This is a genomic window from Frankia sp. CpI1-P (assembly GCF_001421075.1).
GTDB lineage: Bacteria > Actinomycetota > Actinomycetes > Frankiales > Frankiaceae > Frankia > Frankia torreyi.
In genome coordinates this window covers 1-46,606 of record NZ_LJJX01000049.1, presented here as the reverse complement: position 1 = coordinate 46,606, position 46,606 = coordinate 1, and the positions used below count along the sequence as shown (strand labels likewise).

The window sequence follows — 46,606 nt, the reverse complement described above, 5'->3', positions numbered from 1 at the left end:
ACCCGGCGGTCGTTGACCCGCGGTGCGGTGACCTCGACCGCGCCGGCGGCGGTCATCACCTGCCGCGGCTGCGCGTGACCGTTACGGACCACCAGCCGACGGCCACGGGCGTCACGCTGGTCGGCGAGCTCGGCGATGTAGGCGTCGACCTCGGCTTCCAGGGCGGCGGCGAGCATCCGCCGGGCACCCTCCCGGACGATCTCATCGATCAGCGACGGGCTNNCCGCCGGACCATCGGNGGGCGTGTTCTCCTCGGGTACTACCGTGAGCACGGGCGTGCCTTCCCGACCGACGCGTCAACGTCGGCCTGACTGAGACCTCAACCTCGATCACCGGGAAGGTACGCCCTCCCCAGCCGATCCACAGGTCTCAACCATTGCTCTGACATAACATCAACTGGCCGACCACGAACACGAGGAGGCAACCGATTGTCGCCGAACAGTGCGCAGACCGGCGATCGGTCTGCGACAATCATGTGATCAGGTCGTATGATGGGGAAAGGATCACAGCCGCGGAAAGTGCGGAGAAAATCGGCAGAGCTGATTCCCTACTTTACCGCCTGGCCGGCCCCGAGGACCGTGAGATCATCGCCGCCATCGACGGATCTTTCACCTCGAACTCCATATTCGAGGTGACGGCGACCGGCGAGGGATTTTCGATCTGCGAGAAACCGGCGACCCCCCCGATCCACAAGTTATTTCCCGCGGAGGACTCCGACGAAGTTCAGGAGGGCGACGATCCCGCGCTGGCCCGGACGGTCGTCGCCTGCTCCGGAGAAGAACTGTGCGGGTTCGTCGCGACCTCCTTCGAACCCTGGAACTCGCGCCTCACCATCGGCGACATCGAGGTGTCCCCTGGCTATCGCCGGCAAGGGGTCGGCCGAACACTGATGAACTATGCATTCGACTTCGCTCGGGAGTGCGGGGCGGNCCATGTCTGGCTCGAAGTCACCAACATCAACGCCCCTGCGATCCGCGCCTATCTCCGTATGGGATTCACTTTCTGCGGCCTCGACATCCTCCTCTATGAAGGCACCGAATCGGCTGGTGAACGAGCTCTGTTCATGAGCCAATGCCAGTGAATTAAGAACAGCATCAGCAAGATCCACTTTGGATATTGATCTTGCAGGTGCGGTGTTGGCGTCGGAGTGCCTTTTCCGGTCACGGTAGAATTAGGTCGTGGTACTTGAGAACGGGAACGCCGGGCCAGGCGGCCGGTTGACGGATCATATTTCGCTCGGGGTGCTCACGGGTTTCGTCCACCATGATCTGGTGGACGATGTTCTGGTCGCGACGGGTCGGGTTGAGAAACGGTCCCGGAAGCTGCCCGCGCGGGTGATGGTGTATTTCACGCTGGCGATGTGGCTGTTCTTCGATGACGACTACGAGGAGGTGATGGAGAAGCTTGTCGCGGGTCTGAAGGTGTTCGGCTGGTGGCGGGACTGGGAGGTCCCGACCGGGAGCGGTATCACGCACGCGCGGAAACGGCTCGGGGAGGAGCCGCTCCGGGTGTTGTTCGAACGGGCAGCGGAACCGATCGGGCATCCCGGGCTGAAAGGGGGGTTCCTGACGGGTCGGCGGTTGATGGTGATCGACGGGTTCAGCCTGGACGTCCCCGATACTGCCGCCAACCGCGAGGAGTTCGAGAAGCTCCAGGACGGGCCGAAGGCCAGCGCCTACCCGAAAGTTCAGGTGCTTGGGCTCGTCGAGTGCGGCACCCGTGCGTTTCTCGCCNCCGCGCTGGGTGGATGCCGAACGGGTGAGACCACGCTGGCCCGCCAGATCCTGGGCCGGTTGGAACCCGGCATGCTCGTCATCGCCGACCGAAATTTTTACGGATACGACCTGTGGCGCGCCGCCGCGGAGACCGGCGCCGACCTCATGTGGCGTGTCAAGGCGAATCTCACCCTGCCTGTGCTGGAGAGCTTCGCCGACGGCTCCTACCGCTCCGTCGTCCTCGCCGGTGGCCTGTCCGCCGGCCGTCGACGTAACCTCGTGGAGAACGCCCGGCACGGCGTCGAACTCGACTCGGCCGAGGCGATGACTGTCCGCGTCGTGGAATACGAAATCACCGACCGCGGCGACGGCGACGGAACAGAAACGATCTGCCTGATCACCACGGTGCTCGACCCCGCCGACACCCCCGCTCCACTGCTCGCCGCCGCCTACAGCGAGCGCTGGCAGGAGGAAATCAGCATCGGGGAACTTAAGATCAGTCAGCGTGGAAACGGACGTGTGCTTCGCTCAAAAACCCCGGAAATGGTCCGCCAGGAAGTCTGGGCCATGCTCCTCACCCACCACGTCATCCGAAAAGTCATGGCCGACGCGGCCGAAGAAGTCGATATAGACCCCGATCGGCTCTCCTTCACCCGCGCACTCCGCGTCATCCGCCGCCACATCACCGGGCCGGCGGATTTTTCCCCCTGACGACCAGAAGAAGACCCTCACACGGGTCCACCGTGACATTCGCCGTCGGAAGAACCCCATCCGCCACCGCACCTGCCCCCGCGTCATCAAACGAGCCCGCCACAACAGCTACCTCGTCAAACGCGACATCCACATCACCACCCGTCACACCGGGCCACCCACCGTCACGCTNCCGCGCGTCGCCTAATTCACTGGCATTGGTTCATGAGCAGACAGCTCCCCTGACGACCGCGAAGCGCCGTCCTGCGCCCGCCGAGTCGAGCACCACATGAGCGATCAGGCCCAGGGGCGCCCAAGCCGGGTTGCCCTCGCCTCCATGGCGTAGTTGGTCGGGTTGGGACAGACGGAGCTCGCCGGACCGCCTGCAGCAGAAGCCGGAATGATAGACCTACTCTTGACGCACTCGCACGCAGCGTGATGCAATAGGTGCACTGGGTCGTCTACGTAAAGGTTGGCCCCCCGTGTCGCAATCAGACCTGCGTGCACTCTTCCGCTCTAATGATCGCGAACTGAAGGCGGTCGACTTCTTCGCCGATCGGCAGGACGAGTGGGCGACGGTAGCGACAAGTCTCATCCGCCACACGCAGNGGATCCGAGACTCCTCCTTCGACGTGGAGGATCTGGAAAGTCCCCGGCGGAACGTCCTCGTCTTCTACGGGGTCGGTGGGATCGGTAAATCCATGCTATCGCGCGGCCTGGCCGATCATCTGGCTACGGGCGATTCCGCGAGGCCCGAGTGGCCGCCACTGGAACAGGACGTGGGCACGGTTATCCCAGTCCGCATCGACCTGTCCAGAGGCGTAGGTAGCGACTTCGAATCACTGGTCTTGGCCCTTCGGCTGGCCGTCGCAGAAATTGGACGGCCGATGCCGGCATTCGACCTCGCCTTCCAACGCTACTGGAGTCGAAACCACCCGGGCGAACCTCTCGAGGAGTACCTTCGTCTCCGGACGTGGTTCAATCGGTTCCCTGGCGCGAAATCGCTTTCCGATCAAATGCAGTCGGCCTTGGCCGACGTGGCACAGGCTGTCGCCTTTCCGGGAACCGTCGGTGCGCTGGCCGGTCAAGGGCTGCTTTCGGTCATCCGAGGGCTACGAGAACACCGACATCAACTGCGTGCACTGGCAAACTGCCAAAGGCTGGCAGATCTCCTCGAAGCCGAGCCGAATGTGGAGGCACTCAGCTACTACTCCCACTTGCTGGCCTGGGATCTTAGTCAACTTCCTCCAAAGAAAAATGTGGCGCTTGTCGTACTGCTGGATACCTTCGAAGACGTAGGAGATCGCGTACACCGCGACCTCGAACGACTGATCCAACGCATGGTATGGCTGATGCCGAACACGCTCTTCATCGTGACGGGTCGCAATAGGCTCGAGTGGGCCGAGAGCAAGCTCGAAGGCCAGCTGGATTGGGCGGGGNGCGATTTCTGGCCTCTGCTAGCCGGCGGCGCGACCGACGAACCGCGCCAGCATATCGTCGGGTATCTGTCGACCGAGGACTGCGACACTTATCTTTCCGAGCGCCTCACCGTGAACGAACAACCTTTGATCAACGAAGCAACGAGAGCGCTGATCACCGCGAACTCCCATGGCTTGCCGCTGTATCTCGACCTCGCGGTCATGCGCTTTCTTGACCTCTATAGAAGGCACGGTCGAATTCCAACGCCACAGGAGTTCAATCTGGACTTTCCCGCTCTTGCCGCCCGCACGTTCCGCGACCTCACGCCGGATGTCCGACGAGCCTTGCGGGCGGTAAGCCTGCTTGACTCCTTCTCTGTGGAGCTCGCCGCCGCCACAGCGGGACTGGATCAGGACGCTCCAGTCCTGGAACTGATCGAGCGACCGTTCATCGACGAAGACCGGGAGACCCTGTGGCCTTACCGACTGCACGATCTGATCCGCGAGGCGGTACGCGAGGCCGACTCGGTTAGCGAGGACCGCTGGAGCCCAGCAGACTGGCGGCGCGCCGCTATCCGAGCATTCGAGGCGTACGGCGGCGAGTCCACCGCAAATCGCAGCCAGCTGGTGGCGGCGCTGCGGCAGGGTATGGCGTTGGCCCGGTCCTACGGCCTGCCACTCGGCTGGCTGGAAGACGCCGCATTCCGCTACGTCCAGGACTACATTTGGGAACCGATCGATCTCCCACCCGCCCCGGGGACACGAAACAGCGTCGAGGGGGATATGAGCAACGCCGTGGATGCCCTTGCTGCCGCCTTGACCACCATCGCCCAGCGGCAACATCGGCACCGCGGCCAGACTGCTGATCGGCTTCGGGACGTCTTGGCCTCCGGCCAGTTGCCNCCTTCTCTCCTGGAACTGCCGCGCTATTTTCTTGCGGAATGTGAACGCGATCTTGGAAATGTGCAGCAGTCCCTGGACGGCATGCAGGAGGTAGTCGACTCCGGTGGCCGTCTTGCTCCCACCGCGGCTCGCGGGCTTGTGCATCTTGCTCGCCGACTCGGACGCTTTCCTGAGGTGCTGGCCGGAGCCGAGAGGCTCGGACCGGAAGGCCGGCGAGACCGCACACTCGGCGACCTCTGGTGGACCCAGGGAAACGTTACTCTCGCTTGCGCGTCGTACGCCGCGAGCCGCGACGAAGCGATTGCCAACGCACAGCCGGGTGAGGCGGCCCTTTCGCAGGCCTGTCTGGCCTTCGCGGCCGGGCTCCAGGACAGGTCCCGGGCTACCGAGCAGATCGCGCGCGCCGATGCTCTCTTGGCCGGGGTCTCGCTTCGATGGGCCGAGATTCAAACGCGGGCCGCGGAGCTCCTGCGTGACGCGGGCGTCGCTGCGGACCTGCCGGAGCGTGCCGAGGAGCTTGCAGAGACGGCCCGCGAGGCGGGCCTGACATCCTCTGTTGCCTACATCCGATTCGCGGCGTGTCTACATGCCGTGGTGCTCAACTCGCCGACCTTGTTGGCCGACGCGAGACCACGACTACATGCCTGTATCCTGGGTGCAGAATTCGCCTATCTCGCGGAGCTGACCTATCTGATGACGGGTGACGAGCCGCCTTCCGATCTACCTCTGGCCCAGTGGCTGGACGNGTCCCAACTGGTCCGTGCCCGTTGGAGCGCCATCGTCGACGATCGACGACTGGAAGTCGCAGGGCGACGAGGGGATTGATTCCGTATGGCAAGTTATACAACGGTAGATCAGGTCGATCTGGCGACGGTCTCAACGCGGTACGCACTCGACGAGCCCCGGCTGGCTTCTTTGCCGGNGGGTGCGGCGAACTCCAGCTTCCACCTCTCAGCCAGCAGCGGTGAGTTTGTCCTGACCATCCTTGACAACCATGACATCTCTAGTGCCAAACGACTTGCAGCACACACCCAAGCCGTATTCGAGCTGGGCGTTCCAACCACGGAGGTTGTTCCCACCGTCAATGGCGATCTGGTCACCATACTCGAAGGCCGACCCGCCATCCTGAAGTATTGGATAGCCGGCGAGGTGCAAGATCCTCTCCCGTTGTCGCTCCTTCCCGCCGCCGGGCGGATCCTCGCTCAGATCCATCAGCTAGCATTTCATGTACCGGAACTGAGGGACATTCCACCTGGGACCCGTAGGCTCTCGGTCACGCACGAGTCCGCCATTCCTCACTTCGCCGACAAGGAATTCGGCTTCTGGCTCTCCGCACAGCTGGAGCGGGTCCGTCGCGCGGAAGCAAATCGCGAACCCGCGAAGAAGCTCGTGCATGGAGATCTCTTCGCAGACAACCTCGTCGTGTCCGGCGACGGTCAGATCTCCGTCTTGGACTGGGNGACCATCTCTCTCGACGATCCTCTGCTCGATCTCGGGATGACNATTGTCGGGCTTGGNCAAGAGGGTGGCCTCCTGTCTCCGGTGCGCATGGACGCACTTGTCGCCGGCTACCGGGAGATCAGAGCACTCGACGAGGCGGACCTCATTTTTCTCCCAATAGAAGTTATCAACGCGGCCGTAATCATCGCCTACCACCGCTACGTTCGCCACAACATTCGATTCCCGGATCCGAGCAAGAGCGAAAGCTACCTCGAGATGATCAAATTCGTGGGCTCAGTAGAAGAAGGCCTGCCGGCGTCAGCATAGTTGAGGATCCCGCTTCAGACGGCCCTCGATTGTGAGTCCAACCGCGTCAGAAGACAGCACTCCAACGCGCGATGAGCGAGTCGACGAATGTCGGTATTTCGCGATAATACCCTTGCTTTCCGCTGGCACGGTCCGCGATCTCATGTTTGAGGTATCGGTGATATGCAGTGAAGACAGCGGCATAGATGATGGATTCAAGAAGACGATCAGGCGATAGCCGGACGACACGCTTCGACTGATAGCCCTCAAGAAGGAGTCGGGCTCGATTCGCATCGAATATCGCACCGACTCCAGTCAGACCAAGAACCGCCATACCTAGATCAAGAACATGATAGTCATTTGCACCGTTTTCCCAATCCAGGATCACGACATCGCGCCGAGGAGTGACAATCATGTTGTCCGCAAACAGGTCGCCGTGAGTCAGACCTCGCGGCAAGCTATCGTCCTCAGTGACGTAGCAAACCTTGTCGTGCCACTCAAGTAGCCAGGACGAGAAGGTCGAATCGCTAAACGAATCGATGTGCTGGAGATCGGACTCTCCAAGCCTCACGACCGGATCCGGAAGAAAGTCCGTGCTCGAGTGTGCGTGAACGCTGGCCAGTGCCCTTCCGGCCACAGGAAGGAATTCCGATGGAAGTACATCATGGCAGTGGCCAGATATATGATCCGACACGATGACGGGCTTTCCACGGTGCACCGAAACATGGCCGCCGTCACGCCTTCTCCAAATACGTGGCATCGGAATACCGCTCGCATGGAGGCGGGCAAGTAGCCCGGCATATGCCTCAGCCGAGGAGAGATCTCTGTTCTCCAGGACCGTCAGGACACCATCCTGGAGCCTGCCGCGTGTCCTGACACGATAATTTGTGTTCTCCACTCCTGCCGACAGGTGGGCGTGCGATATGGGCTCGCAGTCGTATGGTTTCAGTATTTTTGAGAGATCGTCGAGAGTGAGTGGGGTGTAGAGCGGCACGACGCACCTCCTTGCAATCCTCGCTATCTTAATCGGTCCCGGGGCCATGCTCGTTCGCTGCCATGGGGCGAATGTGCTGGCAGCAGACCCGGACTGGATCNGCGAGCACGGGCCGGCCGGGAGGCGTTGATGGGGTCAGGTCGGCGCGCCGGAGCGGGAGGCGTAGCGGCTGGGTGGGCGCGGGAGGCCGAGGTGTTCGCGCAGCGTGCGGCCGGTGTAGGCGGTGCGGAACAGGCCGCGGCGGCGCAGCTCGGGGATGACCAGGTCCACGAAGTCGTTCAACGCGTCCGGCAGATACGGGAAGATCACGTTGAAGCCGTCGGCGGCGCGCTGCTCGAACCACTCCTGGATGTGGTCGGCCACGGTCGTCGGCGTGCCGACGAGGGTCCGGTCGTCCCGGGCGATCTGGTCCGCGAGCTGGCGGATGGTCAGGTTGTCCGCCCGAGCCTGGTCGAGAATCTGCCGCTGGCCGCTGAGACTCTGGTTGGACGGCGGCAGCTCGGGCAGCGGTCCGTCCAGGGGAAAACGGGTGAGGTCGAACCCGCCGAGCCGGTAGGTGAGGTCGGCGAGCGCCACCCGCGGGTCGAGCAACGAGCGCAACGCGGCGATCTTGTCTTCCGCCTCGGCCTGGGTCCGCCCCACGATCGTGGACAGCGCGGGCAGCACGATCACGTGGTCGGGGTCGCGTCCGGCGGTCGCAGCCCGCGCCTTGATGTCGGCGTAGTACGCCTGCGCCGCCGGCAGGGTCGGATGCGCGGTGAAGATCACCTCGCCGACCCGGGCCGCGAGGTCACGGCCCGTCTCGGACGCGCCGGCCTGGACGACGACCGGGCGGCCCTGCGGCGGCCGCGCGATGTTCAGCGGCCCGCTGACCCGGAAGTGCGTCCCGGCGTGGTTGAGCCAGTGGACCTTGTCGGCGTCGAAGTAGACCCCGCTGGCCTGGTCGTGGCGGAAGGCGTCGTCGTCGAAGCTGTCCCACAGCCCGGTCACCACGTCGTGGAACTCGGCGGCCCGCGCGTAGCGCAGCTCGTGCTCGACGTGGCTGTCCAGCCCGAAGTTGCGCGCCTCCGCGTCGTTGAGGGAGGTGACGAGATTCCAGCCGGCCCGCCCACCGGACAGGTGGTCCAGCGAGGCGAAGATCCGGGCCAGGTGGTAAGGCTCGTTGTAGGTCGTCGACGCCGTCGCGACGAGCCCGATGCGGGTGGTCGCGGTGGCGAGCGCGGCGAGCAGGGTCGTCGGCTCGAAGGAGTCGTTGACGACCGAGACGCGGGAGAGCACCTCCTGGCTGGTCAGGGGCACGCCGACCAGGTCAGCGAGGAAGATCGCATCAAACGTCCCCCGCTCGGCGGTGCGGGCCAGCTCGATCACGTGCCGGATGTTCACCCCGGCGTCGGCGACGGCGTGGGGGTGCCGCCAGGCGGCGAGGAACTCCCCCGGCGGCTTGAGGAAGGCGTTGAGATGGACCTGANCGCCGCGGCGAGGCTGCGTGGACGTCATCGGGATCCTGCCCTGCTCGGTTCGTCCGCGAGAGGCTCGCTCGGGTGGGTGAGGTCGTCCCGCCGCGCGATGGCGACCGGGCGCGGCAGGCCGAGATGCCCGCGCAACGTGGTCTCGGTGTAGGACTCGCGGAACAGTCCGCGGCGGCGCAGTTCCGGCACGACCTGGTCGACGAAGTCCTCGGCGGCGCCGGGCAGGTAGGGGAAGCCGACGTTGAAGCCGTCCGCCCCACGCCCGGTGAACCATTCCTCGACGTGGTCGGCGATCGTCTCCGGCGTGCCGGTGATCATGCCGCCGCCGGAGGATCGCCGGGCGAGCCCGCGGATCGTCAGGTTCTCGCGGCGGGCGAGGTCGAGCATCTGTTCGGAGCGGCTGCGGCTGCGGTTCGTCTCACCGACCTCGGGCAACGGTCCGTCCAGCGGATAGCCCGAGAGGTCGACGTCGCCGACGGTGTCCTGGACGAGGCGACGGGCGACGTCGTCGTGGATGAGCTCCAGCAGCTCGTCGCGCCGCGCGCGGGCGGCGGCCTCGGTGTCGCCGACGATCGGCGCGAGGATCGGCCAGACCAGCAGATGGTCCGGGTTGCGCCCGTGCGCCGCGGCCCGNGCCTTCACGTCGGCGTAGAACCGCTGGGCACCGGCCAGGGTGCCCTGCCCGGTGAACACCACCTCGCCGTAGCGGGCGGCGAAGTCCTTGCCCGCCTCCGACGAACCGGCCTGGAAGATGACCGGGTGGCCCTGCGGGGGCCGGGAGATGCTCAGCGGCCCGCGCACGGCGAAGTGTTCGCCGCGGTGGTGCGGGGTGCGCAGGCCGGTGGGGTCGTAGTAGCGACCCGCGGCGATGTCACGCCGCACGGCGCCGTCGTCGAAGCTGTCCCACAGCTCGCGGACGACCTCGACGAACTCCTCGGCACGCCGGTAGCGCAGCCCGTGTTCGAGGTGGGCGTCACGNCCGAAGTTCGCGGCCTCCTGCGGCAGCACCGAGGTCACCGCGTTCCAGCCGGCGCGCCCGGCGCTGAGATGGTCGAGCGAGGCGAACTTGCGGGCGACGTGGAACGGCTCGTTGTAGGTCGTGCTGGCCGTGCCGACCAAGCCGATCCGCTCGGTCACCGTCGACAGCGCGGCCAGCAGGGTCAGGGGCTCGAACCGGACCGACCGGGCGGTGCGGTGCAGCGCGTCCAGGTCCGTCCCCGAGATCGCGACGACGTCGGCGATGAACAGCGCGTCGAAGGTGCCGCGTTCCAGCGTCTGGGCGACCCGGATGTGATGGGCGAGGTCGAGTTCGCCGTCGGGCGGGGACAGCGGATGGCGCCAGCCGGCGATGTGACCGCCGGCGCCCTGCAGCACGGCGCCGAGCGTCAGCATCCGCCGCGGACGCCCGTCGGGGGTGGTGGTCATCGGTTCCTCTCCAGTGCGGCGCGAGCCTCAAGTTCGGCGGGAGTCCCCAGGCCGGCGGGAGTCCCCAGGCCGGCGGGAGTCGGCGGGTCGGCGGCAGTCGGCGGGTCGGCGGCAGTCGGCGGGTCGGCGGCAGTCGGCGGGTCGGGCACGGGTCCGGCGGCGGGCCGCCAGCCCAGCGCCGGGGCGATCTCGGTGGCGATGAGCTCCATGCGGCGCAGGGTCGCGTCGAGGTCGGCCGCCGCGCCGGTCTCGCCCTGCACCGCGGCGATGAAGTACGACACGGCGGCGGGGCCGACCGGGTTGGTCGCGAGGCTGTGGATCACCACGCCGACCGGGCCGTGGTGGACGTTCATCGCGTCGAGCGCGGCGCCGTCGTCGAGGTCGGCGGGGAACCCGAAGTTCCCCAGCCAGGGGCGGAACCGGGCGATGTCGGGAGCCAGGTCCACCCGGGCGGCCAGCCGGTCCGGCCCCGGGAACACCCCGTGCGAGACGGCGAGGCGCGCGCCCGCGGGCGCCCGGCCGGCGGCGTGGTGGGCGGCGAGGTAGACGTCGGCAAGAGGTCGCTGCGCGGAGCCCGCCGGGCCGATGCCGAGCAGCAGCCCGTCGCCGGCCCGCGCCGCCGCCCGCGCCCCGTCGACGCTCGTCGTCGAGTCCCAGAAGCGGCTGGTGAGGGTCGGCGCCGGCGGGTGCAGCCGCAGCCCGTCGGTCCCCGCGATCGACTCGCCGGCGAGCAGCTCCCGCAGCCGGCCGCGCGCCTCGTCGAACAGCTCCCGGCGGCGGGCGACGTCCCGGTCGAAGGCGCCGAAGGCGGGCGCGCTCGGCCCACCGGTGCCGAGCCCGAGCTGCAGGCGACCGCCGCTGAGCGCGTCGAGGACGGCGGCGTCCTCGGCGAGGCGGATGGGGTCCTCCAGCGGCAGGACCACGACGGCGGTGCCCAGGTCGATGCGCCGGGTCGCCTGGGCGGCCGCGGCAAGCAGCAGCAGCGGCGACGGCAGCCGGCCGTAGTCGGGGGAGAAGTGGTGCTGGGCGAGCCAGCCGCCGTCGAACCCCAGCTCCTCCCCGGCGACGAACAGTTCCACCAGGTCGCGGTAGACGGCGCCGGCCGGCCGTCCGCGGCCATGCACATGGGTGAGGAAGCCCAGCCTGAACGGGCCGGGGCCGCCGGGTGCGGGCATCGCGTCCTCCCTGGTCGTACCTCATCGGACTGCGGCGAACCTCGGCGGGTTCGGCTCCCGTCTCGTCGACGGTCGGGTCCACCAGCATGCGCCGGTCAGGGCGGCGGCAGTCGTGGCACGGCCGCGAGCAACGCCCTCGCGTACGGATGGGCCGGCCGGGACAGCACGTCGGCGGTCGCACCCTGCTCGACCAGCGTGCCGCCGCGCATGACGGCGATCTGGTCGCAGAGCCGGGCGACCACGCCGAGATCGTGGGAGACGAGCACGAGGCCGAGGCGGTGCCGTTCGGCGAGCTGGCCGAGCAGGTCGAGGATCTGGGCACGGACGGAGACGTCCAGGGCGCTGACCGGCTCGTCGCCGACGAGCACCCGCGGCCGGGGCGCCAGCGCCCGGGCGATGGCGATGCGCTGGCGCTGACCGCCGGAGAACTCGTGCGGGTAGCGCCCGCGGACGTCGGGATCGAGGTCGACGGCCCGCAGCACCTCGTCGACCCGCTCGTCGTGGTCGCCGGGAACGCCGAGGCAGGCCAGCGGTTCCGCGACGGCCGCGCCGACGGTCATCCGCGGGTCGAGCGAGGCGGCCGGATCCTGGAACACGACCTGGACCTCGCGGCGGAACCAGCGCAGCGCGCGGGGACGCCCGGCGACGACCGGCCGGCCCCGGTAGCGGACGGTGCCGGCGTCGGGGCGGTCCAGTCCCAGGAGCAGGCGGACGAGGGTCGACTTGCCCGACCCGGACTCGCCGACGATGCCGAGCGCCGCCCCGTCGGCGAGACGCAGGGTCACGTCGCGCACGGCGTGGCGGACGCCGGGCGGGCCGAACGGCGAGGTCCGCGCCAGGCGGTAGCTCCGCACGAGCCCCGTGGCCTCGAACAACGGCTCGGCGCCGGTCGCGCCGCCGTCGGCTTGCTCCCTCACCGCGGTCACGGGCTCGTCCTCGCCGCCGCGGATCCGGCGGCGGGGAGATTCCACTGGGTCAGCCGCGCCGCCGCCAGCAGCGCGCGGGTGTGCGGGTCCGCGGGGGCCCGCAGCACGTCGTCGGTCGCGCCGGTCTCCACGACCCGGCCACGGCGCAGCACGGCGAGTCGGCGGGTGACGGCTGCGACCACCGCGAGGTCGTGCGTGATGAACAGCAGGGCGGTGCCGGCCTCGGCGACGAGCCGGCCGAGCAGGGCAAGGATCTCGGCCTGGACGGTGACATCGAGCGCCGTCGTCGGCTCGTCCGCGAGGAGCAGCGCCGGCCGGCACGCCAGCGCCGCGGCGATGCAGACCCGCTGGCGCTGACCGCCGGAGAGCTCGTGCGGATAGGACCGGACGAGNCGCTGCGGGTCCGGCAGCCCGACCGCCGTGGCGAGTTCCACCGCGGCCCGCGCCGCCGCCTGGCGGGAGTACCCGCGGTGCAGCCGCAGCGGTTCGGAGATCTGGCGGCCGACCCGCATCAGCGGGTTCAACGCGGTCGACGGCTCCTGGAAGATCATCGCGAGGTCGCGGCCGCGCAGCCGGGACAGTTCCCGGTCCGAGCCGCCGAGCAGCTCGCGGCCCTGCAGGCGGACGCTGCCGGTGACGCGCGCCCCCGCCGGCAGCAGGCCGAGCACGGCGAGCGCGGTCAGCGACTTGCCCGACCCGGACTCGCCGATGAGCCCCAGCCGTTCGCCCGCGGCCAGGGCGAAGCTGACGCCGTCCACCACGTCGACGCCGCCGAGACGCACCCGCAGGTCGGTCACCTCCAGCACCGCCGCGTCGGTCGTCATGCCCGGCCCTCCCCACGGACCCACCGCAGTCGCGTTCGCGGGGCGGAACCGGCCGTGGGCGCCACCGCGGCCATGGGCGCCGGGGCTGGCGGCGCCGGGGTCGTGGACGCCGGGGTCGTGGCGGCGGCCGCTGTGCGCGGGGCGCCGTCGGAGCCCCCGGCCGGGCGCTCGCGCAGCCGCGGGTCGCCGGCCTCGCGCAGGCCGTCCCCGAGCAGGTTGAAGCCGAGGACCGTCAGCACGACCGCGAGGCCGGGCCACAGCAGCGTCAGCGGGCGCAGGGTGAGGTACGGCTGGAGCTCGGAGAGCATCCGTCCCCAGGACGGGGTGGGCGGCGGGGTACCGAAACCCAGGTAGGACAGTGCCGCCTCGGTCAGCACGGACAGGCCGAGGATGAGCGAGAGCTGGACCCACACCGTCGGTGCGATGTTCGGCAGCACGTGCCGGCGCACGATCCGACCGGTGCCGGCGCCGGCGGCCCGCGCGGCGAGCACGTAGTCGGCGCCCAGCACCCGGCGGACCTCGCCACGGGTGACCCGGCCCAGCCCGATGCCCGCCCCGACGCCGATGGCGACGATCGCGGTCCAGCGCGAGCCGCCGTACACGGCCGCGAGCACCATGGCGAGCAGCAGCACCGGGAACGCCAGCAGCACGTCGACGAGGTGCGCGACCCCCTCGGCGACCAGGCGCGGCGGCAGGGTCGCCAGCAGCGCGAGCCCCACCCCGACGGCTGCGGCGATCGCCGTGGCCGCCACGGCGACGACCAGGGTGGTGCGCGCGCCGACGAGGACCTGGCTGAACAGGTCCCGGCCGAGCCGGTCGGCGCCGAACCAGTGCGCGGTCCCGACCGGCGCCCAGGACGCCGCCGGGTCCACCCGGGACGGGTCGTAGGGCGTCCAGACCAGCGACACGACGGCCGCGACGACGACGAGCCCGGACAGGACCGCGCCGAGGCGGCCGGACCGGCTGCCCCACACGCCGCGAACCAGCGCCCCCACCGAGCCGGTCACCGGGCGCCGCGCAGCCGCGGATCGAGCAGCCGGTGCGCGAGGTCGACGCCGAAGCCGACGACGAGCACGGCCGCGGTCACCAGCAGCACCGTGCCCTGGACCTTGACCAGGTCACGGTTGCCGATGTCGGCGACGAGCATCTCGCCGAGCCCGGGCAGCGCGAACACGTTCTCGACCACCACGGCGCCGAGCAGCAACGTCGCGAACTCCAGGCCGAGCATCGACACCACCGGCAGGGCCGCGTTGCGGATCCCGTGGCGACGCAGGGCCTGCCCGCGGGTCAGGCCCTTCGACCGGGCGGTCCGGATGAAGTCGGCGTGCAGCACCTCCAGGGTCGCTGAGCGGACGAAACGCAGCAGCACCGCGGCTTCCACCACCGCCAGGGTGACCGCCGGCAGCACGAGGGCGCGCACGGCCGCGACCGGATCGGCCCAGCCGTCCGCGGGGAACCCGCCGGCGGGCAGCAGCCGCCAGTCGACCGCGAACACCGTGACCAGCATCAGCCCGATCCAGAAGGCCGGAACCGCGAGGCCGAGCTGGCTCAGCGCCGACAGGGCGACCCCGGACGCCCGCCGGTGGCGCGCCGCGGCGAGGATGCCCAGCGGCACGGCGACCGCGAGCGCCAGCAGGGTGGCGCCCCCGACGAGCGGGGCGGTCACCCTCAGCTTCTCGGAGAGCTCCGCCGACACCGAGGCGCCACTGAGCGCCGAGACGCCGAAGTCCCCCGTCAGNACGCCGCCTATCCAGTGCAGGTACTGGGCGGGCAGCGACCGGTCGGCGCCGATCTCGTGGCGGATCCGCAGCACCTGGTCGGGCGAGGCGGACGTCCCGGCCAGCACGTCGGCGGCGTCGCCGGGCAACAGCCGCAGCAGCGCGAACACCAGCAGGCTGGCGACGAACAGGGAAACCACCAGCAGGCCCAGCCGCCGCAGGACGATCACCGCCATCGGACCGCCGCCCCGCTCCGGCCACTCCGGCTGCCCCAGCCACTCCGGCTGCCCCAGCCACTCCGGCAACCACGGCCACCCCAGCAACCACGGCCACCGACCGGGCGTGTCAAGACTTCGCCACCTCGATCTTCGACAGGTCGTAGGTCGCGGAGACGTTGTCGGTCGGGTAGCCGGTGACGCCGACCCGGGCGACCTGCCGCGCCTTGCCGAGCAGCAGCCAGTCGGCGATGGCGTCCTCGGAGTAGCGGCGGGCGAGGGCGCGCAGGGCCGTGTCGCGGTCGGCGTCGGAGGCGGCGGTGGCACCGGCCTTCGCGAGATCGCTGGCCTGCGGGGAGCGGTCGCCGAAGTAGTAGCCGGGCTTGACGTAGAAGGCGAGGTCGCGCGCCTCGGCGTGGTCGACGATGCTCAGGTCGTAGTCGTGCTTGGTGTAGACCCCGGTGAGCCACGCGGGGAACTCGACGCGGCGCAGGTCGACGGTGACGCCGATCTCGCGTAGCTGCGAGGCGACGTAGTCGCCGATGCTCTGCGGGTAGATGTTCGGGATGGTGAGGCCGAGGCGCAGCCCGCCGCCGTGCCCCGCCTGCGCGAGCAACCGGCGCGCGCTCGCCGGGTCGTACCGGTCGATGCTCGTGAGGTCCTCGTACCAGGGGTCCAACGGCGGCACGGGTGAGCCGATCCGGGTCCCGGCGCCGAGCACCTTGATCAACCCGTCCTTGTCGATGCCCTGGCGGATCGCGTGCCGGACCCGGGCGTCGNCCAGCGGCCCGCGGTCCTGGTTGAACGCCAGGGTGAACTTGTCGGTGGTCGTGCCCTCGGCGATGAGGAACTTCGGGTTGCCGCGGTAGGCCTCGACCAGATCGTTGTCGGAGATCACGCCGACGTCGACCTGGCCGGTGCGCACCGCGTTGTTCTGCGCGTTCGGGGCGGTGAGGTAGCGGAAGACCACCCGGGCGACCTTCGCCTTCGGCCCGCGGTAGGCGTCGTTGCGCACGAGGGTGATGCTGTCGCCGCGCCGCCAGGAGTCGAAGCGGAACGGCCCGGTGCCGTCCGGATGACCGTCGAGGCCGGTGGCGCCCTCGCGCACGACGACGCCGGCCGGTCCGGTCAGGTTGAACAGCAGTCCGCTGTCGCGCTCCTTCAGCGTCAGCACCACCGTGTGCGGGTCGGGGCTNGCGACCGCGGAGATGGAGGCCAGGTCGCTGGCGTGCGGGTTCGTCGAGTTCGGGGCGATCACCTTGGTCAGCGACGACACCACGTCCGCGGCGCGCACCGCGGCGCCGTCCTGGAAGGCGGCGTTGTCCGCGAGGGTGAACGTGTACGTGCGACCGTCCGGGGAAATCTTGTAGGACGTCGCGAGCGCCGGGCTCACCACCCCCTTCTGGTCCCGTTTCACCAGCCCCTCGTACACGTTGCCGAGCAGGATCTGGCCGGGCGCGACCCCGCTGGTCCGGGTGATGTCGAGGCTCGTCGGTTCGAGGACGGCGCCGATGGTGACGGTGGCGTCGGGATTGGCGCGCCCGCCGGTCGACGCCGACGCGCCGCTCGACGCCGATGCGCCGTCCGCGTCGCCCCCACCGTCCGACCCGCAGGCCGCCAGCGCCAGGCCGGTCACGGCGACGGCAGCGGCGAAAGTTCTGATTCTCATGAAGCGCCCTTTGCGAGGCAGCAATGATGCCGACGGACGCGCGGAAGTCAGCGCCCGGCGACCGGAAGGATGCAGGCGGCGGGCCGGAAACGGCCGCGCCGAGAATGCGCGGGGAACTCGCCTGCGGCACCTCGTCCGTCAGCGGTAAGTCCGTCGACGCGGCGGGCACGCGCACAGCGAGGTGGACGGNGTCGGGGCACCGAGCCGGTGGACGGCAGCCGGCCGACCCGGGCAGGCTCGCCGTCAGGCGTTGATCAACAACAGATCTGGTCGAAGTGGTGCGCGCGACGGGAACTCCAGAACGCGTCCAGAATCGCCAGCCGTGGCGGCTGCCCAGTTCCCACGGCCTGACTGTAACCAGAGGCGCGGCAATCGGTCCAGAGGCGCGCAGAACGCCCCGGAACGCCTGGGACGTGGTCGGCGCGGACGCCGCACGGACCGCGCCGCCGCCTGGCACAGTGGCAGGGTGGCTTCGCGCATTCGGCTCACCCGGCGTCGCCCGGTCGATCTCATGCTGGTGGCCAGCCGGCTCTGTCCCTGACTGCCCGCGCCGTCCCGAGACCGCCCGCGCCATCCTTCGACTGCCCGCGCCGTCCCCCGACGCCCGCGCCGTCCCCAGATGCCAGCGCCGTCCCCAGATGCCAGCGCCGTCCCAGACGCCCGCGCCGCTTTTCACCCCGACACCGACGCGCCGGAGGCGAACCCACCGTGACCAGCGCCCGTACCTTGCCCACTCTCGACATCGGCCCGTTCCTGGCCGGCACCGCCGATCGCGCGCGGTTTCTCGCCGACCTGCGCGTGGCCTGCCACGGACCCGGCTTCTTCTACCTGACCGGGCACGGGATCCCCGCCGCGCGGACCGCCGCCGTGCTCGACGTCAGCCGCCGTTTCTTCCACCTCGACGAGGCGGCGAAGCTGGAGATCGNGAACGTTCATTCGCCGCATTTTCGCGGCTACACCCGACTCGGCCACGAGATCACCCGCGGCAATCCCGACATTCGCGAGCAGATAGACATCTCCGACGAACGCCCGGCCCAGGTCCTCGGCCCCGACGACCCGGCGTACCTGCGGCTCGACGGCCCCAACCAGTGGCCGGCCCAGATCCCCGAGCTGCGCGCGAGCGTGCTGGCCTACATGAACGAGCTCGGCGGGCTGTCCCGGCTGCTGGTCCGGGCCTTCGCCGAGTCGCTGGGGCTGCCGGCCGACCATCTCGACCGGACCTTCGCCGACGAACCCCGCTCGCACCTGAAGCTGATCCGCTACCTGACCGCTCCCCCGGCCCACCCCGCCGGCTACGACCAGGGCGTCGGCTCCCACAAGGACGGCGGCTTCCTCACCTTCGTCCTCCAGGACGACGTCCGGGCGCTGCGCGAAGGAGGCGACGGCGGGAGCAACGGCGGCAGCGACAGCAGCGGCGGCGGTGGGAGCGCAGACGGCAGTACGGGTGACGAGCACCGGGACGGCGTTGCCGACCGGCCAGGGGACGCCGACCGACCGGGGGACGCGGTCGAGCCGGCCGCGGGGCTGCAGGTCGCCGACGGCTCCGGCGGCTGGATCGACGCGGTCCCGCGGCCCGGGACCTTCGTCGTCAACATCGGCGAGATGTTCGAGCTGGCGACCCGTGGCTACTACCGTGCCACCGTGCACCGGGTCGTCAGCCCACCGCCGGGCCACGAACGGCTGTCCGTGGCGTTCTTCTTCGGCCCGCGGCTGTCCGCCACCCTCGAACCCGTCCCCCTGCCCGAGGAGCTCCTGCGCGAGATCGGCGACGCTCCCCCACCCGACCCGCACAACCCGATCTTCGCGCAGCACGGCGTGAACACGCTGAAGAGCTGGCTGCGCAGCCATCCGGAGGTGGCCCGCCGCCACTACGCGGACGTCGAGCACCCGACCGCCGCTCAGTCCCCCGCCGCTCAGTCCCCCGTCGAGCAGCCCACCGCCACGCAGCCCACCGGTCCCGGCACCCACTGATCCACACGAGAGGAATCTCCGCGTGACTACCTCCCCGACCGGCTGGAGCTTCGAGACCCGGCAGATCCACGCCGGGGCGGCACCCGACGCGGCGACCGGCGCCCGCGCGGTGCCGATCTACCAGACCACGTCGTTCGTGTTCGACGACACCCGGCACGCGGCCGACCTGTTCTCCCTCGCCGAGGTCGGCTTCACCTACACCCGGGTCGTCAATCCCACCCAGGACGCCCTGGAGCAGCGGATCGCGGACCTGGAGGGCGGGGTCGCGGCGCTGGCGACCGCGAGCGGCCAGGCGGCGCAGACCCTGGCGGTGCTCAACCTGGCCGGCGCTGGCAGCCACCTGGTGTCGTCGACGTCGCTGTACGGGGGGNCGTACGCGCTGTTCAAGCACACGCTGGCCGAGCTCGGCATCACCACGACGTTCGTCGACGACCCNGACGACCTCGATGCCTGGCGGGCCGCGATCCGCCCGAACACCGTCGCGCTGTACGGCGAGACGATCGGCAACCCGCGGGGGAACGTCCTGGACATCGCCGGCGTCGCCGAGGTCGGGCACGCCGCCGGGGTGCCGCTGATCGTCGACAACACGCTCGCCTCGCCGTACCTGAACCGTCCCCTCGAACACGGCGCCGACATCGTGCTGCACTCGGCGACCAAGTTCATCGGCGGGCACGGGACGACGATCGGCGGGATCATCGTCGACGGCGGGCGGTTCGACTGGACGGCCGGGCGCCACCCCCGCTTCACCACCCCCGACCCCGCCTACCACGGCCTGGTCTTCCACGAGGCGTTCGCCGAGACCGCCTTCATCGTGCGGGCCCGCGCCCGGCTGCTGCGCGACCTGGGCCCGGCGCTGTCCCCCGTGAACGCGTTCCTGCTGCTGCAGGGGCTGGAGACGCTGTCGCTGCGGATGGAGCGCCACAGCGCCAACGCGGCCCGGGTGGCCGCCTGGCTCGCCGAGCGTCCCGAGGTCACCTGGGTGGCGTACCCGGGCCTGGCGGACAGCCGCTGGTACCCGGCGGCCCAGCGCTACCTGCCCCGCGGGGCCGGGGCGGTGCTGGCGTTCGGGATCCGCGGCGGCGCGGCGGCCGGGCGGGCCTTTATCGAGGGCCTGGAACTGCACAGCCATCTCGCCAACGTCGGCGACGTCCGCTCGCTGGCGATCCACCCGGCGTCCACGACGCACGCCCAGCTCACCCCCGACGAGCAGGTCGACAGCGGGGTGAGTGAGGAACTCGTCCGGCTGTCGGTGGGCATCGAGGGCGTCGAGGACATCCTCGCCGACCTGGACCGGGGCTTCCGCGCCGCCAAGGAACGCTGACCCGCCGGCTCCTCGGGGTTCCCCGGCGGTGGCACCGCCGGCCGACCAGCGGGATTGGATCCGCCTTCGCCGGGTGATAACGGACGCGGGTCGGGCGCCCTCCCGGGCCGCCGCCCGCCCACCGCGGGCGGCCCGCCCGACGGGTCCGTGCGGAGCTGGCGAGGAGATGGCGTGTTCGGCTTCAAGAAGATCATCGGTCGGAGTCGGGAAATGGTCGAGCCGTCCGTGCGGCTGATCCGGCCGGGTCTCGGGGGCTTCAAGCAGTTCCTCATGCGCNGGAACATCGTCGACCTGGCCGTCGCCGTGATCATCGGTACCGCGTTCACCGCGGTGGTCAAGGCGATGGTCGACGACCTGCTCACGCCGCTGATCGCCGCGGTGGGCGGCAAGCCGGACTTCGCCCGGCTGTCGTTCACGATCAACCACAGCGTGTTCCGCTACGGCCTGTTCCTCAACGCCGTGGTGGCCTTCCTGCTCGTTGCCTCGGTCGTCTACTTCGTGGTCGTCCTGCCACTGGCGAAGGCGAACGAACTGCGCAGGCGCGGCCATCCCGTGCCCGAGGCGGAGCCGGCGATCAGCGACGAGACGCGCCTGCTCACCGAGATCCGCGACCTGCTCGCCGGCGACGGCCGGCGCCTGCCCGACCAGCCGAGCGAGGCGGCGCAGGCGGGCGCGGTGATCGCCGCACAGGACACCGAGCCCTGACTCTTCAAGCCACCAAGAAGGACCCCTGCGGCAGCAGGGACGACTCAGGCCCGGGGTGGCCGCGCCCGGCGCAGCTCGGGAAGACCCCCGCGCGGGCGGGGACGACTCTGGGAGCGCGCTACCGCTTGCGGGCGATCAGGGCGTAGGCGCTGATGTCGGCGTCGGAGATGAGATCGGGGTCGCTGCCGGGCTCGGGGCGCCAGCGGTGCAGCACCTCGACGCCGGGCTCGACCAGCTCCCACCCGGCGGGCAGCAGGGCGGTGAGCTCGGCGCGGTCGCGGGTCTGGAACGGGATGCCGCGGCTGTTGTAGACCTCGACGACCCGCGCCGCGGCCTGCGGCGCGAGCTCGGCCGTGCCGTGGCTGACGACGAGGAAACTGCCGGCGGGCAGCCGCTCGCACAGCCGGGCGACGATGTCCGCGGGCCGGTCGGCGTCGGGGAAGAAGTGCAGGATCGCGATGAGCGACAGCGCGATCGGCCGCGCCGGGTCGAGGGTGGCGGCGAACTCCGGCACGGCGATCATCTCGTCGGGGCGGCGCAGGTCCGCGTCGACGTAGGNGGTCCGGCCCTGCGGCGTTCCGGTCAGCAGGGCCCGCGCGTGGACGAGCACGATCGGGTCGTTGTCGACGTAGACGATCCGCGCGTCCGGGGCGACCCGCTGGGCGATCTCGTGCAGGTTCGGCGAGGTCGGAATGCCCGTGCCCACGTCGACGAACTGCCGCACCCCGGCGTCGGCCGCCANGTACCGCACGGCCCGGTGCAGGAAGGCCCGGTTCTGGCTGGCGTAGGTGCGCAGGTGGGGAAAGACCGCCAGCGCCTGCTCGGCCGCCTCCCGGTCCGCCGCGTAGTTGTCCTTGCCGCCGAGGTAGTAGTCGTACATCCGGGCCGAGTGCGGGATGTCCTCCCGCAGGTCGACCGATCGCGCGCGTCCGCTCGTCCCCGCGTCTGCCTGCACGTCCGCCCCGCCTCTCTGCTCCCCGACACGTGGCTGCGGCGTCCACGCCCCGGCGCGCGTCGCCCGCACAACCGGATCTTTCCATCCCCGCGGGCGGCACGGTCCACCGGGCAGGAACATCACATCCGCGACGTCCGGCCGGGGTTCGGAACCACTCGTCTCGAGGCGACCACGGGCACCGCCGTCGCCACCCGGCTCGGCTCGGCNCGGTGACTGAACCCAGTNGGCCCACGCACCCCGTGGTCCGCCGGACTCCAGCGGGCCTATGGACATAGTCGACTTTCGCGATTAGCTTGACCCTGGTCAGGCCGCTGCGCCGGGCCCGGGGGACGCCTCGCCGGACTGCATGGTTCGCGGTCACGGCCGGCCGGTCGTCGGCGTGCCCGTGGCGGCTTGGCCACGTTCCCCAGCGGCCCGCGCACGAACCGGCTTCGTGGCCCGGGTCGAACGCAGGCCCGAGTCGAGGGAGTGGTGCGATGCCGCCGGCACCCGATCGGCGTCCCGCGAGCGCACGGTGGGGCCTGCCGCGCAGCCGGTCCGCCCGGTGGCGGNTCACCCGGNGGCTCGTGATCGATCTGCGCCGTTCGTCCAGCAGTCGCTGTCCCGCTCCCTGACCGGTCCGATCCCGCGGTCCGCCTGCGCCGCATCGCGGCCGCAGCCTCGGTCACGGTCCGCTCCGCCGCGCCGCACCGCCTCATCCGACCGCTCCGGACCGTCCCGCGGGTCCAGGCCGCCGGCCGGGGAGCCCCGCGACACGATCGGCCAGGGCCCGACAGCGCGGGACCCGCCGGATCGGCGGCCGCCGACTGGACCGCCCGGATCGCCAGGGCCGCACCGGTCTCCGGCCGGCATCCCACACCACCGCGCGGAACCCACCCGGACGGCTGTCGGGACGATGCCCACGGCTCGGGCGGGGGCCCACCGCGGGAGCGGCCCGGCGCCGGCACCAGCCCCACCCGCCTCGACCGAAAGGCCAGACATGGCAGACATCCCGTTGGCCGTCCTCGATCTCGTTCCGGTCAGCGCCGGTGACACCCCGAACGACGCGCTACGCAACACCGTCGACCTGGCCCGGCAGGCGGAGGAGTTCGGTTATCGGCGGTACTGGTTCGCCGAGCATCACCTCAACCCCGGCCTGCTCGGCGTGTCCCCCGCGGTGGCGATCGCGCTGGTGGCCGGGGCGACGTCGACGATCCGGCTCGGCTCGGCCGGCGTGCAGAGCGGGCATCGCACCCCGCTGTCCGTCGTCGAGGAGTTCGGGCTGATCGACGCGCTGCACCCCGGCCGCCTGGACCTCGGCATCGGCCGCTCACCGGGCCGGCCGGCACCGACGAACGGCGCGCCCCGCAACGGCTCGTCCCCGGCCGGCGCGGACGGCGGAACCGGAGACGGCGGACCCGGGGACGGCGCAGCAACACCCACCCCGGCCCCGGCCCTCGTCACGGCCGCGGCGGCCGCCTACCAGGCCAGCCTCGGCGGGGTCGACCACAGCACCGAGCAGCGGGCCGCCAACGGCCTGCTGATCCCCCGCCGGTTCGACTTCAGCCGGCTGCTCGGCTCCCCCCGGCTGGGGGTGACCCTGTCGCTGCTGCAGCAGCCGGGCGCCTACACCCCGGAGTACGCCGACCAGGTCGACGACGTCCTCGCCCTGCTGCGCGACACCTACCACACCGCGGACGGCCAGACGGCCAGCGCCTGGCCCGGGGCCGGCGCGGCGCTGGAGGTGTGGATCCTCGGGGCGTCCGGAGGGTCGAGCGCGTCCGTGGCGGGTTCGCGGGGGCTGCGCTTCGCGGCGTCCTACCATCACAGCCCCAGCACGGTGCTCGACGCGGTCGAGGCGTACCGGGCGGCGTTCGAGCCGTCGACGGATCTCGCCGCCCCGTACGTCTCGGTGTCCGCCGACGTCGTCGTCGGTGAGGACGACGCCAGCGCGGCCCGGCTGGCCGCCGGCTACGGGCTGTGGGTCCGCAGCATCCGCAGCGGCGCGGGCGCGATCCCGTTCCCCACTCCCGAGCAGGCCGCCGCGCACACGTGGAGCGACGACGATCGGGAGCTGGTCGCCGACCGGGTCGCCACCCAGCTCGTCGGCTCCCCGTCGACCGTCGCCGACCGGCTCGAACAGCTCGCGGCGGCGACCGGCGCGGACGAGCTGGCNGTCACCACGATCACCCACCGGCACGCCGACCGGGTGCGTTCCTACGAGCTGCTGGCCGCGGAGTGGGCCCGCCGCCACGGCTGAGGCGTCCCGGGGCGATCGGGGCCGAACCGGGCGGCGCGGTGACGGGTCCGGCGCCCCGGCTGACGATGCGGAAGGCCACGGCGCCGGCCGTTGTTGAAGCGAACCGTTGAAGCGGGATCGTTGGACAGGACCGTTGGCCAGGACTGTGCGGCGGTCCGTTGACGTCGACCAGTGACGAAGGGATGGACTGCGGTGCCGAAGGCATACGTCTATACCGCGAACGGCGGCCCCGAGGTGGAGACGTTCACCGATCTGCCGGCGCCCGAGCCCGGCCCGGGTCAGCTCGCGATCGCGGTGCGCGCGGTGGGCGTCAACCCCGCGGACTGGAAGCTGCGCGACGGCTACTCGATACCCGGCCTGCCCGACCCGGTGTTCCCCGTCGTGCTGGGGCTGGAGGCGGCCGGCGTGGTCACCGGCGTCGGCCCGCAGGTGGCGGGATTCGCGGTGGGCGACGAGGTCCTCGGGATCACGGTCGGCGGCGCCTACGCCGAGTACACCCTGCTCGCGGCCGCGCTGGCCACGCACAAGCCGGCCGCGGTGAGCTTCCGCGACGCGGCCGCCCTGCCGGTCGCGGCGGCGACCGCCTATGACGGCGTGCACCAGTTCGCGCTGCCGCCGGGCGCGACCCTGCTGATCACCGGCGTCGGCGGTGGGGTGGGCGTGGCCGCCGCGCAGATCGCCCGGCACGCCGGGCTCACCGTCGTCGGCACGGCGAGCGCCGGGAAGAAGGACCTCGTCGAGTCCCTCGGGGTCGCCTGGGTCGAGCCGGGCCCGGGCGTCGTCGACCGGGTCCGCACGGTCGCGCCGCAGGGCGTCGACGCGGTCTACGACCTCGTCGGCGGTGCGGCGCTCGAGGAGATCGCCGGGGTGCTCACCCCGCCGGCCTCCGCCGCCGACGCCCCGCCGCGCCTGGTCACGGCCGCGGACACGGCGACGGTCACCCGCCTCGGCGGGGTGGCCGTGCAGCGGGCCCGCAACGCGGACGTGCTCGACGCCGTCGCCGGCCTCGTCGCGGCCGGGGTGCTGGACCCCCAGGTCAGCGACGTCTACCCGCTGGACCGGGCGGACGCGGCCCTGCGGGCGGTGGAGACCGGTCACGCCCGCGGCAAGATCGTGATCGAGGTCGCCGGGTGACGACCCGGCATGTCCTGGACAACCCCGCCCGCTCGGCCCTGCTCGGCCCGCACGCGCACCTCGCCGAGCGGCGTGGGGAGGTGCTGCGCTATCCGGCGGACGTCTGCCCGTTCATCGCCCTGCCGGACGAGCCGGACGAGAACACCTGGCGGGACCTGGCGGCGTTGCTCGGTCCGGGCGCCCTGGTGCCGTTCACCGGCGTCGACGCGGCCGTGCCGCCTGGGTGGGAGGAGGTCGGCTTCGGCCCGGGGGTCCAGATGATCGACGCCGGGATCGATGCGGTCGACGACGACGACGCGGTACGCCTCGGTCCGGCGGACGTCGCGGAGATGCTCGACCTGGTGGCCCGCACGCGCCCGGGCCCGTTCCTGCCCCGCACCATCGCGCTGGGCACCTACCTCGGCATCCGCCGCGGCGGGGCGCTGGTCGCCATGGCCGGGGAGCGGCTGCACCCACCGGGCTGGACCGAGATCAGTGCCGTCTGCACCGATCCGGATCATCAGGGGACGGGGCTGGCGTCCCGGCTCGTGCGGGCGGTCGCCGCCGGGATCCGCGCCCGCGGTGAGATCCCCTTCCTGCACGCCGCCGCGACGAACACGAACGCGATCCGTCTCTACGAGACCCTCGGCTTCCGGCAGCGGCGCACCGTGACCTTCCGCGCCGCCCGGGTCCCGGGCGGCGTGCCCGTGCCTGTGCCCGCCCAGGCCGACGGGCCGCTCGCCGCGCGCCCGGGCGCCGGCGCGGACGAGCCGGCGGTATGAGCGGTGCCGACACATCGGCCGGTCAGCGGGTCGCCGCCGGCGAGGCGGTGGCGATGGCCAGCGACCTCATCGCCTTCGACACCAGCAACCACGGCGACCCGCATGCCCGGGGCACCGAGCGGCCCGCGGCCGAGTACGTGGCCGGCCGGCTGGCCGACGTCGGCTACGACGTCACCTACGTGGAGTCCGGCGCACCCGGGCGCGGCAACGTCGTCGCGCGGCTGACCGGCGCCGACCCGTCGCGGGGCGCCCTGCTCCTGCACGGTCACCTCGACGTCGTCCCGGCGGACGCGGCCGACTGGACGGTCCACCCGTTCTCCGGCGAGGTGCGCGACGGCTACGTGTGGGGGCGCGGCGCCGTCGACATGAAGGGCGCGGTGGCGATCATGTTGGCGGTGGCACGCCGCCTGCGCCGGGAGGGGGTCACCCCGCCGCGCGATCTGATCTTCGCGTTCGTCGCCGACGAGGAGGCCGGCGGCTGGTACGGGGCTCGCTGGCTGGTGGACAACCGTCCCGATCTGTTCGAGGGCGCCACCGAGGCGATCGGCGAGGTCGGCGGCTTCTCCGTCACCCTCGGCTCCACCACCCCCGGCTCCACCACCACCGGCGAGGACGTGCGCGCCTACCTGGTCCAGACGGCAGAGAAGGGCAGCATGTGGCTGCGGCTGGCGGCCCGCGGCCGCGGCGGGCACGGCTCGATGCTGCACGACGACAACGCGATCGCGGCTCTGGCAGCGGCCGTCGCCCGCCTCGACGCCCACCGCTTCCCGCTGGTGCTCACCGATCCGATCCGGGCGCTGCTCACCGGCATCGCGGACATCACCGGGGCCCCGTTCGACGAGGCCGATCCGCAGGCCGCCGTCGACCGCCTCGGCCCGCTGGCGCGCCTGGTCGGAGCGGCGCTGCGGGACACGGCGAACGTGACCCTGTTCGACGCCGGGTACCGGTCGAACGTCGTGCCCGCCACGGCCCGCGCCACCGTGGACGGCCGGTTTCTGCCCGGGCGGGAGGAGGCGTTCGGCCGCGAGCTGGTCGAGGTGCTCGGCCCGCGGGTGCTGGCCGAATGGGACACCCTGCCGCCGGTCGGGACGAGCTTCGACGGCGCCCTGGTGGCGGCGATCGAAGNGGCGATCGAAGCGGAGGACCCGGGCGCGCGCGTCCTGCCCTACCTGCTGGCCGCGGGGACGGACGCGAAGTCGTTTCAGCGGCTGGGGATCCGCCACCTCGGATTCACGCCGCTGCGCCTGCCGCCGGAGCTGGACTTCAGCGCCCTGTTCCACGGGGTCGACGAACGGGTCCCCGTCGCGGCCCTGGAGTTCGGCACCCGCGTGCTGGATCGGCTGCTGCGGACCTGCTGACCGCACCGCGCGACCACGGATCCGCCCCGGTCGACCGTGCGCATCCCCCGCCTGCCCGGGTAGGACTGGGATGTCGGCGCCGGGCACGGCGCTGACCACCGGGCGCTGGACCGACACCGGGCGCTGGACGGACACCGCGCACAGGACGGACACCGTGCACAGGACCGGCACCGCGCACGGCACCGGCACCGGCACCGCACCAACCGGACGGGCACGGCCGTGCCGGAGGGCCCGGCGGGCGGACGACGATCGGCCCTGATCTCCCGATGCGCACCGATCTACCGTCGAACCGGGCATCGCCGAAGCGGTCCGGGCGCCCCGTCGGTCCGGACGCCCACCAGCGGACGAGGGGAACACACGATGACATCGACGAGTGTGGGCGCGCCAGGTTTCACCGCCAGCGCCAGTGACAAGACCACCGTCACCCTCGACCATGCCGGGGGTGGTGTCCTGCCCGCGGCCACCTGCCTGTGGCTGCTCGCCGGCGAGCAGGTGGGCCGGGTCGCCTTCCGCGCGGACGGGGAGATCCTCGTCCTGCCGGTGAACTACGTGCTGGACGGGGACGCCATCGCGTTCCGCACGGCCACCGGTTCCAAGCTGGCCGCGGCGCTCGAGGAGGACGCCGTCGGATTCGAGGTCGACGGCCATGACCCGGTGGCCCGCGCGGGCTGGAGCGTTCTGATCAACGGCAGGGCGGTGGCGGTCACCGATCAGCAGACCCTGGCCAGGCTGGAGAAGACCGGGCTCGCCCCGTGGGCGGACCGCATCGAGCACCCGCACTGGGTGCGCATCCTGCCCGAGTCGATGACCGGCCGGGTCGTCGCCCACTCCTGACGCGCCCGCTCCCTGACGCGCCTGGCCCTGACGCGCCCGACCCAGGCGGGCCACTCCCTGTGACGGGCCAGCGCCGACCGGCTGGGCGAGCGGGTGTCAGTCCAGGCCGATGGNGAGCAGGCAGACGTCGTCGTCGCGCCCGGAGGGAGCGGTGATCTCGGCGAGGATCCCGTCGCACAGGTTCTCCAGCCCACCGCCGGGCCCGGGCCCACCGGCCGGGTCGGGGCCGGGTGCGGTCCCGGCGCTCGCGGCGGCGGCGAACGCGTCGAGGCCCAGCGACAGGGACGCCCCCCGCCGTTCCACCAGCCCGTCGCTGTAGAGCAGCAGCCGGCAGCCGGGCGGCAGCGGCAGCTCGCTCTGTCCGTACCGGTGGCCTGGCGCCGCGCCGAGAATCGGGCCGTGTACCTGTTCGAGGTAGCGCGTGGACGACCCGGCGATCAGCAGCGGCGGCGGGTGTCCCGCGCTGGACCAGGTCAACCGCCGCTCGCCCGGGGTGAGATGGGCGACGACGGCGGTGGCCAGCGTCTCGTCGCCNTCGCNGGCGAGGTTCGCGGCGAGCTGGGTGGTGATCTCCGCCGGGCTCCGGCCCTGCAGCGCGTACGCCCGGGTGGCCTGGTGAAGCTCCGCCATGATCGCGATCGCGCCGAGGCCGTGGCCGCCGACGTCCCCGACGACGACCATGAGCGCGCCGTCCGGCAACACGATGGCGTCGTACCAGTCGCCGCCGATGCCGACGTCCCGGCTCGCCGGCAGGTACCGGGCGCTGAGTCGCACTCCGGCCGGATCGGGCAGCCGCTGCGGCAGGATCGCCCGTTGCAGGACGGTGACCAGCGTCGTCTGGCGCTCGTACAGCCGGGCCCGCTCGAAGGCGTGGGCGCAGATCCCGGCGAGGGTCTGCAGGAACGCCTGATCGCTCGGGTCGAAGTCGCGGGGCACGTCCCAGACGAGCACGAGGACGCCGATGAGCCGACCGGAGACGACCAGCGGCAGGTGGGCACAGGCGTTCAGCCCGAGGACCCGCACCGTCTGGTCCCGGTCCGGGTAGTCGGCGAGGTACTCGGCCCGGCTGGGGTGGTAGCGGGGCCGCCGGTCGCGCACGACGTCGGCGGCGGCGGCCGGCCCGCGGATCGGAAGGGCCTGCCACATCGCGAGGACCGGCGAGGTCGCCGGGTGCACGATGCTGCGGTACGGCTCGCCGTCGTCGCCGTGCAGCATGACCGCCGCGAACACGATCCCGAGGTCGGCGGCGGCGGTCTGCACGACCACGTCGCCGAGCTCGTCGACGGTCAGGGCCTGCCCGATCGCGTGGGTGAGGTCGAGCAGGCGGGCGGCGCGCCAGAGTGTGGTGGACCCGGGGCCCGCGCCGTCGCGATCCGCCTGCACCGAGCTGACGTCGCCGACCAGCCCGACCATCCGCGCCGCGCCGTCCGTCTCGTCCCGCACCATGGCCCCACGGGCCTGGACCCAGCGGATCGAGCCGTCCGGACGCAGGATCCGATACTCCTCCAGGACGGCGCCGGCGGTGCGGGCGGCGTCCGACAGGGTCGTGCGCACGCCCGCCAGGTCCTCCGGGTGGACCATGGCGAGGGCGGCGTCGATGGTCCCGTCGAACTCGTCTGGGGCCAGACCGCACAGCGCGGCCGCCTGTTCGTCGCAGACGAGCTGACCGCTGGCCGGCTCCCAGCTCCACACCCCGATCTCGGCGCCGGCCAGGGTCAGCGACAGATCGGCGACTTCGGCCGTGGGACGTACCGCCGCCCGGCCGGCCGGGGCGGTGCGTCCGGCTCCGGCGCCGCCCACGCCTGCCGGTGACGGCCCCGCGGCCTGGTAAGACGGGCCCGTCGACCGGCTCCGTCCCGGCCCGCGGCCCCGCAGCGCACGGACCGCGCGACCTGCCCGCAGTCCCACCTTTGCGCCGCCCTCCCCGCGCATCGACGCCCGGCCCACGGCCGCGCGTTGGGCGGGCCGGGAAACCGATGCTCCGGCCCGCCCGGGTAATCCTCCCCCGGCGCACCGCTGGGCACACTTTGGGCTCCGCATCCGATCGGCCCGCCCGGCCAGGGCGCTCGCGCCGGCGGGACCGGGGATGGGCCCCGCTGCGCGCGGGGCTACTCGAGGATGTCGATGACGCCGGCCGCGTCGAACCCGCGCAGCAGCGACTCGTTGGCGGAGATCAGGTGGCGCCGCCAGAACCGCTCCGCCTCGTCCGCCTCGCCGGCCCGGACCAGGCTGATCAGCTTCTCGTAGGCCCGGACCGCCCGGCGGTACTGCAACTGCACCTCGTCCGGCTCGGACTCGTAGTGCGTCCTCGTCGCGGTCGCCATGTGCCGCGCGAGAATCTCCTGGATCATGCCGGCCGTGACCACGAGCGCGCGGTTGCCGGACTGCTCGACGACGACCTCGTGGAACCGGGCGAAGCCCGCCCCGACAGCGGCACCGCTCACGTCCTGGGCCAGCTTGGCGGTCAGTTCGTCGAGCGCCGCGACGAGCGCCTCGATCGCGTCGTCGGAACCCCGGTCGGCGACCAGCCACGCGGCCAGCGGTTCGATCCCGAGGCGCGCGATGAGCACCTCACCGAGGGTGGTGCCCGCGACGGCGAGCAGTAGCCCGGCCGGGCGGGCGACCATCTCGGGGCCCGGTACCCGGATGCGGGCGCCGGTGCGGGAGCCGCGGCGGACCTCGACGAGGGACTCGGCCTCCAGCACCCGCACGGCCTCGCGCAGCGTCGGGCGGGAGACCCCGAAGTGGGCCATGAGTTCGGCCTCGCGGGGGAGATAGTCGCCGTCGCGCAGTTCCCCGGTGACGATCATCCGCCGGAGCCTGCGGGTGAGCAGCTCGGCTGTCTTCGGGGACCGCACGTCCGCCCCGGACCGACCCTCCGGCAGAGAGAAGACCGGCGCGGCCATGGGATCGACTCCTCGCGTTGCATGGAATGTCGGACGCTGCGAACCACCGCCGCGATCCCGGTCAGGGCCGCGGGATCACGGCTCCGCGTCCATGCTACTACAGAGTAAACCTAGTTAGCTTTGAGGTGATTGCGGCCCCGGTAACCCGTGATGCGCGCCCGGTCGCAAAACGATACCTGCCGGATCGGACCGGGCGGCGGGCGCGCCTGGCGACGTGACCATTACCGCACCTCATACCCGCCGCGGGTCGCCGGCTGGGTGCGTGACGTGCCCGGTGGGGTCGCGACCTGCACGTAGAGCAGGCCGGTGCGCAGGGCCTGCGTCCGCGTGGAGTCCAGGGACTCCCAGATCGCCCGCACGGTCTGCTGGACCGCCACGGTCGGGTGGCGGGCGATGCGCTCCGCGATGTCCTGCGCCCGCGACCACAGCCGGTCACGGGGGACGACCTCGCTGACGAAACCGATCTCGTGGGCACGCCTGGCCGACATCCGTTCGTCGTTACCGAGCAGCGCCATGCGCAGCACCTCGCCGATCGGGATACGGCGGGCCAGCCCGATCGGCTCCAACGCCGCGGTCATGCCGAAGGTGACGTGCGGGTCGAAGAAGGTCGCGTCCTCACCGGCGATGATGATGTCGGCCTCGTTCAGCCAGTACAGCGCCCCACCCGCGGCCATGCCGTGCACCGCGCACACGAGCGGCTTCCAGCACTGGTTGAACTTCGGGGAGAGGTAGGCGGCCGGGTCCACCTGCTTGAGGGGCTCCTTCGCGAGGTCGTAGCCCTCGACCACGTCGACGCCGGTGCTGAAGGCGCGCTCGCCCTGCGCCCGCAGGACGACGACATGTACGTCGTCGGTGACGGCGGCGAAGTCCCAGATCGCCCGGAAGTCGTCCAGCACCTCCTGGTTGAACGAGTTGAGCCGGTCGGGCCGGTTGAGCGTGAGGGTGAGAACGTGATCATCACCCAGCGTGGCGAGGACGCTCGTCAGCGCGGGTACCTCGGCTGGCATCTCGTTGCCTCCTCGTCATCGGGGTGGCCGTAGGACCCCCGACCCGGCCCGGCCGGCACGGCGAGGACGTAGCCGGGTTGGGCAGCACACCCTCCGACATCTCTAACTTAGTGCACGAGGATAGCCCACCAGGCCGTCTCCGCGCCACGGACGCACAGGGACCCGAGCGGCCGACCCGAGCAACGCGGTCGATCNTGCCGACTCCGCCGTCCACCCCGCCCACCCGGACCGTTCCCGAGCCACCCCGACCCGAGCCCGGGACCGCCCCCGCGCACCACAACCGGCCGCGCGCCGAACTCCCCTCAGGCCGGAGCTCATGGTGCGTGCCCACCGGGATCGGCGGCGTCATCGAGGCCATCACCCGGCCATTCGATGCCCCGGACAAAGCGCGCGTCGGCGCCGCGGCGTCACGCCGGGCACCCACTTCCCGCGATGCACACAAGACCGACGATCATGNGGTCCGCGTCCCTGGGCCCACCATCGTCCGTGTCTCGACCGACGTGACCACACAATCACAAGGAGGGGACAACCCAGTGACACCACGCGTCGCACCGCCGACCCGGGAACACCCCGGATTGCGGGCCCCACTATCGCCGCATGCGCCGATTCCACCCGTCGAACCGATCTCCGCCCCACTCGACGCCGAATTCTCGACGTCGCCCCACCCGGAACGCGACAGACACTCAGACAGACCCCGGATCGAACCTCCACACCCGCCGGACCACCTCCCGGAAGATGATGGTCGAAAGGTCGCTGACCAGCACGGCGACAAACTCCGGGGGCAGCGGCGGGACCCGCCACGACGGGGGGGNGAATGCGGGCGCCACCGCCGGGTTGATCAGGCCGCCGCGCACACCATCGCGACCCGGCGGCGAACCGACGGACATCCCACTGCCGGACGGGGAGGACGGAACACGAGCCGCCGGCTGGCCCCGTTGATTCCCACGAGCGCGCGGCGCCAGGACAGCCGGAAAGGTCGACCTGACCTCTCTGGACGGCACGGACGTCCGAGACACGGCGTCGGACGACGGGTGCCGACACGGCGAGCGTTCCCAGGACCACCGCGGGACCGCGCCGAGCCCTCCACCACGGTTGACAGCCGCGCCGCCGCCGGCCCGGCGGCCCCCCTGCCATGTCCCTGACCAGCGAAGATGCGCAACGGAGCCCGTCGTGTTCCCGGTCCGCCGGCGTTGGGTCGGCGTCGTTGAACTCGGCTCCCGGCCAGCCGCCCGGTCCTGGTGCGCCTCGCCGATCCACCTGCGGGCACGGCCCCGCCAGCCGGCGTCGGACCGGGGGCCGCTGAACCCGCGAAAGTCGTCGACCTGCGGCGGCAACGCACGGGCCAGGTCGTCCCGCGCAGCTCTGAACCCGTGTCCCGACGTCCCGGAGAACCTGCGCAGCCGCCTGCCGTGGCGGCGAGAGACGTTTTTCCGGCCGGGGCCGGGGGCAACCTGACCGCATCACCGCGACCCGCATTCAACAGCCGATCTGCCGGTTCCTGAACAGCGGCGGTTCCAGCGGTGGACAAACTCGAGACGATCGGCCTCGCGAATCATCCGAGAAAAACACGTGAGCCAACCACGAGGCAAGTACGAAAACATGCACGGGCCGTGCCAACCCGCCACCCGAGGCGGGCCATGAACTCGGCCCCGGATGATGTCGTCGGCGACCGGTCGACGGTCACGCAAAGCTAATCCGTGCTCCTTTTTCCGCCGATTTCGGTACGTCGTTCTGCGCGGTTTCAGGACGGCAATATATCCGAGCTGACGGCCCAGGTCGAATTCAGGAACCATCTCCCTGTCCTGAACCGTGCGGGCGAATCTCGACGGCCCGCATGGGCGTCGACTTCGGCCGACACGGAAATTCTCCACCTCGGTGGACGGGTGTCGATCCCACTGCTGGCCGACAACCGAGAGGATCCGGCGATGCCGGGCCGCAACATTGATCTGCGCACGCGAGGCAAGGCGGGGGTGAAGGCCCGGCGAAAGGGCATCTGCAACGATCCTGCAATCGTCCGCGAAGGGCGGGCCGGCGACGTCGACCGCGGGCTCGGCAAGCCGCCCGCCGGGTCGAACGCGAGGCCGGGGGCCACCGGGCCCCCGCTCCACCGGCGGCGAGCACGGACCGCCCGGGCAGGAGGCGGGCGGGCGGACAGCCGTGCTCGTCGCGCTGTCGGCCGGCCGGGCTCCGGCCGGGCATCCGCCTGCCGGCCGCCTTGATCGGCGGTCGGGGACGCTGAAGTTGGCCGGGTGGGGAGCATCGAACACCTGGATGTGCTACGAACTACGCACCCGAGCGGACCGCGGCCGCGTAGTAGATGTCGCCGTAACCGCCGCGGTCCGGATGGCGGAGTTCGGGGATCTCCCCGAAGATCAGGACTGCGGCCAGTGCCACCCATTCCAGGGGTGGCAGCAGGCGGATTCCCGTGCATCCGCCCACCTCGACCGCCCCCGGGCCGCCTAATAAACACGGGGGCTCATCGGATAACCTGGCAGAGCAGTTTTCGTCGCCGGCCATCGCGCCGGCAACCCGCCCGTCCAGGTGGCCCCATGAATCTCCTTCCGTACCCCCCGCAAACCGATGGGACGTGCGACCGGCGGCTCGATCAGCCGCAGCGGGCGGACCCCCGTTCGGGGGAGGGGATCAGGATCCTCATTGGGGCTCACCGACGCCACGAGAGTCAGTTCTCGCACATCGGAGCGGGCGGCATTGACGGCATGGGCGGGCGGCGGGATAACCTTTTCGATGTAGCCGACAGTGGGGCCGGCGAAGGCATGCCGAGCCCGGAGGGAGTTGGTGTGGCGGCGCGCCACTTCACCCGGGGTCGGGCCATGCATGGCCACCCACAAAGGTGGTGTACGGCTGATCCCCTGCCCGACCCTCGGATGAATCTGCCGGACTGCCGGCGATGAGCCGGTGATCCTCATCCGGAGTGGTCGGGTAAACCGGAGTGGACAGGGAGAGGAGCACGATGGGCCCAGTGGTTTCGGACTCGTCCGCTGTGCAGGTGCGCCTGCACCGGACGATGACCGCCGCCGGCTTCGACCGAGCGTCGGGTCCGTTCTCCGCCGACAACCAACCGACCGACGTGCGGACCCAGCGGGAACGGGTTCGCCTGGCCCAGATCGAGCTGCTGGAGCTCAGCGCGCAGCTCACGACACCCCACCTGCGACGCCAGATCCTGCGCATCTACTCACTGCTACGCAGCGAGCCGGTGGTGCAGAGCCCGGCGAAGCCACCGCCCTTCCGCCTCACCCTGCGTGAGATGGAGGTGCTCACTCTGGTGGCCACGGGGTGCTCCAACGTCGAGGCGGCTGAGCAGCTCACCATCCGGGCCGAGACGGTCAAGACCTACATGCGCAGCATCATGCGCAAGATGGGCGTCCGGAACCGGACCGCGGCGGTGCACACCGCCCGGCAGATCGGCCTACTGGACTGAACGGACGCCGATCGGGTCGGCATGGCGGCTCACTCCCACCGCCGACGCCGCCCCAGCACCGCACCACCGACACCCACACCACCAACACCCGTAACACCGACACCCGCAACACCGACACCCGCAACACTGGCACCACAGTGCCGCAAGCAGCACCGGCGCTGTCAGGCGCCACCACCGACGGGCCACCGCAGCCACCGCCCGGCACTGCTCCCTCCGGGCCCTGCCGCGATCCGTCGGCCCGCTCCGGCACTCCCTCCATGCCGGATCGCGACCACTCCGGAACCTGAAAAAGGGCTCGGATCGGACGTCATCGTCCGATCCGAGCCCCGGTCGTCGGTGCCCGGATGGCACCGTCGGGTATGACGGATCTGCCTAGCCGGCGGCGAACAGGCTCGCCGCGTCGACCGTCCGGACGTCAGTCGCCCTGGTGCCCTTGAGGGTCGCCTCGACGGAGCTGGCCGAGCACAGCGCTTTCAGGCTCGGGATGGCACTGCCGTCGCAGGAGAACGTCAGCCCGTGACCGGCGGGCATCGCGATGTTCCTGGCCGTCTTCAGGGTGGAGGTCACCGAGGCCGGGGTGACGTCGCCGCTGATGCCCTTGAGCGCCCGTGCGAGGCCGAGGACCGTCTGGTAGCCGGTGACCGCATAGCCGTCGGTCTGCGTCTTCGGCGTGTACCTGGCCATCACCGTGCGGTACAGCTTCGCCTCCGTGTCGTCGGAGTCGGTGTCCGACGGGGTGAACAGGATCGAGCCGTCGAGTTGGCCCGGCGCCGCGTCGTCGACGGTCTTCGACACACACGGCTGGATCACGAACTTCGGCTGGGTCGCACCCACGGCCTGGAAGGCCTTGAACACCGAGGTGCAGTGGGTGGCGTCGCCGACGAGGGCGAGCGCGTCCGGCTTCTTGCCGATCGCCGAGGTCACCTGGGAGGTGGCGTCGGCCGTGCCCCGCGGGATGGAGATGACGTCCAGGTCCACGCCGGACTTCTGGAACACCGGCTTGCCCAGGGCGTTCGCCCCGGTGATCGCGGCCGGCACGTCCGTGACGAACAGCGCCACCCGCTTGTAGCCCTTCTCCTTCGCGTAGCTCGCCATCGTGCCCAGCGTGGCGGGGAAGGCTCCGGTCCAGGAGAACACGCCATCGGTGGCGAACTCGGAGCCGGCGGTCGCGGTGCCCGTGACATACGGGATCTTCGCCCCGGCGATGATCGGCACGAGGGTGTCGCCGAAGCCGGTGGTTCCGGTGCCGACCGCGGTGACCTTCTGCTCGACCATCTCGTTGGCGCAGGTCCGGGCGGAGGCCGCGTCCTCCTGCGACTTGCAGACGACGAGCTGGATGGGCCGCCCGCCGATGCCGCCGAGGTAGTCGTTGGCGTAGGCGGTGGCCGCCTGGGCGCCCTCGCGGACCTCGGGCAGGGACACCGCGCTGCCGCCCTCCGCGGTGATGAAACCGATCTTCACCGGCGCACCCGCCGCCTTCGTACCCGGCGGGAGCGTCGCGGTCGACGCGGTGGGGCCGGACGAGCTGCCCGCGTCGCCGCCGCCGCTCCCGCTGCCGCAGGCCGCCGGAAGTAAGGCCAGGCCGAGGACCAAGAACGCCGATCCCGCCCGCACGCCGCGGCGTCCGCCGTGCCAGTACCCGTTCCTCGCGCCCACTGTTCCTCCCTCTCACCGTCCGGCCGTCCCGCAGATGGCGGGGTATCCCCGCCGGTCGGGCGGCCCGGCCGATCGCCGGGTGCCCCTCGCCGGCGCGACGACCGCAGACCCCACAAGAATTCCTAAGATGACTTAGTGCACTATGTTAGTGATCACGCGGTTCGTCAAGCAAACCGAGTTCGTGGGCGCGGCCTTCACCCGGAGACGGCTCTCCGGTGGGTACGGCCGCAGGCGCCGNAACGGGCCAGCAGACGCCGAGATGTGTTGCCGAACGGCCAGGACGGTGAAAGCCGGGCCGGGGCCGGGGACGCGACGAAGGCGATTCGCCACGCTCAGGCGGCTGTCTCCCGCGGGGCGTGCCGCTCGCTGAGGTAGGCCCGTTCCAGCAGCTCGGGCTTCGCCCGCAGCTCGGCCGCCGGCCCGGACAGCACCTCCTCGCCGTGGGCGAGCACGATCGCGTGGTCGGCGATGCCCATGACGAGGTGCACGTGCTGCTCGACGAGCACCACCGCCGCCGACGTGTCCGTGGCCACCGCCCGCACGACCGGCAGGAGCTCCTGCACGATCACCGGGGCGAGACCCATGCTGAGCTCGTCGATCAGCAGGATGCGCGGGCGCTGCACGAGCGCCCGCCCGATGGCGAGCATCTGCTGCTCCCCGCCGGAGAGCATCCCAGCCCGGACATCGAGCCGCTTGCGCAGCGCCGGGAAGTAGTCCAGCACCTCGTCGACGCTCAGCCCGCCCTTGACCCGCCCGAGCTGGAGGTTCTCCCGGGAAGTCAACGTGGTGAACAGGGACCGGTCGTCGGGCACGAGCACCACGCCGAGCCTGGACAGCGCCCGCGGGCTGGCCCGGTTCACGCCCTGCCCGTGCACGGCTACCTCGCCGCCGAGCGTGGGCAGCAGCCCGGCGAGCGTCAGCAGGACCGTGGTCTTGCCGGCGCCGTTCGGCCCGAGCAGGGCGACGACCTCGCCCTCACGCAGCGTCAGATCGAAGCCGCGCACCACCGGTACCCGGTCGTATCCCGCGTTCAGCCCGCGGGTCTGCAGCAGGACGCTCAACCGACGCTCTCCTTCTCCAGCGATGCGGACGGTCCGGGCGGAGTCGCCGTGGTGGAAGCAGTGGTGGAAGCAGTGGTGCCGGTGCCGGTGCCGGCCTGGGCCTCGGCGTCGGCGTTCACTCCGGCGTNGGCGTCGGCGTCGGCGTCGGCGGAATCGGCGGTCACGGGGGCTCCGGCTGCCGCGGGGGTTGCCGCCGCGGGGTCGGCGACCACGGAACCGGCGACCGCTCCGGCCGGCACCGAGGGCTGCGACGCGACGGGGGTGCTGCCGAGGTAGGCCTCGGTGACCGCCGGATGGTTCTTGATCTCCTCAGGCGAGCCGCTGGCGATCACCGCGCCGAGGGCGAGCACGACGATCCGGTCGCAGACGCCGAGCACGAGGTTCATGTCGTGGTCGACGAGCACGATCGTCACCCCGGTGCGGGCCACCTCCCGCAGCCGCTCGCCGAGCCAGAGACTCTCGGTGCTGTCCAGGCCACCGGCCGGTTCGTCGAGCAGGAGCACCCGCGGCCGGCCGGCGAGCGCCCGGGCGATCGAGACGAGCTGGCGGTGACCCTGCGACAGCTCGCGGACGGGGCGGTCGCGGACCTCGTGGAGCTGCAACGCGCGGTAGAGCCGGTCGAGATGGTCGGCGTGATCGGCGGGTAGCCGGCCACCGCCGCCGCGGGCCGCGGCCTCGCCGACGGAGACGTTCTCGGCGACCGAGAGGTCCTCGTACAGCTCGATGCCCTGGAAGGTGCGGCCCAGGCCCCGGCGGATCCGGTGGTGCGGCTTGAGCCCGTCGAGCCGGTAGCCCTCGAACTCGACCTCGCCGGTGGCGGTGATGAAGCCGCTGATCGCGTCGATCAGGGTGGTCTTACCCGCGCCGTTGGGGCCGATCAGACCGATGACCTGGCCGTGGCCGAAGTCGAGGCTGACGTCCTGCACGGCCCGCACGCCGCCGTACTGCACCCCGACTCCGCGCAGGGTGAGCAGGATCCGCTCGGCGTCGGCGGTCGCCGCCGCCGCGACGGCATCGGCCGCGACCGGCACCGACCCGGAAGCCGGCACCGACCCGGAGACCGGGGCCGGCTCGGAGACCGCGGCCGGCTCGGAGACCGCGGCCGGCTCGGCGGGGATGGTCGGCGGGATGGCGTCGGCGGTGGGCAGGACCGGCGGCTCGGCGCGCAGCCGCTTCGCCCGCTGACCTGACCACCAGGCGTGGACGGGGCCGACGGCGCCCTCCGGGTTGAGCAGCACGGACAGGACCAGGGCCAGACCCGTGATGACCTGGTACCAGCTACCGAGATCGACCGCCTTGTCCAGCGCGACGAACAACAGCCCGCCCGCGCCGAGGACGCCGGCGAGCAGACCGCCGGAGACCGAGGTGATCCCGGCGAGGTAGGCGGTGGCGAACAGGGCCAGACCACCGACGACGGAGAAGGACTCCGCGTCCACGAGGGTCTGCTGGTAGGCCATCAGCGCGCCGCCGAGGCCGGCGATGAACGACCCGATCGCGAAGGCGGCGATCTTGATCCGGGCGACGTCGATGCCGGCGGCCGCCGCCGAGCGCTCGTTGGCGCGCACGGCGAGCATGGCCGCGCCGAGGCGGCTGCGCCGCAGCTCCGCGACGGCCAGCGCGACGAGGATGAGGACCACCAGGCAGAGCAGGCCGAACTGGATGCGGGGGTAGTTCTCGCCCGCGCCGATGCGCAGGTTGAGCCCCCACAGCTTCGGGTCGGCGACCTTCGCGCCGCCGGTCCCGCNGTTGACGTCCGGGTTGCGGAACCAGATCGACTCGACCGCCATCCCGAGGGCGAGTGTCACCACGGCGACCGGAAGGCCGCGGATGCGCAGCGCGGGCAGGCCGACGACGACCCCGATGATCATCGCACCGAGCGCGGCGAGCAACGGGGCGACGGGGAACGGAATGTTCCAGTCGGTCGTCATCCGGCTGACGAGGAAGCCGCCGACCCCGGCGAGGGTGAGCTGCGCGAGCGAGACCTGGCCGGCGTACCCGGTGACGACCACCAACGACAGCGTGACGATGCCGAGCAGCATCGAGGTGACGACCGCGGCCCGCATCGAGCCCGAGGTGACGACCAGCAGCACGACCGCGACGACGGCCGGGATGACGACGTTCAGCAGCCGGTGGCGCGGCCGGGGCGCCTGGCCGAGGTTGGCGCGAATGAGCATGCCGCGCGTCGGCAGCGGCCGGCCGCGCAGGACCAGGTACGCCAGGATGACGACGAGCGGGACGAGCTGGCCCAGGCCCTGCTGCGGCAGCCAGGAGTGCTGGGACTGCAGGTACTGCAGCTCGGACTGCACCATCCCGATGAGCAGGCCGGCGCCGACGGCGAGGCCCAGGGAGTTGAAGCCGGCGACCAGGGCGGCGGCGAGCGCCGGCACGATGAACAGGGTGTAGGAGACCGGGATGAGCGGCACGATCGGTGAGATCAGGATGCCGGACAGGCCGGCGACCACCGCACCGATGGCCCAGTTCGCCAGCGCGATGCGGTCCGGCGACAGGCCGGTGACCAGCGCGCCCTTCTCCGTCTCGGCGGCGGCCCGGGTGGCCAGGCCGAAGCGGGTGAAGCGGAACACGCCGGCGAGGGCGAGCGCGAGGACGACGATCGTCAGGGCGAACCACAGCTTGTCGCCCTGGATGCGCAGGTCGCCGATCGTGTAGCTGTCGCTGGGCAGGATCCGCTTCACCGACACGGGCGTCGTGCCGACCCGCTGGGCGAGCAGCGCCTGGAAGACGATGAGCAGACCGATCGAGGCGACCGCCTTGGCGACCGGCGGCGCGGTGCGCAGCCACCGAAACACCAGCACGTAGAGCAGGACCCCGAGCAACGCGGCGATGACCAGCGAGACGCCCAGGGCGGGCCACAGGCCCCAGTCGGAGCCGACGGAGACGGTCTTCGGTAAGCCGGGGATCGGCAGCAGCAGTTCACCCCTGCGCAGGAACGCATACGTGTACGCGGTGTACAGGGCGATGGCGCCGGTGGCGAAGTTGACCACACCCGAACTGCGATACGTGACCACCAGGCCGAGCGCGAGCGCCCCGAAGACGGCTCCGCTCCCCAGNCCGAGTAGCAGGAAGACTATGTGTTGAGTCATCGCGGGCGATGTCTCCCCTCACCCTCCGTCGGCACAGCCGCGAAGTGATCGAGNGCAGGTGGGTCCGGGCGGCCTGACGCGCCGACCCCGACGCCGCGGGACGGACCGCCGGGTGCGGGTGGCCTACCGGTTCGGTCAGGGGGGCGCGACGATCCGAGCGGGACGGGTCAGCCCTTCGGCACGTCGGGGCTCGACGCATCCGGTCGACGACCGGTGAGACGTGCGGCACACCGCTATCTTTGTAAACTAGGTGGTCGACCTGGTCAAGCGGTGATCCGTTGTGCCACGCCCGCCCGGGGGCCCAGGACCGGAGCGAGGCAGGGGCAACCGGCCCCGAAACGGCGAACGTCCCCGGCGGGCGAAGGACCAGCCTTCGCCCGCCGGGGACGTCTCACGGTGCGGGGAACGTCAGGATTCNGCGGCCGCCTCCGCCGCGATGCGGTCCATCTCGTGGCGGACGATGCCCTCGGCCGAGTCGGCCGGCGGGGTGGGCAGGACGACCTGGCCACCCGTCCGGCTCGGCAGCAGCACCACCGCCTTCGCCGGCGACGTCGTCACCCCCCGCTGGTTCTCCGCCCACACCTCGATCTCGACCTCGTTGCGGATCCCCCCCTCGTTGCGGATCCCCCCCTCGCCGCGGATCCCCCCCTCGCCGCGGGCCTCGGACCCGTCTGGCCCGGACACCTGCCGCTTGTCCGTCACCCGCCCCTTCAACCAGGTCGTGTCCCCCACGAAGTTGAACCGGCGGTGCTGCACCGAAAGCTTCCACAGCCAGCCCTCGTCGCCGATCCAGTCCGTCAGCAGATGACACAGCCACGTCTCCCGCATGGCGCCGTAGTCGTACGACGTCGGCAACCCCAGTTCCTGCGCCCGCGCCGGTTCCCAGTGCAACCGCTGGACCGTGTCCGGAATGTTCAGGGCGTTCGCCGGATACAGCCCCGGGGCCTTCGCCCGCACCCGGTGGGCCAACCGGAACGCACCCGGCGGAGTGAGCTGCATTCCCCAGCCCAGGTGCCACACCACCACATCCGTCGTCGTCAACGGACCCTTCACCTTCGTCGGCAGCTCCTCCCCCACCACCACGTCCTCGAAATACCGCGGCTGCCCACCCCGCCGCGACTCCGCCGCGTACAGGGCGTCGATCTCCGCCAACTGCTCCGCCGAGTACGGCTCCGGCAGATCGTGCTCCTTCTTGCGCTCCCGCGACGTGTGCCGCTCCGCGTTGATCCAGGTGCCGCGCTGCAGGCAGGTGGGCTCGCCGTGCTGGTTGGCGAAGATGAAGTCGTGGGTGACGTGCGCGGTGCGCCCCCCGAAGGAGCTGGGCTTCGCCACCACCCCGACCTGGGTACGCAGGCAACGCGCCCGGTCACCGAGGGCGAACGGCCGCCACCACTCGAACTCCATCACCGCCTGGTAGGAACCCAGGCCCGCGAACGGATCGCCCTTGAGCAACGCCTTCGTCTCCGGGTCGGGCCTGGGCGCCGCGTCCTCACCCACCGTGTACAGGAAGGTCGGCGGCGCGATGAGCGTCCCCNACCGGGTGCCCTTGCCGTAGTCCGGATCGCAGTACAGCGGGTTGTCGTCCCCGTAGCCGTAGGCGAAGTGCCGGGAGGCGTCCCAGGTCACCTCGTAGTTGTGCGGCGGGTTCGGCAGGGGCTGCGGAACCCCGATCCGCCTGCGCGACCGCTCGAAGGCCGCGTCCGTCAGGACACCGAAGCGCTCAGCACTCTCATCCACCACCTAGTTATAACAGATAACTATGTCCACGTCCCCCTCTCCCGCGGAGTCCCAGCGACACCGGGGACGACCCCTCCGGCCCGGTCAACGCGCTCCCGGGGCGGCGCACATCCCAAGGAAGGCGCATCGAGGCCACTCCCTGCCCGGCGAGGCTCGGCTGGAGCTCGCATCCCGACAGTCGGGGCATGACTGCCCGGCATAGGACGACTGTTGCCGCACGGTCGATCGAGGTTTACTAAGTTATCCATGTCATGACGGATCTTCCGGCCTCGCGGATCGCTCCACTCGCCGGGCGGCCCCGATGCGGCGAGGCATGACAGGGGAACGACCTCGCGCACCCGATCGCCGAGCACCAGAGTCGGCGCGGCCATCGACTTGAGGGGACTCTGTGTCTTCATCCCGCAAGGGCCGCTTAGGCGTGGCCGCCGCCATCATGGGCCTGCTGGTGGCGGGCGTCGGATGCTCGACGGCGGGCCCACCGGACGCCGACGGTCCCTGTAACTCCCCCGGAGTTTCGAAAGACCAGATCAAGCTGGGTTTCATCTATCCGGACACCGGGGTCGGATCGGCAGTTTTCGCCGCGGCCCGCGCGGGCGTCGACGCCCGGCTGGGACTCGCGAACGCCGAGGGCGGGGTGAACGGCCGCCGCATCACCTACGAATGGCGCGACGACGAGGCGAACCCGGACACGAACGGGCGGGTGGCGCGCGACCTCGTCGAGAACACCGGGGTCTTCGGGTTGATCATATCGTCGGTGGCCGCCTCCGGTAGCGCGAGGTACCTCAACGAGCAGGGCGTTCCCGTCACCGGCCTCGACGCGGAATCGGTCTGGGCGCAGTAACGGAACATGTTCTCCTTCGTCTCTTCGGCGGAGTCCGCGATCGACACGTTCGGCACCTACGTCAGGCAGAGCGGCGGCACGAAGGCCGTCATGCTCATCCAGCCGCTGTCCGGCGCCGTGGCGAGCTTCGGCGACAAGGTCATCCGGAGCATGCGGGCCGCCGGCGTCGAGGCGACCGGGCTCGCCTACACCGAGGGTGTCGACGACCCCGCCACCACCGGCCGCCGGCTCGCCGCCGAGGGGACCGACGTCGTGCTCAGNCTGCTCGACGCCCGCTCCCTCGCCGAGATCCTGGGGGCCATGCGGTCAGCCGGCGCGGCCCCGAAGTCCACCCTGTCGTTCACCGGGTATGACACCGGCCTGTTGCGGCAGCTCGGCCCGGTGATGGCCGGGGTGTCGATCCCGCTGTACTTCCTGCCGTTCGAGGCCGGCGGCCCACCGCTGGAGGAGTACCGCAACGCCGTGCACCGGTACGCGCCCCAGCTCAGCTCGCCCGACCAGGAGTTCGCGCTGCGCTCCTACATCGAGACCGACCTGTTCCTGCGTGGCCTGGCCGACGCCGGCACCTGCCCGACCCGCGCCTCCTTCATCCGCAACCTGCACAACGTCTCGAACTACAACGCCCGCGGGCTGATCGCGCCGATCAGCATCAGGGACGACTTCGGCCGGCAGCAGACCTGCTACGCCTTCGTCCGGGCGAACGCCGCGGCAACCGCCTTCNAGGTGACACAGAAGCAGCTCTGCGGGAAGGTCCTGCCGGACTGACCGCCGGAACGTGGCGATCACCCGCCCGGCTCATGCGCGCAAGGTCATGCGCGCAAGGGCGCGACCGCGCCCATCGCCTCGTCGAGCAGCGCCGCGAGCGACGCCCGGCCGCCGGCGTCACACCACGCACTCTGGGCGGCGTCGAGGCAGGCCAGGGCGGCCGCGACGACCGCGGCAGCACGCCGCTCGACCCCACCGACTCCACCGGCCCGCTCATCGGCACCGGGTGAACCAGTCAGAGGCTCCGCCCTCGCCGACGAATCGAACCCCGCCGACGAATCCGACTCGACCGGCAGATCGGACCCGACCGACGGATCAGACCCGACCGACGGATCAGACCCGACCGACGGGTCAGACCCGAGCGAGGGTTCGGACCGGGCCGGGGCGGCCACGCGGGCGAGGCGATCGATGACCTCGGGGACCAGCAGCTCCCGCCATCGGGACTGCTTCTCCAGGTGCGCGGCCTTGAGCGCCGGGGTCTCGTGCAGCATCCGCAGCAGGACGAACGTGCGCCCCGGATCGAGGCGGTTGCGCTCCTCGATGAGGTCGAAGGCACGGCGCAGCGCCAGCCATGCGCCCTCCTGCGGGGGGCGTCGCCCGACGGCGTCGGCGAGCGCCCGGCCGAACGTCTCGAAGTTGACCAGGATCACCTCTTCCTTCGACGCGAAGTAGCGGAAGAAGCTGCGCTTGGACAGTCCGGCGGCGGAGGNGATCTGGTCGATCGTGGTCGCGTCGTAACCCTGCTCGGCGAACAGGCTCATCGCCACGGTCATGAGCTCGGAGCGCACGGCACGGCGGGTGCGTTCCCGCAGGCCGGGAGGCGACTCCATCATCATCCGCCGATGGTACGCCGTGACCGACCTGTCATCGAGTGACGTTTCCGGCGTACGGTGTTGCGAACAGCGGCCACCGCCGAGACATCAGACCGGGCTGGCCGCGACAAACTCAGCACCCGGGAAGGGAACACCATGAGCAGGATCTGGTTTGTCACCGGAGCGTCCAGAGGCTTCGGCCGCGTGTTNGTGGAGTCCGCGGTGCGGGCCGGCGACCAGGTGGTCGCCACCGCCCGTAAGATCGACGCGGTGGCCGACCTGGCTCAGACCCACGGTGACGCCGTACTGCCGCTCGCGCTGGACGTCACCGACCGGGCCGCCGTGGCGCCGCGGTCAAGGCGGCGATCGCCCACTTCGGGCGGCTCGACATCGTCGTGAACAACGCAGGCTACGGCCACTTCGGCGCGGTCGAGGAACTCACCGAGAGCGACATCCGCGACCAGCTCGAGACGAACTTCTTCGGCGCCCTGTGGGTCACCCAGGCGGTGCTGCCGCAGTTGCGGTCGCAGGGCAGCGGGCACATCATCCAGATCTCCACGATCGGCGGGATCGCCGCCTTCCCGTCCCTCGGCGCCTACCACGCGTCGAAGTGGGCGCTGGAGGGGCTCAGCGAGTCCCTCGCCCAGGAGGTCGCCGCCTTCGGGATCAAGGTCACCCTCGTCGAGCCGGGCGGCTACAGCACCGACTGGGCGGGGTCCTCGGCGGTGCACTCGGCCCCGTCGCCGGCCTACGACAACCTGCGCAAGGCGATGGCCGAGCGGCGCGCCAACGCCGGGTCCGCGATCGGTGACCCAGCAGCGACCGGCGCGGCCCTACTGAAGATTGTCAACGCCGAGAACCCGCCGCTGCGGGTGCTGTTCGGTACCCCGCCCACCCAGATCGTCAAGGCGGTCTACCAGCAGCGGCTGGACACCTGGGCGCAGTGGGAACAGGTCTCGATCGAGGCCCAGGGCAGCTAGCCCCGTGTTTCGCACTTCGGATTCTGCTGCGCCGACCGGCCCCTGTGATCTTGTTTTCGGGTCATGGGGGTTNGGTGGGGTCGATGCCGAGGAGGTCGAGCAGGTGCTGTTGGAGTGGTCCGGGTCTGGGGATGTA

Annotated in this window: 24 protein-coding genes and 31 pseudogenes; 23 read left to right on the top strand and 32 right to left on the bottom strand. The window is 71.3% G+C overall.

The genetic code is table 11. The features are described 5' to 3' along the window. Positions 1-221, bottom strand: a pseudogene (locus FF86_RS24735) (transposase); the annotation flags it as partial. Positions 222-475: 254 nt separating this feature from the next. Here FF86_RS24735 and FF86_RS57180 point away from each other — a divergent pair. The 6 genes and pseudogenes from FF86_RS57180 to FF86_RS57160 form a co-directional block, all read left to right on the top strand. After that, a pseudogene (locus FF86_RS57180) lies at positions 476-929 on the top strand (GNAT family N-acetyltransferase); the annotation flags it as partial. Position 930: 1 nt separating this feature from the next. After that, positions 931-1,081: pseudogene (locus FF86_RS57175) on the top strand (GNAT family N-acetyltransferase); the annotation flags it as partial. A 97-nt stretch (positions 1,082-1,178) separates the two neighbouring features. Next, positions 1,179-1,733: pseudogene (locus tag FF86_RS57170) on the top strand (transposase domain-containing protein); the annotation flags it as partial. A 1-nt stretch (position 1,734) separates the two neighbouring features. Then, positions 1,735-2,426: IS4 family transposase (locus tag FF86_RS57165; protein WP_242419496.1), on the top strand; the 692-nt coding region annotated here is incomplete at its 5' end. Between the two features lie 3,223 nt (positions 2,427-5,649). After that, positions 5,650-6,185 (top strand): annotated as a pseudogene (locus FF86_RS68205) (phosphotransferase); the annotation flags it as partial. 59 nt (positions 6,186-6,244) lie between these two features. Continuing rightward, positions 6,245-6,493: hypothetical protein (locus FF86_RS57160; RefSeq protein WP_242419494.1), on the top strand; the 249-nt coding region annotated here is incomplete at its 5' end. Between the two features lie 46 nt (positions 6,494-6,539). Here FF86_RS57160 and FF86_RS68200 read toward each other — a convergent pair. The 15 genes and pseudogenes from FF86_RS68200 to FF86_RS57110 all read right to left on the bottom strand — a co-directional run. Beyond that, entirely contained in the window at positions 6,540-7,514 is a 975-nt protein-coding gene (locus FF86_RS68200; protein WP_082122188.1) for a phosphotransferase, read from the bottom strand. Between the two features lie 87 nt (positions 7,515-7,601). After that, positions 7,602-8,934 (bottom strand): annotated as a pseudogene (locus FF86_RS24710) (LLM class flavin-dependent oxidoreductase); the annotation flags it as partial. 25 nt (positions 8,935-8,959) lie between these two features. Beyond that, positions 8,960-9,568, bottom strand: a pseudogene (locus FF86_RS57155) (FMN-dependent monooxygenase); the annotation flags it as partial. 1 nt (position 9,569) lies between these two features. After that, positions 9,570-9,913 (bottom strand): annotated as a pseudogene (locus tag FF86_RS57150) (LLM class flavin-dependent oxidoreductase); the annotation flags it as partial. 1 nt (position 9,914) lies between these two features. Continuing rightward, a partial coding sequence (locus FF86_RS57145; protein WP_242419492.1) for an LLM class flavin-dependent oxidoreductase occupies positions 9,915-10,360 on the bottom strand: 446 nt, incomplete at its 3' end. Next, entirely contained in the window at positions 10,357-11,535 is a 1,179-nt protein-coding gene (locus FF86_RS24700; protein WP_242419491.1) for an LLM class flavin-dependent oxidoreductase, read from the bottom strand. The genes FF86_RS24700 and FF86_RS57145, both read right to left, overlap by 4 nt. 95 nt (positions 11,536-11,630) lie before the next feature. Next, the gene (locus FF86_RS24695) at positions 11,631-12,461 is read right to left on the bottom strand and encodes an ABC transporter ATP-binding protein (RefSeq protein ID WP_242419490.1); all 831 of its coding nucleotides are present in this window, start codon (positions 12,459-12,461) and stop codon (positions 11,631-11,633) included. Further along, positions 12,458-12,853: pseudogene (locus tag FF86_RS57140) on the bottom strand (ATP-binding cassette domain-containing protein); the annotation flags it as partial. The pseudogene FF86_RS57140 and the gene FF86_RS24695, both read right to left, overlap by 4 nt. 1 nt (position 12,854) lies before the next feature. After that, positions 12,855-13,285, bottom strand: a 431-nt coding sequence (locus FF86_RS57135; RefSeq protein WP_242419488.1) for an ATP-binding cassette domain-containing protein, incomplete at its 3' end; no start/stop codon positions are given. Then, positions 13,282-14,292, bottom strand: coding sequence for an ABC transporter permease (locus FF86_RS24685; RefSeq protein WP_063870494.1), 1,011 nt, complete (start codon positions 14,290-14,292; stop codon positions 13,282-13,284). The genes FF86_RS24685 and FF86_RS57135, both read right to left, overlap by 4 nt. Continuing rightward, positions 14,289-15,023 (bottom strand): annotated as a pseudogene (locus tag FF86_RS57130) (ABC transporter permease); the annotation flags it as partial. The pseudogene FF86_RS57130 and the gene FF86_RS24685, both read right to left, overlap by 4 nt. A 1-nt stretch (position 15,024) precedes the next feature. Next, positions 15,025-15,239 (bottom strand): annotated as a pseudogene (locus FF86_RS68195) (ABC transporter permease); the annotation flags it as partial. Between the two features lie 109 nt (positions 15,240-15,348). Then, positions 15,349-15,997: pseudogene (locus tag FF86_RS57120) on the bottom strand (ABC transporter substrate-binding protein); the annotation flags it as partial. 1 nt (position 15,998) lies between these two features. Further along, positions 15,999-16,413, bottom strand: a pseudogene (locus FF86_RS57115) (ABC transporter substrate-binding protein); the annotation flags it as partial. A gap of 1 nt (position 16,414) precedes the next feature. Beyond that, positions 16,415-16,887 (bottom strand): ABC transporter substrate-binding protein (locus FF86_RS57110; RefSeq protein WP_242419487.1); only part of this gene is annotated, 473 nt, incomplete at its 3' end. 708 nt (positions 16,888-17,595) lie between these two features. On the opposite strand from FF86_RS57110, the pseudogene FF86_RS57105 reads away from it, so the two are divergent. From FF86_RS57105 to mscL, 7 genes and pseudogenes are all read left to right on the top strand, one after another. Then, positions 17,596-17,812 (top strand): annotated as a pseudogene (locus FF86_RS57105) (2-oxoglutarate and iron-dependent oxygenase domain-containing protein); the annotation flags it as partial. A gap of 1 nt (position 17,813) precedes the next feature. After that, the coding region (locus tag FF86_RS32490) for an isopenicillin N synthase family oxygenase (protein ID WP_242419485.1) at positions 17,814-18,858 on the top strand (1,045 nt) is incomplete at its 5' end. A gap of 22 nt (positions 18,859-18,880) precedes the next feature. Next, positions 18,881-19,228: pseudogene (locus tag FF86_RS57100) on the top strand (PLP-dependent transferase); the annotation flags it as partial. Position 19,229: 1 nt separating this feature from the next. Then, positions 19,230-19,293 (top strand): annotated as a pseudogene (locus FF86_RS57095) (hypothetical protein); the annotation flags it as partial. Position 19,294: 1 nt separating this feature from the next. Beyond that, positions 19,295-20,179: O-acetylhomoserine aminocarboxypropyltransferase/cysteine synthase family protein (locus FF86_RS24665; protein WP_242419483.1), on the top strand; the 885-nt coding region annotated here is incomplete at its 5' end. A gap of 192 nt (positions 20,180-20,371) precedes the next feature. Next, a pseudogene (locus FF86_RS57090) lies at positions 20,372-20,455 on the top strand (large conductance mechanosensitive channel protein MscL); the annotation flags it as partial. A gap of 1 nt (position 20,456) precedes the next feature. Continuing rightward, on the top strand, positions 20,457-20,884 hold a 428-nt coding region (gene mscL, locus FF86_RS24660; RefSeq protein WP_242419482.1), incomplete at its 5' end, for a large conductance mechanosensitive channel protein MscL. A 118-nt stretch (positions 20,885-21,002) separates the two neighbouring features. Here the strand turns inward: mscL and FF86_RS57085 are convergent. From FF86_RS57085 to FF86_RS57075, 3 genes and pseudogenes are all read right to left on the bottom strand, one after another. Continuing rightward, a pseudogene (locus FF86_RS57085) lies at positions 21,003-21,442 on the bottom strand (SAM-dependent methyltransferase); the annotation flags it as partial. A gap of 1 nt (position 21,443) precedes the next feature. After that, a pseudogene (locus FF86_RS57080) lies at positions 21,444-21,625 on the bottom strand (SAM-dependent methyltransferase); the annotation flags it as partial. Between the two features lies 1 nt (position 21,626). After that, a partial coding sequence (locus FF86_RS57075) for an SAM-dependent methyltransferase (RefSeq protein WP_242419499.1) occupies positions 21,627-21,839 on the bottom strand: 213 nt, incomplete at its 3' end. Between the two features lie 979 nt (positions 21,840-22,818). On the opposite strand from FF86_RS57075, the pseudogene FF86_RS24650 reads away from it, so the two are divergent. The 6 genes and pseudogenes from FF86_RS24650 to FF86_RS24625 all read left to right on the top strand — a co-directional run. Continuing rightward, a pseudogene (locus FF86_RS24650) lies at positions 22,819-23,993 on the top strand (LLM class flavin-dependent oxidoreductase); the annotation flags it as partial. A 277-nt stretch (positions 23,994-24,270) separates the two neighbouring features. Then, positions 24,271-25,212 (top strand): NADP-dependent oxidoreductase, encoded by a 942-nt coding sequence (locus tag FF86_RS24645; protein ID WP_044887456.1) that lies wholly within the window; start codon positions 24,271-24,273, stop codon positions 25,210-25,212. Next, positions 25,209-25,973: a GNAT family N-acetyltransferase gene (locus FF86_RS24640; RefSeq protein WP_055406142.1), complete on the top strand. Its 765-nt coding sequence runs from the start codon at positions 25,209-25,211 to the stop codon at positions 25,971-25,973. Before FF86_RS24645 ends, FF86_RS24640 begins: the two co-directional genes overlap by 4 nt. Further along, positions 25,970-27,098: pseudogene (locus FF86_RS24635) on the top strand (M20/M25/M40 family metallo-hydrolase); the annotation flags it as partial. The gene FF86_RS24640 and the pseudogene FF86_RS24635, both read left to right, overlap by 4 nt. A gap of 1 nt (position 27,099) precedes the next feature. Then, positions 27,100-27,331: pseudogene (locus FF86_RS57070) on the top strand (hypothetical protein); the annotation flags it as partial. Positions 27,332-27,691: 360 nt separating this feature from the next. After that, positions 27,692-28,165 carry a pyridoxamine 5'-phosphate oxidase family protein gene (locus FF86_RS24625; protein WP_044887460.1) on the top strand — a complete coding sequence of 158 codons (474 nt, stop codon included), beginning with the start codon at positions 27,692-27,694 and terminating at the stop codon, positions 28,163-28,165. Between the two features lie 114 nt (positions 28,166-28,279). Here the strand turns inward: FF86_RS24625 and FF86_RS57065 are convergent. From FF86_RS57065 to FF86_RS34340, 5 genes and pseudogenes are all read right to left on the bottom strand, one after another. Next, a pseudogene (locus FF86_RS57065) lies at positions 28,280-28,699 on the bottom strand (PP2C family protein-serine/threonine phosphatase); the annotation flags it as partial. Positions 28,700-28,705: 6 nt separating this feature from the next. After that, positions 28,706-29,965: PAS domain-containing protein (locus tag FF86_RS24620; RefSeq protein ID WP_242419480.1), on the bottom strand; the 1,260-nt coding region annotated here is incomplete at its 3' end. A gap of 308 nt (positions 29,966-30,273) precedes the next feature. Further along, positions 30,274-31,071, bottom strand: coding sequence for a FadR/GntR family transcriptional regulator (locus tag FF86_RS24615; protein ID WP_044887462.1), 798 nt, complete (start codon positions 31,069-31,071; stop codon positions 30,274-30,276). Positions 31,072-31,292: 221 nt separating this feature from the next. Further along, positions 31,293-32,078: an enoyl-CoA hydratase/isomerase family protein gene (locus FF86_RS24610; protein WP_095212335.1), complete on the bottom strand. Its 786-nt coding sequence runs from the start codon at positions 32,076-32,078 to the stop codon at positions 31,293-31,295. A gap of 2,283 nt (positions 32,079-34,361) precedes the next feature. Next, positions 34,362-34,517, bottom strand: a complete 156-nt coding sequence (locus tag FF86_RS34340) for a hypothetical protein (RefSeq protein WP_157866981.1) — start codon at positions 34,515-34,517, stop codon at positions 34,362-34,364. Positions 34,518-35,049: 532 nt separating this feature from the next. Here FF86_RS34340 and FF86_RS24605 point away from each other — a divergent pair. Continuing rightward, on the top strand, positions 35,050-35,517 hold the full coding sequence (locus FF86_RS24605) for a LuxR C-terminal-related transcriptional regulator (protein WP_044887463.1): 468 nt from the start codon (positions 35,050-35,052) through the stop codon (positions 35,515-35,517). A 372-nt stretch (positions 35,518-35,889) separates the two neighbouring features. On the opposite strand, the gene FF86_RS24600 is transcribed toward FF86_RS24605, so the two are convergent. The 6 genes and pseudogenes from FF86_RS24600 to FF86_RS63095 all read right to left on the bottom strand — a co-directional run. Continuing rightward, the gene (locus FF86_RS24600) at positions 35,890-37,173 is read right to left on the bottom strand and encodes an ABC transporter substrate-binding protein (protein WP_095212334.1); all 1,284 of its coding nucleotides are present in this window, start codon (positions 37,171-37,173) and stop codon (positions 35,890-35,892) included. 332 nt (positions 37,174-37,505) lie between these two features. Next, a complete protein-coding gene (locus tag FF86_RS24595; RefSeq protein ID WP_044887465.1) occupies positions 37,506-38,234 on the bottom strand; it encodes an ABC transporter ATP-binding protein in 729 nt (242 codons plus the stop codon). A 128-nt stretch (positions 38,235-38,362) separates the two neighbouring features. Beyond that, positions 38,363-39,978 (bottom strand): annotated as a pseudogene (locus FF86_RS57060) (branched-chain amino acid ABC transporter ATP-binding protein/permease); the annotation flags it as partial. A 1-nt stretch (position 39,979) separates the two neighbouring features. Next, a pseudogene (locus FF86_RS57055) lies at positions 39,980-41,302 on the bottom strand (ABC transporter); the annotation flags it as partial. 451 nt (positions 41,303-41,753) lie between these two features. After that, a pseudogene (locus FF86_RS24585) lies at positions 41,754-42,869 on the bottom strand (acyl dehydratase); the annotation flags it as partial. A 1-nt stretch (position 42,870) separates the two neighbouring features. Then, positions 42,871-43,075, bottom strand: a pseudogene (locus FF86_RS63095) (acyl dehydratase); the annotation flags it as partial. Positions 43,076-43,505: 430 nt separating this feature from the next. On the opposite strand from FF86_RS63095, the pseudogene FF86_RS57045 reads away from it, so the two are divergent. Together FF86_RS57045 and FF86_RS57040 are read left to right on the top strand one after the other, a co-directional pair. Then, positions 43,506-44,173: pseudogene (locus FF86_RS57045) on the top strand (ABC transporter substrate-binding protein); the annotation flags it as partial. A gap of 1 nt (position 44,174) precedes the next feature. Beyond that, positions 44,175-44,633, top strand: a pseudogene (locus FF86_RS57040) (ABC transporter substrate-binding protein); the annotation flags it as partial. Positions 44,634-44,722: 89 nt separating this feature from the next. Here the strand turns inward: FF86_RS57040 and FF86_RS68190 are convergent. Both FF86_RS68190 and FF86_RS68185 read right to left on the bottom strand, forming a co-directional pair. Beyond that, a pseudogene (locus FF86_RS68190) lies at positions 44,723-45,387 on the bottom strand (TetR/AcrR family transcriptional regulator); the annotation flags it as partial. A gap of 1 nt (position 45,388) precedes the next feature. After that, positions 45,389-45,439 (bottom strand): hypothetical protein (locus tag FF86_RS68185; protein WP_396230065.1); only part of this gene is annotated, 51 nt, incomplete at its 3' end. Between the two features lie 261 nt (positions 45,440-45,700). On the opposite strand from FF86_RS68185, the pseudogene FF86_RS24570 reads away from it, so the two are divergent. Continuing rightward, a pseudogene (locus FF86_RS24570) lies at positions 45,701-46,470 on the top strand (SDR family NAD(P)-dependent oxidoreductase); the annotation flags it as partial. Positions 46,471-46,606 lie beyond the last annotated feature (136 nt).

Bases quoted from the DNA above. Each gene is read 5' to 3' on its own strand.
- FF86_RS24700 (WP_242419491.1), bottom strand. From the start codon at position 11,535: ATGCCCGCACCCGGCGGCCCCGGCCCGTTCAGGCTGGGCTTCCTCACC.
- FF86_RS24610 (WP_095212335.1), bottom strand. From the start codon at position 32,078: ATGCCAGCCGAGGTACCCGCGCTGACGAGCGTCCTCGCCACGCTGGGT.
- FF86_RS68200 (WP_082122188.1), bottom strand. From the start codon at position 7,514: ATGGCCCCGGGACCGATTAAGATAGCGAGGATTGCAAGGAGGTGCGTC.
- FF86_RS24615 (WP_044887462.1), bottom strand. From the start codon at position 31,071: ATGGCCGCGCCGGTCTTCTCTCTGCCGGAGGGTCGGTCCGGGGCGGAC.
- FF86_RS24605 (WP_044887463.1), top strand. From the start codon at position 35,050: ATGGGCCCAGTGGTTTCGGACTCGTCCGCTGTGCAGGTGCGCCTGCAC.
- FF86_RS24625 (WP_044887460.1), top strand. From the start codon at position 27,692: ATGACATCGACGAGTGTGGGCGCGCCAGGTTTCACCGCCAGCGCCAGT.